Source organism: Dyadobacter sp. 3J3 (assembly GCF_009801115.1).
GTDB lineage: Bacteria > Bacteroidota > Bacteroidia > Cytophagales > Spirosomataceae > Dyadobacter.
Genome location: NZ_VTOL01000002.1, coordinates 115,343 through 173,013, shown reverse-complemented (window position 1 = coordinate 173,013; position 57,671 = coordinate 115,343). Strand labels below are relative to the sequence as shown.

General features: G+C 39.5%; 39 protein-coding genes (2 of these 39 running past the window's edge). 27 read left to right on the top strand and 12 right to left on the bottom strand.

All coding sequences use genetic code 11. From position 1 onward, the window contains the following. From pnp to menD, 3 genes are all read left to right on the top strand, one after another. A protein-coding gene (gene pnp / locus FZF08_RS04530) for a polyribonucleotide nucleotidyltransferase (RefSeq protein ID WP_159467456.1) crosses the window boundary here: on the top strand, nt 1-1,833 show its 3' portion. The gene continues 303 nt to the left of window position 1, outside the view; 1,833 of the gene's 2,136 nt are visible here — the last part of the coding sequence; its start codon lies beyond the left edge, outside the window; it ends in the stop codon at nt 1,831-1,833. A 68-nt stretch (nt 1,834-1,901) separates the two neighbouring features. Further along, entirely contained in the window at nt 1,902-2,765 is an 864-nt protein-coding gene (locus tag FZF08_RS04525; protein WP_015810559.1) for an RNA polymerase sigma factor RpoD/SigA, read from the top strand. Nucleotides 2,766-2,833: 68 nt separating this feature from the next. Then, nucleotides 2,834-4,555, top strand: coding sequence for a 2-succinyl-5-enolpyruvyl-6-hydroxy-3-cyclohexene-1-carboxylic-acid synthase (menD, locus tag FZF08_RS04520; RefSeq protein ID WP_159467455.1), 1,722 nt, complete (start codon nt 2,834-2,836; stop codon nt 4,553-4,555). A 1-nt stretch (nt 4,556) separates the two neighbouring features. On the opposite strand, the gene FZF08_RS04515 is transcribed toward menD, so the two are convergent. Continuing rightward, nucleotides 4,557-5,564, bottom strand: a complete 1,008-nt coding sequence (locus FZF08_RS04515; protein ID WP_229216413.1) for a lipopolysaccharide assembly protein LapB — start codon at nt 5,562-5,564, stop codon at nt 4,557-4,559. 69 nt (nt 5,565-5,633) lie between these two features. Here FZF08_RS04515 and FZF08_RS04510 point away from each other — a divergent pair, with 69 nt between their 5' ends. The 7 genes from FZF08_RS04510 (at nt 5,634) to trmB (ending at nt 14,912) form a co-directional block, all read left to right on the top strand. Next, entirely contained in the window at nt 5,634-5,885 is a 252-nt protein-coding gene (locus FZF08_RS04510) for a hypothetical protein (RefSeq protein ID WP_159467453.1), read from the top strand. Nucleotides 5,886-6,053: 168 nt separating this feature from the next. Next, the gene (locus FZF08_RS04505; RefSeq protein WP_159467452.1) at nt 6,054-9,071 is read left to right on the top strand and encodes a tetratricopeptide repeat protein; all 3,018 of its coding nucleotides are present in this window, start codon (nt 6,054-6,056) and stop codon (nt 9,069-9,071) included. A 38-nt stretch (nt 9,072-9,109) separates the two neighbouring features. Further along, on the top strand, nt 9,110-10,780 hold the full coding sequence (locus tag FZF08_RS04500) for a TonB-dependent receptor (RefSeq protein ID WP_159467451.1): 1,671 nt from the start codon (nt 9,110-9,112) through the stop codon (nt 10,778-10,780). Between the two features lie 30 nt (nt 10,781-10,810). Further along, nucleotides 10,811-11,884, top strand: a complete 1,074-nt coding sequence (locus tag FZF08_RS04495; protein ID WP_159467450.1) for an SPOR domain-containing protein — start codon at nt 10,811-10,813, stop codon at nt 11,882-11,884. Nucleotides 11,885-11,998: 114 nt separating this feature from the next. Then, entirely contained in the window at nt 11,999-12,922 is a 924-nt protein-coding gene (locus FZF08_RS04490) for a hypothetical protein (RefSeq protein ID WP_159467449.1), read from the top strand. A 6-nt stretch (nt 12,923-12,928) separates the two neighbouring features. Further along, a complete protein-coding gene (locus FZF08_RS04485; protein WP_159467448.1) occupies nt 12,929-14,230 on the top strand; it encodes a folylpolyglutamate synthase/dihydrofolate synthase family protein in 1,302 nt (433 codons plus the stop codon). Between the two features lie 22 nt (nt 14,231-14,252). Next, entirely contained in the window at nt 14,253-14,912 is a 660-nt protein-coding gene (gene trmB, locus FZF08_RS04480; RefSeq protein WP_159467447.1) for a tRNA (guanosine(46)-N7)-methyltransferase TrmB, read from the top strand. Nucleotides 14,913-14,974: 62 nt separating this feature from the next. On the opposite strand, the gene gap is transcribed toward trmB, so the two are convergent. Further along, on the bottom strand, nt 14,975-15,988 hold the full coding sequence (gene gap, locus FZF08_RS04475) for a type I glyceraldehyde-3-phosphate dehydrogenase (RefSeq protein ID WP_159467446.1): 1,014 nt from the start codon (nt 15,986-15,988) through the stop codon (nt 14,975-14,977). A gap of 490 nt (nt 15,989-16,478) precedes the next feature. On the opposite strand from gap, the gene FZF08_RS04470 reads away from it, so the two are divergent. Together FZF08_RS04470 and FZF08_RS04465 are read left to right on the top strand one after the other, a co-directional pair. Continuing rightward, nucleotides 16,479-17,294, top strand: a complete 816-nt coding sequence (locus tag FZF08_RS04470; protein WP_159467445.1) for a 2,3,4,5-tetrahydropyridine-2,6-dicarboxylate N-succinyltransferase — start codon at nt 16,479-16,481, stop codon at nt 17,292-17,294. Between the two features lie 296 nt (nt 17,295-17,590). Beyond that, the gene (locus tag FZF08_RS04465; protein WP_159467868.1) at nt 17,591-18,019 is read left to right on the top strand and encodes a helix-turn-helix transcriptional regulator; all 429 of its coding nucleotides are present in this window, start codon (nt 17,591-17,593) and stop codon (nt 18,017-18,019) included. Nucleotides 18,020-18,538: 519 nt separating this feature from the next. Here FZF08_RS04465 and bla read toward each other — a convergent pair. After that, a complete protein-coding gene (bla, locus tag FZF08_RS04460) occupies nt 18,539-19,297 on the bottom strand; it encodes a subclass B1 metallo-beta-lactamase (RefSeq protein WP_159467444.1) in 759 nt (252 codons plus the stop codon). 1,428 nt (nt 19,298-20,725) lie between these two features. On the opposite strand from bla, the gene FZF08_RS04455 reads away from it, so the two are divergent. The 12 genes from FZF08_RS04455 to FZF08_RS04400 all read left to right on the top strand — a co-directional run bounded on the left by FZF08_RS04455 (nt 20,726) and on the right by FZF08_RS04400 (nt 42,176). Further along, nucleotides 20,726-23,962 (top strand): TonB-dependent receptor, encoded by a 3,237-nt coding sequence (locus FZF08_RS04455; protein WP_229216411.1) that lies wholly within the window; start codon nt 20,726-20,728, stop codon nt 23,960-23,962. 11 nt (nt 23,963-23,973) lie between these two features. Next, nucleotides 23,974-25,482 carry a RagB/SusD family nutrient uptake outer membrane protein gene (locus tag FZF08_RS04450; protein WP_159467443.1) on the top strand — a complete coding sequence of 503 codons (1,509 nt, stop codon included), beginning with the start codon at nt 23,974-23,976 and terminating at the stop codon, nt 25,480-25,482. A 274-nt stretch (nt 25,483-25,756) separates the two neighbouring features. Next, nucleotides 25,757-28,054: a PSD1 and planctomycete cytochrome C domain-containing protein gene (locus tag FZF08_RS04445; RefSeq protein WP_159467866.1), complete on the top strand. Its 2,298-nt coding sequence runs from the start codon at nt 25,757-25,759 to the stop codon at nt 28,052-28,054. 248 nt (nt 28,055-28,302) lie between these two features. After that, a complete protein-coding gene (locus FZF08_RS04440; RefSeq protein ID WP_159467442.1) occupies nt 28,303-29,730 on the top strand; it encodes a DUF1501 domain-containing protein in 1,428 nt (475 codons plus the stop codon). Between the two features lie 176 nt (nt 29,731-29,906). After that, nucleotides 29,907-30,488 carry a sigma-70 family RNA polymerase sigma factor gene (locus FZF08_RS04435; RefSeq protein WP_159467441.1) on the top strand — a complete coding sequence of 194 codons (582 nt, stop codon included), beginning with the start codon at nt 29,907-29,909 and terminating at the stop codon, nt 30,486-30,488. A 123-nt stretch (nt 30,489-30,611) separates the two neighbouring features. After that, the gene (locus FZF08_RS04430) at nt 30,612-31,205 is read left to right on the top strand and encodes a FecR domain-containing protein (RefSeq protein WP_159467440.1); all 594 of its coding nucleotides are present in this window, start codon (nt 30,612-30,614) and stop codon (nt 31,203-31,205) included. 203 nt (nt 31,206-31,408) lie between these two features. Next, the gene (locus tag FZF08_RS04425) at nt 31,409-34,594 is read left to right on the top strand and encodes a TonB-dependent receptor (RefSeq protein ID WP_159467439.1); all 3,186 of its coding nucleotides are present in this window, start codon (nt 31,409-31,411) and stop codon (nt 34,592-34,594) included. 40 nt (nt 34,595-34,634) lie between these two features. After that, the gene (locus FZF08_RS04420) at nt 34,635-36,143 is read left to right on the top strand and encodes a RagB/SusD family nutrient uptake outer membrane protein (protein WP_159467438.1); all 1,509 of its coding nucleotides are present in this window, start codon (nt 34,635-34,637) and stop codon (nt 36,141-36,143) included. 451 nt (nt 36,144-36,594) lie between these two features. Continuing rightward, complete coding sequence (locus FZF08_RS04415; RefSeq protein WP_159467437.1) at nt 36,595-39,288, top strand: c-type cytochrome; 2,694 nt, start codon at nt 36,595-36,597, stop codon at nt 39,286-39,288. A 143-nt stretch (nt 39,289-39,431) separates the two neighbouring features. Beyond that, the gene (locus tag FZF08_RS04410) at nt 39,432-40,334 is read left to right on the top strand and encodes a ThuA domain-containing protein (protein WP_159467436.1); all 903 of its coding nucleotides are present in this window, start codon (nt 39,432-39,434) and stop codon (nt 40,332-40,334) included. A gap of 37 nt (nt 40,335-40,371) precedes the next feature. Then, a complete protein-coding gene (locus tag FZF08_RS04405; RefSeq protein WP_159467435.1) occupies nt 40,372-41,268 on the top strand; it encodes a hydroxypyruvate isomerase family protein in 897 nt (298 codons plus the stop codon). Between the two features lie 17 nt (nt 41,269-41,285). Next, nucleotides 41,286-42,176: a hydroxypyruvate isomerase family protein gene (locus FZF08_RS04400; RefSeq protein WP_159467434.1), complete on the top strand. Its 891-nt coding sequence runs from the start codon at nt 41,286-41,288 to the stop codon at nt 42,174-42,176. 95 nt (nt 42,177-42,271) lie between these two features. On the opposite strand, the gene FZF08_RS04395 is transcribed toward FZF08_RS04400, so the two are convergent. From FZF08_RS04395 to FZF08_RS04365, 7 genes are all read right to left on the bottom strand, one after another. Continuing rightward, nucleotides 42,272-45,427 carry an efflux RND transporter permease subunit gene (locus tag FZF08_RS04395; RefSeq protein ID WP_159467433.1) on the bottom strand — a complete coding sequence of 1,052 codons (3,156 nt, stop codon included), beginning with the start codon at nt 45,425-45,427 and terminating at the stop codon, nt 42,272-42,274. Beyond that, entirely contained in the window at nt 45,428-45,730 is a 303-nt protein-coding gene (locus FZF08_RS04390) for a DUF190 domain-containing protein (RefSeq protein WP_159467432.1), read from the bottom strand. It abuts the gene before it with no gap. A 15-nt stretch (nt 45,731-45,745) separates the two neighbouring features. Further along, nucleotides 45,746-46,756, bottom strand: a complete 1,011-nt coding sequence (locus tag FZF08_RS04385; RefSeq protein ID WP_159467431.1) for an efflux RND transporter periplasmic adaptor subunit — start codon at nt 46,754-46,756, stop codon at nt 45,746-45,748. Nucleotides 46,757-46,760: 4 nt separating this feature from the next. Continuing rightward, on the bottom strand, nt 46,761-48,020 hold the full coding sequence (locus FZF08_RS04380) for a TolC family protein (protein WP_159467430.1): 1,260 nt from the start codon (nt 48,018-48,020) through the stop codon (nt 46,761-46,763). Between the two features lie 154 nt (nt 48,021-48,174). Continuing rightward, the gene (locus FZF08_RS04375) at nt 48,175-49,542 is read right to left on the bottom strand and encodes a HAMP domain-containing sensor histidine kinase (RefSeq protein WP_159467429.1); all 1,368 of its coding nucleotides are present in this window, start codon (nt 49,540-49,542) and stop codon (nt 48,175-48,177) included. After that, nucleotides 49,539-50,285: a carbon-nitrogen hydrolase family protein gene (locus FZF08_RS04370; protein WP_159467428.1), complete on the bottom strand. Its 747-nt coding sequence runs from the start codon at nt 50,283-50,285 to the stop codon at nt 49,539-49,541. The genes FZF08_RS04375 and FZF08_RS04370 overlap by 4 nt, the downstream gene beginning before the upstream one ends. Before the next feature lie 18 nt (nt 50,286-50,303). Next, a complete protein-coding gene (locus FZF08_RS04365) occupies nt 50,304-50,990 on the bottom strand; it encodes a response regulator transcription factor (RefSeq protein ID WP_159467427.1) in 687 nt (228 codons plus the stop codon). Nucleotides 50,991-51,160: 170 nt separating this feature from the next. On the opposite strand from FZF08_RS04365, the gene FZF08_RS04360 reads away from it, so the two are divergent. Beyond that, nucleotides 51,161-51,451 (top strand): hypothetical protein, encoded by a 291-nt coding sequence (locus tag FZF08_RS04360; protein WP_159467426.1) that lies wholly within the window; start codon nt 51,161-51,163, stop codon nt 51,449-51,451. Further along, a complete protein-coding gene (locus tag FZF08_RS04355) occupies nt 51,442-51,726 on the top strand; it encodes a type II toxin-antitoxin system RelE/ParE family toxin (RefSeq protein WP_200837027.1) in 285 nt (94 codons plus the stop codon). Before FZF08_RS04360 ends, FZF08_RS04355 begins: the two co-directional genes overlap by 10 nt. A 303-nt stretch (nt 51,727-52,029) precedes the next feature. Here the strand turns inward: FZF08_RS04355 and FZF08_RS04350 are convergent, their stop codons facing one another. Together FZF08_RS04350 and gyrA are read right to left on the bottom strand one after the other, a co-directional pair. Beyond that, entirely contained in the window at nt 52,030-53,463 is a 1,434-nt protein-coding gene (locus tag FZF08_RS04350; protein ID WP_159467425.1) for a lipopolysaccharide assembly protein LapB, read from the bottom strand. A gap of 70 nt (nt 53,464-53,533) precedes the next feature. Beyond that, a complete protein-coding gene (gene gyrA, locus FZF08_RS04345) occupies nt 53,534-56,176 on the bottom strand; it encodes a DNA gyrase subunit A (RefSeq protein WP_159467424.1) in 2,643 nt (880 codons plus the stop codon). Between the two features lie 680 nt (nt 56,177-56,856). On the opposite strand from gyrA, the gene FZF08_RS04340 reads away from it, so the two are divergent. Next, on the top strand, nt 56,857-57,671 hold the 5' portion of the coding sequence (locus tag FZF08_RS04340; protein ID WP_159467423.1) for a gluconate:H+ symporter. It continues 490 nt past the right edge of the window; only the first 815 of its 1,305 coding nucleotides appear in the window; its start codon is at nt 56,857-56,859; its stop codon lies off the right edge, out of view.

Sequence of the window (57,671 nt, the reverse complement as noted above, 5' to 3'; positions counted from 1 at the left end):
CGTCCTCTTTTTCCAGATGATTACCACGCAGAAATTCAGGTTAACATTATGTTGATCTCCGCTGATGCTGAGGCTTTGCCTGACGCATTGGCTGCATTGGCTGCTTCGGCTGCTATTGCTGCATCGGATATTCCTTTCGGTGGACCAGTTTCAGAAGTACGTGTTGCTAAAATTGACGGAAAACTTGTTATCAATCCGGGTACTTCGGCTTTGGAAAACGCTACGCTTGAACTTTTAGTAGGTGCAACGTATCAGGATATCACGATGGTTGAAGGGGAAATGGATGAGGTTTCGGAAGAAGATGTGATCGAAGCGCTGAAATTTGCTCATGAAGTGATTAAACAACAGTGTCTTGCTGTTAAAGAATTCGAAGTTGCTGTTGGAAATACAGTGAAGCGTGAATACATAGGTGACGTTCAGGATGAGGAGTTGGAAGCACGTGTTCGTGAATTCTGCTATGATAAGGTTTATGCAGTAGCCCAATTGGGTTCAACAAATAAAAATGTTCGTAAAGAAGCTGCAAAAGCAGTTTTGGCCGAATTTCTTGAAACGATTGGAGACGAAGAAGAAGTTAGTCTTTCTCTTGTAAAACGTTATTTCCACGATCTGGAATATGACGCATCCCGTCGTTTGGTACTTGACGAAAGAAAACGTCTTGACGGACGTGCATTGGATGAAGTTCGTCCGATCGCATCTGAAATCGATTTTCTTCCAAATGCACACGGTTCTGCCTTGTTCACACGCGGAGAAACGCAGTCGCTTACAACGGTGACGTTGGGTACAAAAAATGATGAGCAGATTATTGATACGCCGTTGAAATACGGTTACAGCAAATTCTTGCTTCATTATAACTTTCCTGGTTTCTCAACAGGTGAAGTAAAACCTAACCGCGGACCAGGACGTCGTGAAGTGGGTCATGGTAACCTTGCTTTGCGTGCATTGAAAAAAGTACTTCCTGCGCCAGAAGATAATCCTTATACAATCCGTATCGTTTCTGATATTTTGGAATCAAATGGTTCTTCTTCTATGGCGACTGTTTGTGCCGGTTCTTTGGCGCTTATGGACTCTGGTTTGAAAATCAAAGCTCCTGTGTCAGGTATAGCAATGGGATTGATCTCGGATGAAAAAACGGGTCAGTATGCTGTACTTTCTGATATTTTGGGTGATGAAGATCACTTGGGAGATATGGATTTCAAAGTGACTGGTACTGAAAAAGGTATCACAGCTTGCCAGATGGATATCAAAGTAAATGGACTTTCGTTTGAAGTATTGTCAGAAGCTCTTTTGCAAGCAAAAGCTGGGCGTCTGCATATTTTGGGTGAAATGAATAAAACGATTAAAGAAGCTCGTCCTGACCTGAAACCTCACACACCTCGTGCTGTCATAATCAAAATTGACCGTGAGATGATTGGAGCAGTTATCGGGCCCGGAGGTAAAGTTGTTCAGGATATTCAGAAAGAATCTGGTGCTACTGTTTCTATTGAAGAAAAAGATGGTGCTGGTTATGTAAGTATATTTTCGGCAGACAAGACTTCAATGGATAAAGCGGTTGCACGTATACGTGGAATCATCCTTGTTCCTGAAATCGGAGAAGTTTATTCCGGTAAGGTGAAGTCTATTATGCCTTTTGGTGCGTTCGTTGAATTTTTACCAGGTAAAGACGGATTGCTCCATATTTCAGAGATCAAGTGGGAGAGAATTGAGACAATGGATGGTGTTCTTGAAGTTGGGGAAGAAGTACAGGTAAAATTAGTGGAGGTTGACAAGAAAACAGGCAAGTATCGTCTGTCTCGTAAGGTCTTACTTCCTAAGCCAGAGAACAAAAACGCATAAAATTGTGTTTTCATCAACAAGGGCATTTTTTAATGTCGTTATTTATACATATTAATATTTGAATTTAGATGAGACAGCTAAAGATCAGTAAGCAGATCACCAACCGTGAGAGTCAGTCATTAGATAAATACTTGCAGGAAATCGGAAAGGTAGATTTGTTGACGCCGGATGAGGAAGTGACGTTAGCTCAAAAAATCAGAGACGGGGATCAGTTAGCATTGGAGCGATTGACTAAGGCTAACCTTCGTTTTGTCGTTTCCGTAGCGAAACAATATCAAAATCAAGGTCTTTCTTTGGGAGATTTGATCAATGAAGGTAACCTGGGACTTATTAAAGCTGCGCAGCGTTTTGACGAAACACGTGGTTTCAAGTTTATTTCCTATGCAGTTTGGTGGATCCGCCAGTCTATTCTTCAGGCGCTTGCTGAACAATCACGTATTGTACGTTTACCATTGAACCGTGTTGGTTCTTTAAATAAAATTTCAAAGACTTTTTCTGAGCTGGAACAACGTTTTGAGCGTGAGCCATCTCCGGAAGAGCTTGCCGAGGTGTTAGAAATTTCTTCTTCGGAAGTTGTTGATACCATGAAAATATCCGGAAGGCACGTATCCATGGATGCACCTTTCGTTCAAGGTGAAGAAAACAGTCTTTTGGACGTTCTTGAAAATGATTTGGAAGACAAACCGGATTCTGGTTTGGTGAATGAATCATTACGCAAAGAAGTACAACGTGCACTTTGCACATTGACACAGAGAGAAGCTGATGTAATTGCACTTTATTTCGGCTTAAATGGCGAGCATGCAATGACTTTGGAAGAGATTGGTGAGAAGTTCAACCTAACACGTGAACGCGTTCGTCAGATCAAAGAAAAGGCTATCCGCAGATTGCGTCACGTATCGAGAAGCAAAGCTTTGAAAACTTATTTAGGTTAAGACCTGAAAATCCGTATTCCAAAATTTAAAATGGCCTCTTTTTGAGGCCGTTTTTGTATACAACTGAAATGGCAGTATTACAGCCCCTAATAGATCTGGCCGAAGTTTGTTATGCCCAGGGCATACGGCATGTAGTAATTTCCCCCGGCTCACGAAGTGCCGCTTTAACATTGGCTTTTTCACGCCACAGAGGTTTTGAAAAGCATGTGGTAATGGATGAAAGATCCGCAGGTTTTATAGCGCTTGGAATAGCGCAACAACTTAATCAAACCGTTATTTTAATCTGTACTTCCGGAAGCGCAGCTTATAATTATGCTCCCGCTGTTACCGAAGCGTTCTTTCAGCAGATTTCTTTACTGATATTAACCGCAGACCGCCCTCAGGAATGGATACATCAATTGGATGGACAAACCATTTATCAGGCGGAAATATATGGAAAACATGTGAAAAAATCTTTCACGATTCCATCGGATTATGGACATAAAGATGCCCTCTGGCTGATCAATAGAACGGCCAATGAAGCAGCGATATTAGCGCACTCAAAACCTTATGGGCCGGTGCATATTAATGTGCCGATCCGTGAGCCTTTTTACCCGGAAAATGCGGAAGAGTTAATTCCGTCAGCGGATGTCAGGATCATAAAAAAAGTAGAAACGGAGTCTACATTACCCGTTGAAACCTGGCATGAATTATTGAATGAATGGGACGATGCAGAGCGTATTTTAATTGCAGGTGGACAGCATCAAAATAGTGAAATTCTTAACCTTGCTTTGTCTAAAATAACAGAAGAACTGGATGTTCCTGTTGTCGGAGATTCAATTGCCAACCAAAAGGGAAACCAGAGTTTTATAACCTATCAGGATTTGTTCCTGGCGGATGCGGATACTGAAAAGCTTCGACCAGATTTACTGATTACCTACGGATTATCTTTCATTTCGAAAGCATTTAAACAATTTCTTCAAAAAAATCCATCGATCAGGCACTGGCATATCAGTGAAGACAGCCATGTCGTGGATACTTTCTTTTCATTAACCCAAATAATACCAGTTTCGCCGGATAATTTTTTCAGTTCAATTTTCGAAAAAATTGATTATCAGTTATTTGTACAAGGATCGGATCCTGAAAATGATTCTTCTTACAAAAAGACCTGGACCGGATATGACTTGAAGGCACAGTCTTTATTAGCTGAATATCTTGAAAATCTATCACTGTTAAATGATCTAACATCTGTTAATTTCGTTATTAATTCTCTTCCGGACGGTTCTCAGCTGCATATTGCCAACAGCATGCCGATCAGGTATGTCAATGCCTTAGGAAATCGTGTTTCTCATCTTGAAATTTTTGCAAACCGGGGTACAAGCGGTATTGACGGATGCGTAAGTACAGCTATTGGAGCAGCTTTAATCAACAAAAAAACCACCTTTTTACTGGTCGGTGATGTGGCCTTTTTATATGACAGAAACGGACTGCTGATTCAGCCATTACCAGACAATTTAAAGATCATCGTTTTGAATAATAGTGGCGGAAATATTTTCAGAATGATTGACGGTCCGGCAAGTTTACCAGAGCTTGAAAATTACTTTGAAACACGCCATTCTTTTACTGCAAAACGGACGTCAGAAGATTCAAAAATTGAATACTTCCAGGTTAATGATTTTGATGGTTTAGAAAGGGAGATACCACTGTTTCTTAATACCAATAAAACCAGCTTACTGGAAGTGTTTACAGACCCGTCAGAAAATGCAAAATCGTGGAAAGGAATGAAAAGTTACATACGTTCAAATTGGTAAATTATTTACAGTTTTTGGCAAATTCTTCAATCGCAACGGAATCTTTTAGAATCGTACCTTTTTTCCATATCTCACAAGCTTTTGCATTATTTTTCTGTTTGAAATAAAGTCGTCCCGTAAAGCCATAGAGCATTTCAACAGGTTCAGCCAGTTCTATGGCTTTATTGTATTCTAAAAGCGCCTTGGCGGCATCATTTGACAGTTCGTAATAAAGCCCCAGATTTCTCAATGCGTAACCATTCTTAGGATTTGTGTCCAATGCTCTTTCTATGAGCTTTTTAGCCTCTTCCAGTGCACCTGTTTGTAATAATACATATCCTTTGTTATTTAAAGCCAACGCATCGTCTGGATGGAAATTCAGTATTCTGTCAAAATAGAATATGGCATTTTTCCATTCTTTGTTATTTGTCGCGATAAGACCGAGATTATTCAAAGCCTCGGGCTGAGATGGATTTAATTTAATAGCAGAAGCAAAATCTTCCCGGGCTAGTGCGTAGGAGTGAAGTTTGTAATACACTGCACCCCGATTTACAAATGCCTCGGTATTTTTTTTGTCAAGCAAAATTGCTTTATCGTAATCCGCAATGGCCTCCGAGGTCTGGCTCATAGCTTCCATCAGATTTCCCTTAATCAAAAAATATCGCGTGGAATCAGTATACTCTTTTGCAATTTTTTTCAAATCGTCTTCTGCACTCTTAAAATCTCCCAAACGAAGCGAAGATTCTGATCTGACGAGAATTGCCTGTATAAGTGTAGGATCTAGCTTGATTGCTTCTGTCAAAACCTCACGCGCATCATTTATTTGGCCCATTTTCATCAAAGTGATGCCTTTGTTAAGATAGGCGTCCGGAAATTCAGGATTTTTGGCGATGGCCTCATTGTAAAGACGAAGTGCTTCGGTATAATTGTTTTGAGTAAAAGCTACATTAGCCTTTAAAAAAAAATCCGCAGAATCTTTTTTATCCTGACCACCACAAGATAAAAGAATTAGCACTATAAATATTAGCAATATACTATGTTTAAACATTGAATTCATCCCAATTTTGAATTGATTACTTTTGCAAAAAAATATTTACCTATGCGATATATAAAGGATATACCCAACCAGCACTTCAAGATTAGTATTTACCAATGGAATAATAAGTACATCATCAAGATTGAAGCTGGTATGTTCGAGCAAACTTACAAAATCGAAGAATACGAGATCACAAACGTTGAAGAAATAGAAAAATGTATGGATATTGAGTTTATGGAAAAGGTATCAAACAGATTCTCTGGTATGCAGGAAGATTTCGCGAATACATTACACCGCAATGATGTTATTTTTTAAAGTTATATCCAGATATTAGAGGTAGCTTTTTCTCTATTTATACGCTTTCAAAGGCCTTTTCGTTTACTACCAAATAGTTTTAGCAGGTAGGAGCCGAACAGCTTCATCTTTTAATTACATATGATCACAAACAAGATATCACCACAAAAATCCACAAAACGAACCCCTATGCTTTTAAAACATAGCACTTATGCGCTCGGTTTAGGCTTGTGCGTTGGTACGTATACGGTTAATGCTCAGAGTACTTTGAGTTATACAGCACCGGAAGCGCATTTTCGTAACGGCCTTGAATACTATGAAAAGTTAAACTACGTAGCCGCCAGGCAGGAGTTTGGAGACTATTTGAATGCAAATGACAATCTTTTAAGTACGAGTGATTACAATAAAGTGACGGCTGAATATTATGTGGCGGTTACGGGTTTGTATTTAAATTATCCGGAAGCAGAAGTTCAGGTGGATAGGTTTGTAAGAAACCACGCAGAACATCCTAAGGCACAGCAGATTTATGGTGATCTGGGTAAATACTATTACGAAGCAGGAAATTACGAGAAAGCAATCACATATCTGGAAAAGGCGGTAAAACTTCCGGGTAACGGCGGTAAGAAGATGGATAATACCTACCAGCTTGCTATGTCGTATTATAATACAAAGAATCTGGATGCTGCTTTACCTTTATTTAATCAGGTAAAAACAGATCCTTCTTTTGCCAATGCAGGAGATGCGTCATTTTATGCAGGGGTTATCAATTACCAAAAAAATAATTTCGAAGAAGCCTACCAGGATTTTATAGCCGTAGAAAATCATCCTAATTATAAAGAAGAGGTTCCTAACTGGATTATTTCTTCTCTGTACCAGTTAAAACAATATGATAAATTACTGGCTTATGGTGAGAAAATTCTTGCACAACAAAGAGGGGGAACGAAAATTGCCGAAGTTGCATTATATGTAGCAGAGGTCTACTATGAAAAAGGCGACTACGCCGCCGCTGTTAAAGCGTATGAGCGTTATAATAAAATGAAAGCTGGTTCTGTTCCGCCGGCAGTTGCTTTGCACTATGGACATTCTTTGTTTCGTACAAACAACTACAATGGAACAATTTCTACACTTAAGGGTGTTGCTGTGGGGAAAGATTCTGTATCGCAGTACGCATCATATCTGCTTGGTGTCAGCTACTTAAAGACAAGTAATTTAAGTTATGCTTTAACAGCATTGGACAATGCAGCAAGGTTAGATTACAATCCTGTTATCAAGGAAGAAGCAAGCTACAACCATGCAAAAGTACAATTGGATCTAGGTAACAATAATGATGCCGTCAAAGAATTCAATGCCTTTATAACTAAATATCCCAACAGTAAACACCAGGAAGAAGCTACGGAATTGGTTGCAGAAGGATATTCCGGAGCAAGTAATAACACGGGCGCAATAACCTACATTGAAGGTTTAGCAAAACGCAACACCAAAATCAATACCACATACCAAAGGCTTACTTTCAATCAGGGTGTGGTAGAATTCAATCAGGAACGTTTTGAACAGGCACTTGCCTTTTTTAACAAATCGATTAAATTCCCAATTGATGAAACCATTTTAGTTGCTGCTACTTTTTATAAGGCGGAATCAAATACCGGTTTGAAAAAGCTGGATGACGCGGTCGCCATCTATACTCAACTCTCTAAAAATTCCAAAGCCGGTATTTACGCTCGTAAAAGTCTTTATGCTTTGGGATATGTTTATTACAACCAAAAGAAATACAGTCAGGCATTAGGTTACTTCAAGGAATTCACAAACAATACAGAAGGTATTGACGGGAATATTATTGAAGATGCTTATGTGCGACTGGCGGATTGTTACCTGGCTGCAAAAAATTACAACGAGGCCATCGGTACTTATGATAAGGTTTCTGCAAAAGGGAAAGTGGATAAGGATTATGCATTGTTCCAAAAGGGGCGTGCTTATGTTTACATGAATCGTGAGCAGGATGCGCGAAAGAACTTCGAACAATTGATCAGTCAGTATCCTGGATCACGGTATCTGGATGATGCTTATTTCCAAATGGCTGATATCGATTTTAAAAACGGAGGTTACTCGGTAGCTGTCAAAGGATTTACACGGATGATCAATGAAAAGCCCAAAAGTTATTTGATCCCGGCCGCGTTGTTACGTCGTGCCCAGTCTTATTATAACTTACAGGTTTACGAGCAGGCGATCGTCGACTTTAAGAAAATCCTTTCCGATTATCCTGATTCTCCGTCGGCCAGTAGTGCGCTGGAAGGGATTCAGGAAAGTTATACAGCAGTTGGTCGTCCGGAAGAATTTACTCAGGTGCTTGGCGTTGTGCGTAAAAACAATCCTGGTAATGATAAACTGGAAGACGTTGAATTTGACAACGTTCGTAACCTTTATTATGCAGAGAAATATGATAATGCAAAACAGGCTTTGCTTGATTTCTTAAAAAGTTATCCTTCAAGTAAATATCAGTATGACGCAAGGTATTTTATTGCGTCATCTTTTGACAAAACAGGAAACGTTGCTGACGCCTTGCAGTATTATGGTAAGGTAGTTCAGGAAAACCGTTCAACTTTTGTAGCTGCGGCCGCTCAACGTTCTGCTGAACTGGAAATCGGACGTGGCAATTTCAATAACGCGGTTACCAATTTCAGAGTTCTTCTTCGTAATTCAGAAAATAAAAAAGAGCAGACACAAGCCTGGATTGGTTTGATGGATACGTATTACAATCTGAAAAGCTACGATTCAACGCTTTATTACGCCAGGGAAGTTATCAATGTTGGAAATGTTATTCCGGGTGGTCTGGGAAAAGCGCAGCTTTATTTGGGTAAAGTTCCTTACGAAAAAGGAGATTTGACAAAAGCTTCGGAAGAATTCAAGAAACTGGCCAGCACGTCAAAAGATGAATATGGAGCAGAAGCAAACTATATGGTTGCTACAATTTTGTTTAAAAATAAGAAATACAAGGAAGCTGAAACCGCTATCCTGGATATGAGTAAAACCTTCGAAGGTTTTGATTTCTGGCGGGTTCGTTCCTTCATTTTACTTGCGGATGTATACATGGGCATGAAAGAAGTTGGACAGGCAAAAGCAACACTGAGCTCGATCATTGACAATTCCGATGATCAGGAAGCGGTGAAACTTGCGAAAGAGAAACTGGCCCAGTTTGAAAAACAAAAATGATAAATTCCTGTCGAAGCAAACAGCAAAAAATATTTCTTATGACGCATTCAAGAATAATTCGTACATCCATATTTTTATTAACTCTGGGTTTTTCCTCTAATCTGGCATTTGCACAGAGAGGAGAAATTGAAAGCCAGACTTATGAAATCGTAAAAGAAAAAAGTATTGAGTTTGCCCCTGCAAACCGTCTTTTTGATAAGGTGCAGCCTGTTCAGGGTACATCCAATGAGAAGAAAGTGAATTACCAGATCCTGGATCCTCAGATCAGTATAGCATCGCCAAAGATAACGCCAAGCGTGGCTGCATCTTCGGATGAGAAAGAGCGCCAGGGTCAGCCTGATGCCTTAAATAATTATATCAAACTTGGAGCGGGTAATTATGGTCGTTTTCTTGGAGAAGCTTTCGTGAGCGGTCGCCGTGCAGAAGATCTGGTATTTACCGGGCAGCTGAAACATTTATCCGCGGGTAATGGTCCGGTGGATGGTAAAAATTCTGCCAATGCCAATACGAATATCAAGGTAGGAGGCAAATACATCATGAGCACCTATAAAGTGGACGGATCGCTGGAATATGACCGTAAGAACTATTATTTCTACGGCTATAAACCTCAGATCGAATCTTATGTAGTCAACCGCGATAGCTTACGCCAGACGGTCAATAACTTTGGTTTCAATCTGGGATTTGAAAATACAGATCCTTCTGTGGCCGTGGATTATTCAGTAAAAACAAGTCTGAATACTTTGCATGATCGTTACAATGCATCGGAGCTGGACTGGGGAACTACCTTAAATGCTTCTGTTCCCATTTCAAGCTCTTTTTACGCGCAGTTGGAAGCTGGTGCTTTTATCTCGCAGCGTGTAGATGCTTTAACATACAACCGTAATCTGTATCGTGTTAAACCTACATTCAAGTATACATCCGATATTTTCACAATTACAGCCGGTATCAATGCAGTTAATCAAACGGATAACCAGTTGAATATCAACAAGACGAAAGCATTTCCGGTGTTGAATATTGATGTAAGCCCTATTGACGGTGTTCATGTATTTGGTGGTTGGAATGGTGATGTGGTTCGAAACACGTTAAAGGGAATGTTGAGCGAAAATCAATGGTTGGGGTCTAATGTATTGATTGTGAACACAGAAAAGAACTCTGACATATTCGCTGGCGTTAAAGGAGAGGTTGCAGGTGGCTTTAACTATGAAGGTAAAGTATCCTATACTTCCTATCACAACTTCTACAACTTCAACAACTCTCTGGCCGATACTTCGAAGTTTTCGATCATTTACGATCCTCAAAAAACAAAGGTTTTGAATATTTCAGGACAGGCAGGTTATGCCTACAATGATTTATTTAAAACATCGCTGAAAGTAAATTACTACGATTATTCGATGGGATCGGTTGAAGAAGCATGGCACCGCCCGGATCTTACTTTGAACTGGTTTAATGCTTTGACAATAAGTAAAAAGTTATTTGTAACTGCTGATTTTTATATGTTGAAAGGAATAAAAGCGAAAAATTTTCAGAGCGGCGTGGTTACGAAATTGCCGGTTATTTCAGACTTAAATCTGAAGATAGATTACCTGTTAACCAGGAACTTCTCAGCATTTGTATCCATCAACAATATATTAGGTAAGGAGTATCAGCGCTACCAGTACTACCCGCAGCAGGGGCTGAACTTTGTTGGAGGATTATCATTTTCTTTTTAACTTCGCTTCGTTCACCTCAAAATGCACTTCATGATAGCTGTTGAAACGGTAATAAGAAAACTGGTAACTGACTACGAATTCGTGATCATTCCGGGCTTTGGCGCGCTGCTTTCCCATCAGGCTCAGGCCTTTTACAATGCAGAGACGGGCATGTTTTCTCCGCCGGATAAGCGGTTGGCATTCAACGAGTTTCTTAAACTTGATGATGGATTGTTAGCCAATTATATTTCCCGTCACGAGCAGATTACCCATGCAGAGGCAGTTGCTTATGTAAAGAGCTACACGGATAAACTTCGTTTTTCTTTACAAACAAATGAACATGCTAGGATTGAAGGAATAGGTGAGTTCAGCATGAACGTTGAAGGTAAACTGGTTTTTGAACCTAATACGGAAAGATATTTCAAAGATGAGTGGTACGGTTTCAGAAGTACAACAGCCAAACTTGTTGAAAAACGGGTTTCTGTTTTAAACCCACCGGTTGTTCACGTTCATGATGATCACGTTGAAGTACTTGAAGAAGAAGAGCCAAGATCTGTTAAAGTAAACTGGATAGCGTGGACATCGGCTGCGATGATTGCAGGATTGATGTTTTATTTCAGTTTATTCTATGTTTCTTCAAATGGCGAAAACAGAAGTACACTAAATCCTTTTACCAGCTTTTTTGATAAAATGACAACCAGTGCTGCGCCGGTTGAAGCAAAGAAAGTAACGGTTCCTGTAAAAAGAAGGATTGTTTATGTCGTTAGAAAACCAGTCGTGGAAAAGGTTGATAGTTTATCAGCACCAATTGCTGAGCCGGTTGTAAAAGAAAAACCGCTGGAAGTTAAACCCGAGGTTGTTGTTTCAGCAATACCAGTTCCCGCTTCAAATAAACAATTTTACCTGATTGCTGGTACTTTCAAAGGAAACAGACAAGCGAATGTTCTTTTAGAAGAAATGAAGAAAAAGGGTTACACGGATGCAATTGTCATTGAAGCCGATCAATATAGCAAAAAAGTGAAAGTTGCTGTTGAAGGTTTTGAGCGTGAAGGTGATGCCTACCGTGCTTCTGCGAAACTTAAAATGATTATAGGAGAAGAAGGCTGGGTTTATAAGAAAAGATAGGCCTAATTTTTAAGATAAAAAGTACCGGGAAGGAGCCAATAAGGCTCCTTCTTTTGTATTTATACGAAAATGACATATTTTTACGTTCAACACGAAATCACAAAAAATTAGCCAATGTTTGAATTACAAGCGGAAGATCGTCAGAGAATAGCGATATCCTGGGCAATGTCTATCGGCATAACGATAGCTATGCTTGGACTTTTCTTCTTCATACGTCTCAACAGTTCAATTCCGAAAGTGGAACCAATGGAGCTGTTTGTAGAGGTCAATTACGGTACCAGCAAAGTTGGAAAGGGAGATATACAGACTTTTAATAAACCAAGTAATTCCAAGGTAAGGGAAAATATGCGTGCAGAAGCGGAAGAGGTTAAGGAGCGTAAATCTGTCTCTCAGCCTAAACCAACGCCTCCGACACCTCCAAAAGTAGAATCAGTGAAGCCTACAAAAACGGTGGTTGAGAAAGTTATCACTTCAAAAGCAGAAAGTCCCGTTGAAGCACCGGAAAAAACGGAAACAAAAAAATCAACAGGAACTGCCACTTCTTCGGCTCCTGTAAGCAAGCCTGCTCCTGAAAAAGCGGTCAATAAAGACGCTCTTTTCACGAAATCTTCCGGAAGTAAATCAGGAAGTAATGGTACCAATGGAACAAAAAGCGGAGTTGGCGGAAACAATAATGGTGACGATGCAGAAGGTTTAGGCGATAAAGGCTCCAAAACAGGGAGTTTATTTGCAAAAACATACAAAGGTGAAGGAGGTGGTGGCGGAACGGCCGTAGGGCTTAGTTTGTCCGGTTGGAAATGGTCTCGGAGACCAGTTGTTAATGATAAGTCGGATGCAACGGGTTCAATTACTTTTAAAATCACAGTTGACAAGAATGGCCGTGTTAAAAATATTATCACACAGAGCACTACGGTTACGGATTATGCAGTTGTGAACCAGTATCGGAGTGCGGTGAGAGAACTTACTTTCATTTCTCAATCTTCAAATGTTCCGGAAGAATCTACCGGAACCATTACATTTAAAATCAGTTCGCAGTAAGACCTAATGAATTATCAGGAAACGATCGACTATCTGTACAGTCGCCTACCAGTCTTTCAAAATATCGGGGCCCGTGCTTTTAAGCCGGGCCTTCATACTACCCTCCAATTGTGTAATCACCTGGGGAATCCGCAGGAAAAATTCAAAACAATTCATGTAGGAGGTACTAATGGAAAAGGAAGTACGTCTCACATGCTTGCGTCTGTTTTGCAGGAAGCGGGTTATAAGGTTGGACTCTACACATCTCCTCATTTAAAGTCATTTACAGAGCGTATACGGGTAAACGGCGTCAGTATTGATGAAGATTTTATAGTAGAATTTACCGCTGTTAATAAATCTTACATCGAAAGTTTAAGTCCTTCTTTTTTCGAAGTGACTGTTGCAATGGCATTTTCTTATTTTGAAAGATGCGAGGTTGATGTTGCTATCATTGAGGTTGGTATGGGAGGAAGACTTGATTCGACCAATATCATAACCCCGATACTTTCTGTGATCACCAATGTTAGTTATGACCATGTTCAGTTCCTGGGTGATACGTTAGGGAAAATTTCTTTTGAGAAAGCGGGGATTATTAAGAATGAAGTTCCTGTCGTGATCAGTGAAAAACAGGAAAATGAGATTTCTGAGGTTTTTGATCGTACTGCAACGGAAAGAAATTCTGAAATTGTTTATGGGGCCGATTTATTTGATGTTTCAAATTCGGAGCATAAAGATGGAAAGTTATGCTTAAACATAGTTTCGAAGACTTCTGGCCAATTGATGTATCCTGATCTGAATCTGGATCTGGCTGGTGACTATCAACTTAAAAACATTTTTGGCGTACTGGCGGCTATTGAAAAATTACAAAATACAGAATTCAAAATTGATAAAGAGGCAGTCTATAAGGGTCTGTCCCAGGTTCAAAAGAATACAGGTTTAAAAGGTCGCTGGCAGAAATTGAACGATAAACCATTGGTCTACTGCGACACTGCTCATAATTTTGCAGGTGTTTCGGAAACCATGCGGCAGTTTAACAGCCTTGCTTCGAAGCAAAAAAGATATGTGATCGGCTTTGTATCGGATAAGGATATTTCCTCGATTCTCAATTTATTTCCTCAGGACGGAATATATTATTTTTGTCAACCATCAAATCTAAGAGCATTGGATGTATCAGAATTACAGCAGGACGCATTTAAATCAGGTTTAAAGGGAAATGTTTATCCTGATGTAAATATGGCTCTTAAGGCCGCAATTCTGGAGTCCAGCCAGGAAGATACAATCTATGTCGGCGGAAGCACATTCGTGGTGGCCGATCTGGATCAGTTATAGTTTTTTGAATTATATTTTAAGCATGTCAAGAAGAAAATTATCCCACTATCAGTTTAGCGCAGAAGCCGCAAATGTTATAGAGATCGGGAAACCGCTGTATACAGAGATTAAAGGAAAATGGAATGAGCTTTACTTTAAAAATAATAACCCCGTCGTTTTAGAGCTGGCTTGTGGAAAAGGAGAATACACGATTGGGCTGGGAAAGATATTTCCGGATAAGAATTTTATAGGAATGGATATCAAAGGTGACCGGATTGCAAGGGGAAGTCTGGCTGCAACCGAATCGGGCCTGAGGAATGTTGCTTTTCTTCGTGCGGGAATTCAGTATTCAGATGAATTTTTCCAGGAAAATGAGCTTGATGAGATCTGGCTTATTCATCCGGATCCCCAAGTGAGAGATCGTGATGAGCCAAAACGATTGACGAATCCTGCCTTTCTGAACAATTATGCAAAATACCTGAAGAAGGGTGGTTTGTTTTGTTTAAAAACAGACAGCACTTTCTTGTACGAATACAGTCTCGTTACGTTAGAGAATTCTGAAAATTATAAAATTATTGAGCATACACAGGACCTGTATCATTCTCCATTGTTAGAGGAACATCATGGAGTGAAAACTCATTATGAAAGTATTTTTGTAGCGAAAGGATATACAATCAAATTTATTAAGTCAGTTGTTCAGTAACAAAATAAGCCGTTATGATAAGATTTCATAACGGCTTATTTTTTAGTAATACTAAATACTAATTATTTGCTTATTAAAGTAGCAAAGTAATTTACAGTACGAACTAACTGTGAAACATAAGACATTTCATTGTCATACCAGCTTACAGTTCTTACCAATTGCGTATCTCCGATTTTTTGAACTTTCGTCTGAGTAGCGTCGAAAAGTGAACCATAGTTGATACCGATAATGTCGCTGCTCACGATTTCATCTTCTGTATAGCCATAGCTTTCGTTCGCAGCAGCCTTCATAGCAGCATTGATTTCTTCTACACTTGTTTCTTTACCCAGGATAACAGTCAATTCAGTAAGTGAACCCGTAAGTGTTGGTACACGTTGCGCAGAACCGTCTAGTTTACCTTTCAATGAAGGCAATACCAGTCCGATTGCTTTTGCAGCTCCGGTGCTGTTAGGAACGATGTTCTGAGCAGCAGCACGAGCTCTTCTCAAATCACCTTTTGGATGTGGCGAATCCTGAGTATTCTGGTCGTTGGTATAGGCATGAATTGTAGTCATCAAGCCATTTACAATACCCCATTTTTCTTCCAAAACCTGCGCCATTGGTGCAAGGCAGTTGGTAGTACAAGATGCTGCACTGATAACGGTTTCAGATCCATCAAGGATATCGTGGTTTACGTTAAACACGACAGTTTTAAGATCACCGGTAGCAGGAGCGGAGATAACCACCTTTTTTGCACCAGCTTTAATGTGTGCCTCAGCAGACTCTTTGCTAGTGAAGAAACCAGTACACTCAAGAACTACATCAACATCGTGCGTTCCCCAAGGAATCAAAGAAGGATCTCTTTGAGCATATATAACAACGTTTTCGCCGTTTACAACGATTGAATTTTCAGTTGAAGTTACTTCTGCATTAAATCTGCCTTGTGCAGTATCATATTTAAGTAGGTGAGCAAGCACTTTAGGACTTGTAAGGTCATTGATAGCTACGATATCGATACCCTCCATGTTATAGATTTGACGATAAACTAGACGGCCGATACGTCCAAAACCATTGATTGCAACTTTAACTTTTGACATGTGCTTATAAGGATTATGTTATTACGAAGGCAATATTAAGAAAAATGAATGCCGATTTAAAGTAATTAACAGAATAATTGCGTTCTAAATTCCCTGATGCAAATTTCCTGATAATATTAGTAAACTTGGTTATAGTTACCATTTAAATTAGCAAATCGCTAAACTAATATTTTTAGTAATTTATATATTTTACTAATTAAAATAGTTAGTTTTCTATTTCGTATCATTGTTAATATTTTTGTTTTGCCTGATAATAGAATAGGGGGCCGCTTTCCCTTATTCGAACCTTTCTTGATCATACGTATTCAACAATATAAAACTTCCTCTTATTGTTCTATATTTGTATAGAATGGTCGAAGTTGGTGAGTGATCTTTACTTCATTTAGATATTAATTAAATACATTTTAAGAGCGAATGAAAATTCCGAATTATTCTATAACTCGCTATCATTCATTAAGTTAAATACTTTACATTAATTAATTACTTTAACATGAGCCTTAGTACTCAAATTGAAAACATCTGGTCTGACAGGGATTTACTGAAAGAACCAGAGAACATTGAATTCATCAAAAGCATTATCGAAGAAGTTGATAAAGGGAGGCTTCGTGTCGCAGAACCACAGGAAGACGGTACTTGGTTAGTAAATGAAGCGCTGAAAAAGGCGATCATTCTTTATTTCCCGATTCAAAAAATGGAAGTACTTGAAGCTGGAATTTTCGAGTACCATGATAAAATGAAGTTAAAGACTGGATATGAAGCATTGGGAGTTCGTGTAGTTCCACCAGCTGTTGCTCGTTATGGATCTTATATTTCCAAGGGCGTTATTTTGATGCCGTCCTACGTAAATATAGGTGCCTATATAGATGAGGGAACCATGGTCGATACCTGGGCTACGGTAGGTAGTTGTGCACAGATCGGAAAGAATGTTCACCTTAGTGGTGGCGTTGGAATTGGAGGGGTTTTAGAGCCTGTACAAGCTGCACCAGTAATCATTGAAGACGGTGCTTTTATTGGATCCCGTTGCATCGTTGTTGAAGGTGCACATATTGGCAAAAGAGCTGTTTTAGGAGCAGGTGTTACCATTACCGGAAGCTCTAAAATTATCGATGTTACAGGTACTGAACCAGTGGAATATAAGGGGTTTGTTCCTGCAGATTCCGTAGTAATACCAGGGACCTTACCCAAGGAATTTGCTGCCGGTACATACCATGTTCCTTGTGCGTTGATCATTGGAAAACGTAAACCAAGCACGGATTTAAAGACATCCCTTAATGATGCACTGAGAGAAAACAATGTTACAGTTTAACTTTCGCATCTTTTATAGTTGCATTTATTAACATCCAGTATTTGATAATTTACAATGCGATATTCTTAATTGAGTATCGCATTTATTTTTTAGTTTAGAATTGTAAACTACACTAAAATGTAATTTATTGTTTTTGTGCGAGTTTACATTATTAAACTTTTTAAATAATTTACAATTGTATTTATTTAATAAATTAAATTTTATTGTTTACATTTCTGTTGTTTACATTAATAAACTAGTTTATATTTGTGTGTTGAGTTTTGTAAATATTAAACTGTTTAATAATGTATCCGACGATGGATTTGAACGAAAAGATAAAGCAGATACTTGTTGACAAAAATATCTCTCCATCACATTTTGCGGACGAGATTGGAATACAGCGATCAAGCATTTCGCACATCATTGCAGGCAGAAATAAACCCAGCTTAGATATCGTTCAGAAGATTATCCGGAGATTCCCGGATTTAGGTATAAACTGGATTTTGGAAGACGAAGATTTACCAGAATCTATAAGTGAAATAAAGCCTTTCAAAGCAGATAATTACACACATTTAAATGGTCGGAAAAGTGATATTTCCAGCCTATTAGAATCGCGTAAAAATAATGTACCCCAACAGAATGTCACACAGGAAATTCTGGTGCCTGAGAAATCAGTTGGTTCTGAGAAAAAAGTTGAACGTATCCTGATCTTCTATTCTGATGGTACATTTCAGGAATTCAAGTAAATTCCGACAACCCTAAATTTATTCCAGAAAAAATTTAGGGTTTTTTGTTTGTCCTATATTTATCCTTAAAAACAATTCTGTTAGTAAACCGTATTACTAAAAATTGGTAAATGCCACTATTCTTTTTAGACAACGAGGTTAAATTAAAAGATTTTACATATATGACCGCGAGCCTGCTATGGATAACAAATAGAACTATCCATACAGATGGAATCATATCAATATTCTTCTGATAAACAATTCTTGAGAATGCGTTTTTTAGAAAACGTATATTTCCAAGCCTAAATATTTACACTACTCAAACAATGCAGCTAGATTTGCATGGATCGCATATCTCACTATAAAAAAAGCTTGAATAAACCCGCGGTACTTTTCGTTCAATCTTTTAATTTAACCCCACTGTCTATTATTATGTCGCAAAACAAAAAACATAGCGGCCGTCGCTGCGGTTACTTAACGCCGTTTTTCGCCCATTTGTAAGAAAAACCTCAGTGTGACACATGTTTTGCAGAAGTCCGTTTATCGGACCTTGTATAGATTAATTGTGTGATCGAGTAATTCAATATTTCCATAATGTCCATGGCCGGGAACAACGATTTTTACATCTGGATATCCCTTTTTTACTTTTTCAACCGTAACCGACCAATCTGCAACATTCGCATCGCCAACATAACCTTTACCGGCATCTGATGCTCTAATCAGACAACCTCCGAACAAGACATTTTCAGCCGGAAAATAGCCGACCACATTATCCTTTGTATGTCCTTCTCCAAAAAACTTCGTAATCGTCTGTTGATCACCTACTTTTAAAACAAGTGAGTCAGCAAAACTATTTTTCGGAACAACAAAGTTGTTTTCTTTCGTGAGTTCAATTGTTTTGAAATACGCATAAGATGGAATACCATGATCATCAAATGCTTTTAATCCGCCTGCACTATCGTCATGGAAATGGGTTGGAATGACTGCATTTATTTTACAATGCAGCGTTTCCTTGATCCATTTGATCAATTCTTCTGAAATTTTGTCATTAATTGGCGTGTCGAAGATAATCGACTCATTGTTATTCCTCACGATCAAGCCATTACACCCGACATTTCCAAAATCATTGGTTTGTTTAAATGAGGTATGTTCAAATGCATTTTTAGTAATTTGAGTTACAATTAGCCCCTTGGACCGATACACTTCCTTGCGTTTGAAAGCGTCCCCTTTTTGAGATATGGCAGGAAACCTTGTTAAGAATAGTACAATTATAAAGGCAGTCTTTATCGTAAATTTCATTTGTTTGGTTTTATGGGAAACGGTTTCTTTACGTATATAGCTAATCAGCATGCTAATTTAGTATTTGTTTCGGAGTTTGACACCTGTTTCGGCGTATCGAAAAGAAAAATCACAACTATTTTTAATCAGGATAATACAACGTTTTGTTTTCAAAATCAGAAATTTATCGGGCATTTCCACCATAGGCAAGAATTTTCTAGTTGCTCTTTTTGTTTACCTTTCCCTATCAATAATTACTTATATTATGCTTTCTTGACTGGTCGTTTTTAGCTTTCTGCCTCTGGGTTTACCGGTGTATAGCCCTTTGAGCGCTTCCGTCTCAATCGCCACTCGAAACCAACTACCTCTTCGGTATAGTTGAATATTATGACTGTAAAAACCGGGAAGCATTTTTAAAAAACATATTGGCTACACCTACCCACAGGTGGGAACTTATCGATAAGCTTGGAGTATATAACTTTTCAGAAAAAGTAGATTTTCAAACCTTCAATCTTGATGAAATCTTTAAAGAGGCGCTGAGATTTGAACAGAGCTGATCTACTCCCCGCCAAATTTGCTAAACGAAACCCGTGGCGCTTTTTGTACTAACTTTTTAATTTAACCCATAAACATTCTATATCTTAAAATTTCAATAAAAGTTATGTTTGCATTCCTCTACACAAACATACCAAAGCTTCTTTCTTTTAAACCCACAAAAATTTCCTCAATGTATCAGCATTGGCTGTAAAATTCTCAATCGTTAATTACAACTCGTAATTAAGATAATATATCTCAAAAAGAATATCATCACAACAGCTTCTCAAACAGATATTTTGGCTTTATACATTCCGGACCCTAATCCTGTGCATAAGTTCTATCGAAATATTGAATTATAAATACTTATAGAATAAACTTCATTATTACCAGACACAGCAGGACAGTTGGTCACCTCACTAATATTACTATTGTATAATTGTGATATTTAATATAAGTATTGCACCTTAAAAGACTAACCACATACATAACAGCTTGCTGGTATCGTCTTTCTTGCAAAAAGTCAACTAAAAACCATTATTCACCTCCATGGTTTGGAAGGTGACCAGCATAGTACCATTGGAATATAAACGTAATCAACGCTATTACTTCTTCAATCCCAATTCAGTGAGTTTAAAATAAATTTTAAAACTAAAACTAATTGATCCCTGTCAGTTTTGCCATACTGATCATTCGCTGATCATGTGAAGCAAATGAATATAAAATTAAAACTAATCATCACAATCACAGAACATATATAGCTCCGAATCAAAAAAGCTATAAGCCACAGATTAAGAATTTATTACAGTGCTAGTTCATAAATAATTAACATCCTAAACGGACACAATATGGTATAAAGGCAAACCAATTAAGCAATACTCAAGATTACTATCTCACTTTTAAACCTCTCAATTTATGCATCTAATTCGACTACAAATCGATAATGTCCGTTTGTGCAGTTCACTAAAACCAGCCTTCAGACTTTTATCACTTATCGCCATTATTTCCATAGGTGCCATGGCCAGCAGCTATGGCGCAGCTAGCACTAATTACCTGACCAGTTCACCTATTGACCGAAATATCAAAGGAAAAGTCACAGACGACGGCGGTCAGGTTCTTCCAGGAGTGAGTATTATCTTAAAAGGAACCAGCACCGGAACTGTTTCCGATGGTGAAGGTTCTTTTTCGCTAAGTATTCCGGAAGCTGCAAATCAAATTCTGGTATTTTCTTTTGTTGGTTACCTTTCAAAAGAAATTCCGGTTGGCAATCAATCCACTTTCGATATAAAGTTAACTATAGACTCCAAAGCACTGGAAGAAGTTGTTGTTGTTGGTTATGGTACGCAACGCAAACGCGATATCACCTCGGCTGTGTCCGTTATTAATATGGATGATATTGGTGAAGTACCTAAATCTAACATAACCAGAATGTTACAAGGCCAGGCACCTGGCGTTATCATCAAGCAAAAGAGTGGTACACCTGGTCAGCAATTTGAAGTTAAAGTCCGCGGTATCAGTTCTTTGGGTGCGGGCAGCGACCCACTTTATGTAATTGATGGTTTTCCTGTAGGAACCTCTGTTGGACAAAACTTAAACCCGAATGATATTGAGACTATATCAATTTTAAAGGATGCGGCATCAACTGCTATTTACGGTGCAAGAGGATCAAATGGTGTTGTTTTGATTACCACAAAAGCTGCGAAAGATGGGAAAACAAGTCTTAATGTTTCGATTGATTACGGGGTTCAAAATATTCCAGACTCAAGAAAAACACATGTATTGAATGGTACAGATTTTGCTCAATTTAAAAAAGAAGTTTTTATTGGAAGATATGTATTAGCCAATGGAAAACAGCCTGGTAATGAAGATATTCCAATAGACTTTCGCAATCCTGAAAACACAAAATATTCTACCAACTGGTTTGATCTGATACTCCATAACAACGCTCCCTATAAAGATATCAACGTCACTTTGTCATCAGGAAAAGGACCCATCAAATCAGTGGTTTCAGTAGGCTATTACAAAGAAGATGGTACACTACAGTATACTGGTTATGACAGGGCATCGGTTCGTACCAACCTGGCGGGTGAAGTGAATAAATTTATCAGTATGGGTTTCAATGTTGCTGGTAGTTATTCAAGATCAAACCTGGCCAATACGGATGGAAGAAGTAATCTGGTTGGTTTAACATTGATCAGTGATCCACGATATCCTGCTTACGATGAAAAAGGTGAGCTGATACCTTACTACAATGGAGTGGGTGATATTTTTGGTTTCCCAAACCCCTTATACATGTTAAAAAACATAAAGCGTAACCGTAATATTGCTGATATAACATCCAACGCCCATATTGAAATAAACATTGCAAAAGGTCTAAAATTCAGATCATCCCTAAATGCAAAAATCAATTACAATACGTATAAGGAGTATGTTCCTTCCACAATAGGACTTGCGATTGCCACTGGAAGCGCTGGTGCCCCTCCACGCATTGCAACGGAACGCGATGATTCAGAAGAATTAAGAAATTATTCAGCCGATCAGCTTCTGACATACAATAAAAACTTCGGGGAAAACCACCACTTTGATGCCTTGCTTGGCTACAGCGCACAACAGGAAACCACGAAAGGATTGTATGGCTCAGGAAACACATTTCCTGATGATTTGTCGCCATATCTCGGAAATGCTACAATCCGCTCATCTAATTCCATTGAAAGAAAATGGACCATGATTGCTTACATGGCAAGATTAAACTATTCTTTCAAAGATCGGTATTTGCTTTCTGCAACGATGCGCCGTGAAGGAAGTTCAAGATTTAGTCAGGGACATCAGTATGGCAATTTCCCGGCCGCTTCTGTCGGATGGAGGATTTCAGAAGAATCATTCATTCCAAAAACACCATGGCTCACAGACCTTAAATTGCGGGCAAGCTGGGGCAAAACGGGCAATAATAGTTATAGTGTAAGTGCATTGAACAACTTCGGCGTAGGCCAAAATGTGGGAGATGATGGCAACTATGCAAGTTTGGCTTTTCTTGGTTTGAATAACTATGTTTTTAACAATACCCTGGCATCAGGAAAAACAGTAACGCGGTTTGCAAACTCAGAATTGACCTGGGAAAAATCTGACCAGCTTGACATCGGTTTTGATCTTGCAACTTTTAACAACAAACTGATTTTTACCGTAGAATATTATAAAAAAATTACCAATGATATGTTACTGGGTTACAATATCCCGGCAGTTTCAGGATTTACGTCTACTTTAAAAAACCTTGGAAAAGTGCAGAACAGAGGCGTTGAAGTAGCTGTGAGCTATCGTATCAAAATAGGCCAGGTCAATTTAAGAACCAACGGAAATATTACTTTCAATAGAAACAAAGTACTGGCGATACGTGGACAAAACGATTTCATATTACAGGGAAGCCAGTATGGCGGGTATAATATCCAACAGGTTGGAAGGCCAATCGGGATGATTTTCGGGTATAAAAAACTGGGAATTTTTAATACCAAAGAAGAGATCGCAGCTGCACCCAAACAGGATGGAGCAGTTCCAGGGGCCATGAAGTTCGCTGATTTACACGGAGCAGCTGACGGCGGCCCGGACGGAATTGTTTCTTACGATACCAAAGACATGACAGAAATTGGTAATCCTAATCCAAAATTCAACTGGGCATGGAATGTTGGTGCAGACTACAAAAGATTCGATATCAGCGTTTTGCTGATGGGTGCTTACAAATTCGATGTGTATCGTAACATAGAAGCTTCTACCATGAATATGGATGGTGTTTTTAACGTACTCGAAAAAGCCAAAGACAGATGGAGATCGCCTGAAAACCCTGGACCTGATCCGGGAAACAAAAATTCGCAGGGTGGAACTGACTATTTCAAATGGTCACGCGAGAGCAGTGAACGTTATGTATACGATGGGACTCATATGTGGATAAAAAACGTAACGATCGGTTATACATTGCCTAAGATTAAAGGCATATTGTCCGACGCCCGCATTTTTGTCAATGCTGCAAACCTTTTGATTGTAACGAAATATCCTGGAAATAATCCCGATGCAGGTGTTCGTGGCGGTACGGAACTTAATAATGACGATGAGTCATATCCTGTTCCAAGAACGTTTTCAGCTGGACTAAAAGTTAACTTCTAAAATCGATAAAAATGAAATATTCTGCCATTTTAGCTATACTGTTTATCGGTCTTCTACATTCTTCGTGCAGTGACGATTTCCTTAATCAAACGGATCCTACAAAAGTGGGTGTTGACGTGTTTTATAAAGACGAAGCGCAGGTAAAGCAGGCGCTGAACGGTGTATATAGTCAGGTTCAGGCTTTGACAAATTCGGGCTATCTCTTTGGAGAATTCCAGTCCGACAATACAACCGTAGATTTAAATCCGTCCGATAGAGGGGGAGCCGGCGGTTGGGAAGCTTTCGAATTTTCTACTGTTAATTCCGGTAACGGTGAAATTGCAACTGTTTGGAATAATTATTATGCGGCGCTTTATAATAACAATCTCACGCTTGAAAAACTGGCTACTGCTACAATTGCAGACGCATCGAAAGGTGAAATTGAAGGTCAGCTAAAATTTCTCCGGGCTTATATGTATTTCAATCTGGTCCAGTACTTTGGTGATGTAATTATCGTAACTAATACGTTATCCACACCTGACCCGGCCTTTGATCTCATAAGATCACCCCAAACAGAAGTATGGGCACAGATTGAAAAAGACCTTAAAGAAGCCGTAACACTTCTTCCTGCTACTTATGCAACCGTTGGCGACAAAGGCAGAGCAACAAAAGGGGCTGCCCTGAGTTTACTCGGTAAAACATATCTTACAACCAAGAAATATACCGAAGCAATAACAGTGCTAAAACAAGTAACAGTGTTAGGTTATGCCTTAAACGCCAATTATTCAGATAATTTCGATCCATCTCCTGCAAAAAAGAATGGTGTAGAATCCATTTTCGAAATTCAATATCAGGGCGACAATGACCTGGGAGAATGGAGCAATTTTGAATATGTATTTGCGCCCCGGGTTTCCAAAGGTGCGGTTACCGGTTATGCATCAGGTTCTAATGGCGGTAGAAATATCCCGACCAATGATATTATGGCCGCCTACGAAACCGGTGATTTGAGAAAAGATATTTCTCTGAAACCAAGTTTTACTTTGGACGGCAAAGTTTATCCGGTGCCATATGTTAGCAAATACAACTACCCTCATACAATCGTCGGCCGGACTAATACCAATTGGCCAATTTTACGTTACGCTGATGTTCTGTTAATGCTTGCGGAATCAATAAATGAACAATCCGGGCCTACTGGTGAAGCTTTAGGGTATCTTAACCAGATCAGAAAACGTGCAGGACTTGCTGATTTGAACGGATTGGATAAAACTACTTTTAAAACAGCCGTTCTTAAAGAAAGGCGTCTGGAACTAGCCTTTGAAAATCACCGCTGGTTTGATCTTAAAAGAACAAAAACACCGGCCGAATGGGCTGCATTTATGAATGCACATGGAGCGATGGAAAAAGTAAAACCAACTGTTGACAGAGGCAATGTTCCTTTTAACTCCACAGATTACATTTATACTGAAAACGAATATGTTTTGCCAATTCCTGCACCACAAATTTTGATCAATGCCAAACTGACTCAAAATCCAGGATATTAATTTTGGCGAAAAACAATGAAATGTGCATCGGGTTATTAAACTGATAATTCGATGCACAAATTTTAAAAAAATAGGGATGCACTAAAAAATCAAACAGGGCATTATTCATAAACCTAAATAAACCGGTCCACCAGTCCTTGTTATGTAGAAGACAATGTTTGACGAAGTCTGCATCAAAAAATAATTCCCAACTCCCAAATATTTTTCAACTGTGTTATTACAAACATTAGAAACCTTCTGGCTTTGGCAATTCCTTGCAAGGCTTCATCCTTTAATGGTACATTTTCCAATAAGTCTCCTTTGTGTTGCACTCGTCCTGGAACTTGTCGACTGGAATAGAAAGTCCGATAAACTCCGTTCCGGTATCACCATCATTATTTGGATTGGTACATTGAGTGCTTTAATGGCGGTGATGTTTGGGTGGATGTTAGCAGGGCAGGGAGATTACGGCGGCGACAGTCTTGAAATTCACCGTTGGTCAGGAATTAGCACAATGGTCCTGGCAACATTGGCACTTTTATCACTTAAATACAAACGGCTTCCGCTATACAGGGCTTTTCTTATTGTATCCGTTTTGGGCGTTTCGTTCGCCGGACATTACGGAGCTATGTTAACGCATGGTGATGATTACCTTTCCAGCGTTTTGCCATTCCATAAGAATCAGTCAACACCAGCTTCTGCAACACCAGATTTTTTATTGGCAAATAATGGAGAAACACTTACGCCCAAACAAGTTGAAGACTTAAATATAGAAGTTAGGACAATCCTTGCCCACAACTGTTACAGCTGCCATGGGGAAGCAAAAACCAAAGGTGACCTGCGCCTGGACAGTAAAGATGCAATGATGAAAGGCGGTGAAAATGGTGTGGTTATTATTCCAAATCACGCCGATAAAAGCGAGCTGATCAGACGGGTTTCTTTGCCGTCGGGACATAAGGACGCCATGCCAACCAAAGGAAAGAGACTGACTGAAAAAGAAATAACCCTACTAAGATTCTGGATAGAAAAAGGAGCGCAGTGGCCAGAAGGGAAAATGAAAAGTATTTATAGGGTAGCTGCCCTGGAACCGAGGACACCTGTCGTTCCGGCACCAACAGCAAATCTTTCCAAACCTGTTGATTTGTTCATCAATAATTATTTTCAAAAAAATAAAATATCCTGGACTAATGTAGTCGATGACCGCACTTATATCCGCAGGATTTACCTGGATATTATAGGTCTGCTGCCACCACCTGAAAAGGTGGATACTTTTGTTAAAGATCCAAGTACTGATAAAAGAGAGACGCTCGCCAAAGAACTTCTTAACAGAAACGACGACTACGCGCAGCATTGGATGTCATTTTGGAATGACGTGCTAAGAAATGATTATTCCGGAACGGGATATATAACCGGGGGTCGTTTTGACATCACAAAATGGCTTTATACTTCACTTCAGGTCAACAAACCATACAACTGGTTCGTCAAGGAATTAATCAGTCCCGGCAAACAATCTGAGGGCTTTATCAAAGGGATTAAATGGCGTGGTACGATCAATTCCAGCCAGCGTACAGAAATGCAGGCTGCACAGAATGTTTCGCAGGTTTTTCTTGGGTTAAACCTGAAATGTGCTTCCTGCCACGACAGTTTTATCAGCGATTGGAAGCTTGAACAGTCTTATGCTTTTGCAAATATTTTTGCTGACACTTTACTTGAAATTAACCGATGCGACAAGCCGACCGGTAAAATGGCAGGAAGAAAAATACTATTTCCCGAACTTGGTGAAATCAGCGTTGATGCCAATACAGAAAAAAGACTTCGGCAGTTAGCCGACTATTTGGTGCAGCCAAAAGATGGGCGTTTGTACCGGACTTTGGTCAACCGCATCTGGGCGCAACTTTTAGGACGGGGAATTGTGGAGCCTGTTGACATGATGGACAACGAGCCGTGGAGTACAGACTTACTAGATTGGCTGGCATCTGATTTTGCTGCGAATGGTTATGATATGAAGAAATTAATTTTCACCATCGTGACTTCAAAAACTTACCAGTTGCCATCTGCTTCTGTCAAGGAAGCGAATGATATTATGGCAAATAATTTTAAGTTCACAGGTATGGTAAGACGGCGACTTACTGCTGAACAATTCTCGGACGCCATCAGTACCGCCTTCAATCCAATGTATGCTGATTCAGCAATTGTAGTAAAATTACTCCCTGATAATACCAGACAAAAGCTTCCTTTTCCACGTGCAGGTTTTGTTAAAAATGATGCCTTTCTGACCTCTCTCGGAAGGCCAAACCGTGAAACTGTAAGCACAAGCCGAACTTCACAAGCCAATCTTTTACAGGCTTTGGAACTGACAAATGGTACAAAATTTACCGAAACATTGAAAAGAGGAGCAAAAGAATGGCTTCAAAAATATCCAACTTCCGATTTACTGGTAACCGTATTATACAGAAAAGCACTCGGAAGAAATCCGGTCACCAAGGAATTGGTAGTGGCAAAAAAGATTCTTGGCCCAAACCCAAGTGAAGAAAGCATACAAGATCTGGTATGGGCACTGACACTGGCTCCTGATTTTCAACTGATTTACTGATTGTTATAATTTAAAAGTATAATACATATAATACATTTTATACTTTTAAATTATTTATTAAATATAAAAAGTTTAATAAATAATTTAAAATTGTACTTATTATACATCTTATATTATTTGTACTTATACTTTTTATTAAAATAAACAGTTAAATAAAAAGTAAAATTAATATAAATAGTATAGATCTATTCATACATATAATACTTATAAAAATATCGACACTAATTATACTTTTAATATTGGCATTCATGAACAAAAATTGGAGCAGAAGAGAATTTTTACAACGCGCCAGCGCAGCAACATTGGCTGCACTGGCGGCAGGGGCACCTGTATCAAATATACTTTCAAGCTGCAAGGGGATAGGGAGAATGGAGTCCAGCTCAGACACTGTCATATTGCTTTGGATGGCAGGCGGCATGGCGCATACTGAAACTTTTGATCCCAAACTCTATACACCCTTTGAAAAAGGCATGGAAGGTAACCGCGTGCTCAGTACTTTCAAATCCATGCCAACTATTCTGGATGGAATTCAGTTTTCAGAAGGCTTACAATCCATTGGAAATGTCATGGATAAAGGCACACTGATCCGTTCATATGTTGCTGCTGACATGGGCCACATTTTACATTCACGCCATCAGTATCACTGGCACACTTGTTACGAACCGCCGCAAACTGTGGCTGCTCCTCATTTCGGATCGTGGATCGCAAAAGAGCTCGGGCCGAAAAACCCGGTCATTCCAGCCTTTATTGATATTGGACAAAGATTTACGGTTGGCGAAGCCGAAGAGTTAAAAGCTTTTCATACAGCTGGCTTTCTGGGTAATGAATTCGGGCCTTTTTTCATTCCGGATCCGAGCCAGGGGCTGGAAAGTGTTCGGCCGCCGGTGGGAATGGATGCAAAAAGGTTTGAAAAGAGAAATCAGCTTTACAATGAATTAATCAATAATAGTCCTGTTGGCGAATTTGGCAGCGATTATCAGCGGGAGTCTTTAAAGCGTTCTATGGAACAGGCCTACACTTTGTTAAATTCCCCTGAATCAAAGGCTTTTGATCTGAGCACCGAACCCAAAGAAAGTTACAATATATATAACACAGGCAAATTCGGGTTAGGCTGTTTACTGGCACGCCGACTGACTGAGCAAGGTGCCAGGTTTATCAGCGTGACTACGGAATACGAGCCTTTTAAAGGTTGGGATACCCATGAAAATGGTCATACACGTTTGGAGGCAATGAAAAAACAGATCGACGGTCCGATTGCCCAGCTTATAAAAGATCTGGATAAAACCGGACACCTGGATCGCACGATCGTTGTATTGGCCAGCGAATTTAGCAGGGATATGATGGTAGAAGGTAAGCCGGATGCCAAAGTTCTTGAACAGGTAGCGCAGCCTGATGTGCTTTCCGATCCAAAATTTTATGGTATGCACCGTCATTTCACAGACGGCGGTTCCATGCTTATGTTTGGAGGCGGGATTAAAAAAGGATTCGTTTATGGAAAAACCGCTGATGAACGTCCTTGTAAAACCATTGAAAATCCAATAAAGATAGAACAGGTACATCAGACAATTTATCAAGCCCTGGGTATACCGCCGGAAACGCAGTATGAAGTAGAAAAACGTCCATTCTATACGACCCCGGATGGAAAAGGAAAAGCAGTTGCCGAATTGCTTTCCTGATATTTATTCCTTTTTTTATCTTAACCAGACACAGCAGGACAGTTATAGGGTCATCAAATCGTAGTCTTGTATAATTATTTTAATTAGTATGAATCTTTGCTAATAATAATAATTACAAAATCTAATAATACAAATGTTTATCATTTGTGTGCACGAATAGAGAAACCTAATTTCCCATGAGCCCAACTGTACATGCTGTGTCCGAAGGACAACTCATTGAAAATCTTATTCACGGGGAAAGGCAATCTTTTACGATTATCTACCAAAAATATTGGTATAAATTGTATTTGATAGCGCAGCGAAGGCTTAATGACAAAGCAGTTTCAGAAGAGTTGGTACAAGAAATTTTTGTTCAGCTTTGGGAAAAACGGGCAACGTTAAAAATTCAAAGCCTGGACAATTATCTTGTTCGCGCGGTTAAATATGCAGTAATCGACCATGTTCGCTCTCAAATAATAAAAGATAATTATATCATTTATTATAAAACCTTCCTGGACCAGGAAGAATCACAAACAGAAAATCTGGTCGCGCTGAATGACATGACGTTTTTTATGGAGAAAGGTCTGAAAAGTCTTCCTGAGAAATCTCAGGAAGTTTTCAGACTTAGCCGAATGGAAAACTGGCCTGTTAACAAAATTGCTACTCACCTTCAATTGTCTGAAAAGGGCGTTGAATATCATATCACAAAGTCTCTCAAAACCCTGCGGATCTATTTGAAGGATTTCGTTGCCATTCTATTTATATATTTTATTATATAACTATTCAATGAATGTTTATACATAGTATGGTTAAAAATATGAATTTTATGAGATATAATATAATGTGTCTAGGGGACGTGATTAGTTAAACGACTTAGTTATATAATTCATAAAAACGCTCCCATGACAAAGTCCGGATTTGAAGATTTGCTTTTACGATTTTCCAGAGGTGAATGTACAAAAGAAGAGAATTTGAAAATTTGCGCGTGGTTTGAGAGAATTAAATTGAAACCCCATTTCGCATTAACGGCAAAAGAAAAGTCTTTGCTAGAGGTAAAAATGTTATTGAAAATTGATGATAAAATAGATACCATCCAACAACCGGAAAATAAGACAGTTTTTTTTACTGGTTTGTTAAGTACATATATGATATACGGAAGTATTGCGGCATCACTTAGTATAGCAACTTTCTTAACGAAGAATCACAAAACAATGGGGAGCAATATTCAAAACGAAAGACCTTTGGTATCAGGCCAATCTCCAAAAAAGACCTTTGTTTATAATGAGACACCTTTGTCTACGATCGTTTATGAACTCGGCCATAGCCATGGAATGCAAATCATTATGTTAAGTGAGAAAATCAAATCTTGTTCTTTTACCGGCGATTTATCAAACATGACCTTACTGCAAAAATTTGATACTATTTGTGAGTCTGTTGGAGCAAATTATCAAGTGAACGGCAGCAACATTATATTATCAGGACAAGGATGCAGATAACCTAAAATTAACCCTTAACCATTTTTCCATTTAAACACAGTTTTATGATTCCAAAATAACCTGACCTGTTAAAATAACAGCCGAAAGTGAGCCACCACTTCCGGCTGAGAGTAAGGCTTAATCCATCGTATAGTACATCCGTTACCGGGTGTGGGAGGAAGCGCTATGTTTTATTTTTTACATCCAATAAAACCATCAAATTTATGAACCAACCGCGACAATTACAATTGTACGCTTTATTGTACAAGATTACCAGGATATCCCTGTTTCAGCTTTTTATCGGACTTTTACTTTGTACAGCCGCTTTTGCTTACAATCCATCATCGCGAGCTATCGTAGACCATCCTGTTAAAGGAAAAATTACAGACGAAACAGGTCAGGGGCTTCCTGGCGTAAGTGTAGTTTTGAAAGGAACAACAACGGGTACCGTTTCAAATGAAACCGGAGAATACACAATTAGTACACCGGATAAAGGAGGTAAGCTGATTTTTTCATTTATGGGATATTTGTCTCAGGAAATTGAAACGGGTACGCGAACAACTGTTGATATTAAATTAGAAGTTGATTCAAAATCATTGTCAGAAGTCGTCGTTGTGGGTTACGGTAGCCAGTTGAAAAAAGAAATCACAGGCGCAGTCCAAACAATCAAATCGGACGAGATTAAAGATATACCGGTTTCACAGATTACTCAGAAATTACAGGGAAAACTGGCCGGTGTTCAGATCAACCAGACAACAGGTAAGCCAGGTCAGGGGATGCAGATTCGTATTCGTGGCCAACTATCCGTTTCTGCTGGTAGCGATCCTCTTTACGTAATTGACGGTTTCCCGATTACTGGAAATATTGGGAACATGAACCCGGACGAAATTGAGGACATAACTATTCTTAAAGATGCTGCCTCAACTTCTCTTTATGGTTCACGTGCTGCGAATGGCGTTGTGTTGATTACTACCAAAAAATCAACTAACGGAAAAACAAATATCGGCCTTAATGTATACGCAGGCACTCAGAATGTACCGGATAGAGGATTAGTAAAAATGTTGAATGCCGAAGAATTCGCTCAGTTCAAAAAAGAATATTACGAAGACCAGAACCAGCCAGTACCTGACGTATTTAAGGATCCTTCGCAATATCGGGGTAAAAACAATGATTGGTATCGTGCACTACTTCGCCGCGCTCCGCTTCAAAGCTATAACCTGACCATAAGCACCAACACTGACAAATCCAGTACTTCTGTGGTTGCTGGGGTTTTCAATCAACAAGGTGTTGTTTTGAACAACTCTTACAAAAGATATACGCTACGTATCAACCAGGAGTACCGTGTCAGCAACAAAGTAAAACTTGGCTTTAACATTGCTCCGTCTTACATTTATGACAACACCCCAAAATCGGATGGTGACCGTGGTACAGGTATTCTTTTCAATGCATTGCATACCTGGCCGGTTATGCCAATCTACGATGCAAACGGGAACCTGACAACCTATAATAATTTCCCAGGAAATACAGGTAACATCTTCAATTATCCAAACTGGGTACGTGCTGCCAACCAATTGACTAATGAAACCAAGAAAACCGGTTTCCTTGGCAATGCTTATGCGGCTTATTCACCGATTAAAGGGCTTACTTTTAAAACGTCCTTCAACACGGAATTTTTGGCAACGAAGTTCTTTTATTTTAACCCTTCCACGGCGACTTACCAGATCAACGTACCAATTCCTACAACAGCAGCATCGATCCGGTCGAATACACAAAATTTCAGCTGGCTGAACGAAAACACGGTTACTTATAATAAAACGTTAGGTGATCATAATTTTGAATTGCTTGCAGGTTTCACGAAACAAAAAGTTCGCGAGGAAGTATTACAGGTTGCTGCGAATGTATACCCGGATGACCGTATTTCAACTCCCCAAAGTGCAATAAACATTGTACGCGGCAGTAATCCGCTAACATCGACTTACAGTGGAGTAAACCAATATACACTGTCTTCTTATCTTTCACGTTTGACATACAACTTCAAAGGTAAATATCTTTTCACGGCATCCGTACGTGCGGATGGTTCTTCACGTTTTGGCGCTGACAACCGTTGGGGGGTTTTCCCTTCCGCTTCCGTGGGTTGGGTCTTGTCCGATGAAGCTTTCGTGAAAAATATAAAACAAGTTTCTTTCGCAAAACTTCGGTCCAGTTATGGTGTAATTGGTAACAACAATATCGGTAACTATACCCAATACGCTACGGTTGATAACACGATTAACTCAGTATTTGGAAGTACAGTAGCCCCGGGTGCGGCAGTAACTTCTCTGCAAAACCGTAATCTTGGATGGGAAAAAACAAAACAGTTTGACCTTGGTCTTGATCTTGGTTTGTTTAATGACCGCGTCACTTTTGTATATGACTTCTATACAAAGAGAACTACCAACCTTCTTTACAGTGTACAAATTGCGCAGGAAGCAGGTTTCAGTAACTACAATGACAACATTGGTGAAATTAAATTCTGGGGACATGAATTCTCATTGACAACACGTAACACAGTAGGTCAGGTTAAATGGACGACCAACGCCAACATTTCATTCAATAGAAATAAGGTACTCGCGCTTTCAGATGGGATTGATCGTGTATATGGTGCTGTTAACATTACGCAGGTGGGTAAGCCTTTTGGTCAGTTCTACGGTTTGGTTAAAGACGGATATTACAGCAGTGCCGAAGAACTTAAGAATCAACCTGTCGTACCAGGTCGCTCTGCTATTGGGGTAATCAGATACAAAGACTTAAATGGTGATGGCGTAATTACCAACGGTGGTGACAAGGATGACCGAACTGTTATTGGTAATCCATTCCCGAAATTCACATACGGTATCACAAACAGCGTATCCTATAAAAACTTCGACTTCTCCATCACAGGATCAGGGTCACAAGGCAATCAGCTTTATGTAACCCATTTGTACAGTACAGCCAACCTTGATGGGGTGTTCAACATGGTGGCTGGTGTGAAAGATCGCTTCCGGGTTCAAAACAATACTGCCGGTGTTGCTACAACCGTAATTACACCTGGAAAAGGCATGTTTGGTGCAACAAACAACGGGGGAAACTACACAGGGCTTGAAAGAGACTGGGCTAGTACCCAATTCCTTGCCAATGCATCTTACTTTACGATTAAGAACGTGACGTTGGGCTATAATATCGGTATTAAAAATAAAATATTTAAGTCAGCACGCCTTTATGCTTCTGTACAACAATTGTACGTGTTCACAAAATATTGGGGCGGCCCGAATCCTGAAACAAGTGGACAACCTGATGGTAATGGCCCTGGCGACAACCTAAGCCTTGGACGTGATTTTTCTAACTATCCTGTGCCACGTACCTGGACAGTAGGTATCAACCTGAACTTCTAAAATACCTTAGCCAGCTATTAACAATTCATCGATATTGATAATGAGAAAAAAACTAATAATCGCTTGTCTGGCCACATTGGCATTTACAAGCTGCCAGGATAAATTCCTGACCGTTTTACCTGAGACAAATTTAAGTTATGATGTCTACTACAAAACCCAGGCTGATTTTGAATTCGCTATAAACGCAACTTATGCGCCATTGAGAACCATTTTCAATGACCGCGCATGGAAATTGGGCGAGTTGCATTCAGACAATGCTTATTATGCTCGTAACCCGCTTTACGGTGCAGTTGATGCGACAGAAAACATTGCAGATTTCGCCATCCCTACGGCCAATGGCGTTACCGCTAATGACAATGTTTTGCAGCAATGGCGTCAGGATTACCTGATCATTGCCAGAGCAAATCAGATACTCGTACTAATAGACGGAGTAGATTTCGATGCTGCTGTGAAGGCTAATCTTAAAGGGCAAGCCTTGTTTTTGAGAGCCTTTGCTTATTTTGAACTGGCCAGATATTTCGGCTCTGTCCCTCTTCATCTTATTCCGGTAACAACACGTCAGGAAGCTGCGTTACCGTTATCGAAGGTTGAAGACATTTATGCGCAAATCGAAAAAGATGCTAAGGAAGCTTCAACTTCTTTGTTGTCAAAATCGAAACAAGAAGCTGGAAGAGTAACCTCGGGAACCGCTAAAATGTTGCTTGCAAATCTTTACGTTGTACAAAAGAAATGGGCCGACGCGGGAACTTTACTGGCTGATATCGTAAAAAGCGGAGAATATTCTTTAATGCCGAATTATGACAACGCTTTTTCCGGAACAGCTGATAATAAAAACAACGCTGAATCTGTTTTTGAAGTACAATACATGGAAGGTGCGGCGGGATATAATGGCAATTTACTTTATCAGATCATGCCTTCGCCAATCACTGCGGAAGAATTGTTCCCAATCACAGGAACAAATAATACACAGCCTACTTCGCAGGAAAGTAACGACATTCCTACTCCGGATATCATTGCTGCTTTTGAAACAGGTGACAAAAGAAAGGATGTCAACATTGGATACGTAACCTTAAGTCAAAGCGCGAGAGTTGATAAAAAATATCCATACATTAAAAAGTTTGCCCGCAAGCATACGCAGCAAGGTAATACAGGTCAGAATTTCCCTGTATACCGTTATGCAGAAGTACTTCTTTTCCTTGCTGAAAGCTTAAATGAATCTGGCAAATCCTCTGATGCAATTCCTTACCTGAATCAGGTACGAGCGAGGGCAGGACTAGCGGCAACAACAGCTTCTTCCCAGGCGGATCTTCGGGAAGCAATCTTCAAAGAAAGAAGAGTCGAGCTTGCTTTTGAAAACAAGAGATGGTTTGATATCGTGAGAACCGGGAGAATCCAGGAAATCATTGTCCCTTATGGTGCAAGGGTAAAAGCGAATCCTGCGGCATATTACTTCCCGGCAGGATCATTTCCTCCGGGAAATGCATTCACGGTTCTTGACCAGTACTATGGATTACCGGCAGTTGAATCTGCTTTGACGCCTAATTTTTAATATTGATCTTAAGAAACTCAATAGTCTATAATAAGGTAAAAAGTGCGGTAAGTATGATCTTACTGCACTTTTTATTTTTAAAAGCAGAACAAATTAAAAATGTCTTGTTTAAAATTTATCATACATACAATATAATTAATATGTATTGAACTTTTAATTATATTTATTACAATTAATTATTTTCATAAATATCAATTGTATTATAAAAATTTATATTTATTATACTTAAAATACTTTTAAAAAGTATATAATTTTTACTTTAAATTCGTTAGAATTTGCTTAATTTATATTTATACCCGACAGAACAGGATGGTGGGATCAATCAATCCTTTTATACTTGCAAAATCTGATTTTTTTAAGATTAAGTTAGTTTTATTTAAGTTAATGGAACAGTATAATACGGAATTCATCATACTTTAAAATTTATATTACTTAAACTCTGAGCTGTAAAATGTACACAAAAAAACAATGGTCTAAACTTCCAATGACGCTTGCGGTAATTATGGCCGTCTGCGTTTTTTGCGGAGTGATGTTAAGCAACCGAACCGCTAAACACCGGCCCCCTGGTTCGAAAGTTGATAAACTAAAACTTGCAGAAGGATTCAAGGCAGAACATCTTTTTAGTCCATCGGAAGAGCAAGATGGTTCCTGGGTTTCGATGGCTTTTGATGACAAAGGCCGGTTGATCACTTCTGATCAGTACGGTTCTTTGTACAGAACAATGCTGCCACCAATCGGGTCTACTGAAAAGCCGGTTATCGAAACACTTAAAATTGAAGGTGATACCGCAAAAATAGCTATGGGATTTGCCCATGGTCTATTATACGCTTTCAACAGTTTGTATGTGATGATCAATAACCGTGAAAGCGCAAAGTTCCCGCTGAAAAGCGGTCTTTACCGTTTGCAGGACACGAACAACAATGATCAGTATGATAAAATTACGCTTTTAAAAGCCATGAAAGGCGAAGGAGAGCATGGCCCGCATAGCGTTCAGCTTTCGCCAGACAAAAAATCACTTTTCGTTGTAGCAGGTAATCATACTGACCTTCCGGAAATGGATTCGTATCGCTTACCGAAGAACTGGACAAACGACAACCTTTTCCCATTCATAAAGGATCCAAGAGGACACGCCAACGACAGAATGGCACCGGGTGGCTGGATTGCTCATACGGACCCGGAAGGAAAAACCTGGGAACTTGTCAGTGCAGGATTTAGAAACCCTTTCGACATTGCTTTCAATGAAGCGGGCGATATGTTTACCTATGACTCTGACATGGAATGGGATTTTGGTACGCCTTGGTATCGGCCTACAAGAGTTTGCCACGCAACTAGCGCAAGTGAATTCGGATGGAGAACGGGTGATGCCAAATGGGCACCTTCATTTCCTGATAACGTAGCCCCGGTTATGAACATCGGTCAGGGATCACCAACAAATCTTATTTACCTGAAAGATGCTCTTTTTCCGGAAAAATATAAAAATACACTTCTTGCTTTTGACTGGAGCTTCGGTATTGTACACGGACTTCATTTGAAACCATCGGGAGGAACTTACACAGCGGACCACGAAGAATTTTTATCTGGTTCTCCTTTACCATTGACGGATGGTGTCATTGGTCCGGATGGGGCCTTGTACTTTCTTACCGGTGGCCGTCGTCTTGAATCGGATCTTTACAGAGTTTATTACAAAGATTACAAAAGCCTGAAAGCAGGTGCTAATGTAGCTACGGTAAACTTAACTCCTGAGCATAAGCTAAGAACTGACCTCGAAAAATTCCATCTTGGTGTTGATGCAAAAGCAGTTAATGCAGCCTGGCCATACCTTGCTCACGCAGATCGCTCGGTACGTTACGCAGCCCGTCTTGCCGTTGAACATCAGCCGGTAGCGCAGTGGAAAGCAAAAGCACTTGCAGAAACAAATCCTCAGACAAAAATTTATGCACTACTTGCTCTTGCACGTCAGGGAAGCCAGGCAGACAATGACGCATTGCTTAAAGCACTTGTGAGTATCGATTTCAAAGGCCTGACGGAAACCAGACAGCAAGATCTTCTTCGCGTGTTTGAGGTTACTTTTTTCCGTTACGGAGTTTTGGAAGGACCTTTAAAAACGCAGGTCACCAATTATCTGAGTCCTAATTATCCGTCGCAGTCGGCATTGAGCAACCGTTTGTATAGCAAACTTCTTGTTTTCCTTGAAGCACCAAAAGCGGTTGAGAGAACATTGGCTTTGCTGACAAAAAACGAATTCTTTGATGATAAAGACAACGAGACTGCAACTGCCTCAGCAGATTTGATCCTGAGAAATCCTCAATACGGATTGGACATTGCTGGGATGCTTGAAAAAATGCCAGCGAAACAGCAAACATTTTATGCCTTCGTTTTGAGCGGTGCCAAAACGGGCTGGACTCCTGAGCTGCGTGATACTTATTTCAAATGGTATGACAAAGCATTTAGTTACCAGGGCGGAAGAAGCTACATTGGGTTTGTAGAAAAAGCACGTCAAATTGCTTTGAAAAATGTACCTCAGGATAAAGTGGCTTATTATAACAAGTTGTCCGGAGCGGAAAGACTAACGAACAATGGTAATGATCTTGTTAATCTATACAATCCGAAAGGCCCGGGAAGGGGCTGGAAAGTGGACCAGGCGGTAACACTTGTTCAGGACAGCCTTGCAGGAAGTGATTTTGAACAAGGCAAGATGATTTTCTCGGCAGTTTTATGTAGCAGATGTCACATGGTTCAAGGTGAAGGAGCCGATATCGGTCCGGATCTGACACAATTGGCTAGCAGGTTTACAACGAAAGATATTCTTGAAGCGATCATTACGCCAGACAAAGCAATTTCTGATCAATATGCCTCCACGATCTACACCCTGAAAAATGGAGAATCGGTTCTTGGTCGTCAAATGAACGAGGATGCTAATTTCTATTACATCGCTCAAAATCCATTTGATCAGAAAACGATTCGCAAAATTGCTAAAAAACAAGTTGAGTCCTCTAAAATCTCACCTGTTTCCATTATGCTTCCAGGGCTTATCAACGGTCTTAACCCAAAAGAGTTGAGAAATTTGGTTGCTTATTTACAATCAGGAGGTAGTAAAAACAGCCCTATTTACAAAGAGGGAGCTGTTCAAAAAGGAGGAAAATAATGGTATAGTGAATTGTATTTTAGTTTGTAAAGATTAGTATTAAAAGCCTGGATTGAATTAAAATTAACGATCGGATAGTAGATATGTCCCATTTCGTAATTTTACTTCAATTCAGGCTTTATTTTTTTAGTAACGCTCATCCTATGTTAAAAAAAACGTTTACACGTTTAATTCTTTTTTTAGTTATTGGCTTATTTAACTTATCATTTGCTTCTGAAGCATTCAGCCAAAAACTTTACAAAGTTTTGATCATCGACGGACAAAACAACCATAGAAATATGGCCGATGGAACTGTAATCATGAAAAAATTTCTGGAAGAAACAAGTCTCTTTACCGTTGATGTGGCGACAACTCCAAAAAAAGGAGAAAATATGGATAGTTTCAAACCGGATTTCTCAAAATACGATGTGATTTTATCAAACTATAACGGTGACTCCTGGCCGGAAGCTACAAATATTGCCTTTGAAAAATTTATCAAAAACGGCGGCGGACTTGTTACCGTTCATGCTGCTGACAATTCATTTCCTAACTGGCCGGCTTATAACCAAATGATAGGCATTGGTGGATGGGAGGGACGTAACGAAAAGTCAGGACCTTATTTGTATTTTGATGACACGAAAGGTAAAATGGTTAAAGATACCGCAAAAGGTAAGGGCGGAAGTCATGGTAACCAGCATGAATTTATCGTCAAAACCAGAGATGCAAATCACCCGATCATGAAAGGTTTACCGGCTGAATGGTTGCACCAGAAAGACGAACTTTACGATCGTTTGAGAGGTCCGGCAGAAAATGTGGATGTACTCGCGACGGCTTACAGCCCTGTTGAACAGAGAGGATCCGGCCGTAATGAGCCCATGCTGATGACGCTTAAATATGGAAAAGGAAGAATATTCCATACCACATTAGGTCATGAAAACTATTCTCAGAAATGTGTAGGTTTCATTACTACTTTACAGCGGGGAACGGAATGGGCTGCTTCGGGAAAAGTTAAACAAGCAATTCCAAAGGATTTTCCAACCGTGACAAAAGGAAGCGCCAGACCCTAATATTCTAGAATTAACTAAAAAACATATACCTACTTTGATGAAAAGTACATCCAACAGGCGTACCGCAATTAAAAATATTGTAGCAGGCGCGGGCGTTTTGAGCCTGCCGTTATCCATGACCAAGGTTATGGCTGCTTCCGAAAATGCACTTGGCCCTAAACTGAATGGAAAAATTAATCACTCGGTTTGCCGCTGGTGTTATAATAAAATTCCATTAGAAACGCTGGCTCAGGAAGCTAAGAAGATTGGACTGAAGTCTATTGAATTATGTGGGCCCGAAGAATGGCCGGTTCTTAAAAAATACGGCTTAACCTGTGCACTTCCCTGGGGAGAAGGATTGACAAAAAGTCTGGATCAGGGATTTAACGATCCGAAGAATCATGCGGAACTGATCAAAGGTTTTGAAGATATTATCCCAAAAGTTCAGGCTGCGGGCTATAACCAGATCATCTGTTTCTCAGGAAACCGTCGTGGTATGAGTGATGTGGATGGGATGATGAATTGTGCCATTGCTTTACGAAAACTGATGCCGCTTGCTGAAAAACATAATGTAGCGCTGGTGATGGAATTGCTCAACAGCAAAGTTAATCACAAAGATTATATGTGTGACAGCACGGCCTGGGGCGCAGGATTATGTGAGATGGTTGGCTCTGAAAAATTCAAACTGCTGTACGATATTTACCATATGCAAATTATGGAAGGTGACGTTATAGCAACAATCAGGAAATATCATAAATACATCGCCCATTACCATACAGGCGGTGTTCCGGGGAGAAATGAAATTGACGAGACGCAGGAATTATATTACCCCGCGATCATGAAAGCCATAGCAGAAACAGGCTACAAAGGATTTGTAGGCCAGGAATTTGTGCCGAGCCGTAAGGATGATATTGCTTCTTTGAAACAAGGTGTGACCATTTGTGATATTGCCTAAATTGTGATTTACCCAACATGAAATCAAAAACGAACAGACGAAACGTGTTAAAAAAAATGATAGCAGGAGCCGGTCTTTCAGCATTACCCTTATCGGTGACAAAAGCCTTTGCCGCCTCTGACAGAGCACTTGGAGCCGAACTAAAAGGGAAAATAAATCATTCTGTATGTAAATGGTGTTATTCCAAAATTCCTCTGGAAACCTTTGCCCAGGAATGCCAGAAAATCGGTTTGAAATCAATCGAACTTTTAGGTCCGGAAGAATGGCCGATTTTGAAAAAATATGGCCTGACCTGTGCTTTGCCAAACGGAGCGGGAATGGGTATTGAAAAAGGATTTAACGATCCTAAAAACCACGACGCCCTGGTTAAAAGTTACGAAGAGATTTTCCCGAAACTTCAGGCAGCTGGTTATACAACCGTTATTTGTTTTTCCGGAAACAGAAACGGCATGTCCGATATTGACGGTATGAGAAACTGCGCAGAAGGATTAAAACGTCTGATGCCTTCGGCGGAGAAATACAATGTAACCCTGATCATGGAGTTATTGAACAGCAAGGTGAATCACCGGGATTATATGTGCGACCATACCGCCTGGGGTGCTGGACTATGCGAAATGATCGGTTCTGATAAATTCAAATTGCTGTACGACATCTACCACATGCAGATCATGGAAGGTGACGTAATTGCCACAATCAAAAAATATCATAAATATATCGGTCACTATCATACAGGTGGAGTACCGGGCAGAAATGAAATTGATGAAACGCAGGAATTGTATTATCCTGCCATCATGAAAGCCATTGTAGATACAGGATTCAAAGGATTTGTTGCTCAGGAATTTATACCAAGCCGTAAAGATGACATCGCTTCGTTGAAACAAGGTGTGACCATTTGTGATATTACCTGATCAGAATCTTTTTTTGTTTTAAAAGTAAAAACCCCGTTTGGCTTTTCAGTCCAACGGGGTTTTACCTTACTACATCAACTTATAACATCCTTAGATTATTCTAATTTAAGCTCGTCTGCATCATCATTAACGACTTTCACTTTCCTCTTTCTTTCCGCCCATAAGTAGAGCGGTGGTAATAAAATCGGTGCGAAAATAAGCGTACTTGTCAGTCCTCCAATGATTACCGTTGAAAGCGGACGCTGAACATCCGAACCAATTCCTGATGAAATTGCAGCAGGGACCAGACCAATAATTGCAACAACAAGTATTGATAAAAGAGCGCGAAGCTGCTCGGTAGAAGCTAGTAAAACATTGGTTCGCATATCATTTTCTGTATTTAAAACCGATCGGTTCAAGGCAGAAATCAGCAACACCCCGGCCATTACCGATATACCGAAAATACTTACAAAGCCAACGCCCGCCGATACGTTAAAATAATATCCGCGCATCAATAAAGCAACAATTCCTCCACCCAATGCAAATAGTATGCAGCTCATGGTGACCATCGTATGTGAAAGATTTTTGAACAGCATAAAAAGGAACAAAAATACCATCACAATGGTAAGTGGAATGGTAAAGGCCAATTGCTTTCCGGCACGTTCCAGATTCTCATACTGACCACCATAAACAATGCTGTAACCCTTAGGAACTTTGATTTTCGCATCCAGTTTCTTCTGCAATTCAGCCACAAAACCGCCTTGGTCACGGCCCCTGATATTGGTACGGACTGTTACCATTCTTTTACTTCCGTAGCGGTAAATGTTTGTTTGGCCTTCAATAAAACGAATATCAGCCAACTGGTTCATAGGAATCAGCGCACCGGTCAGAGATGGGATTTGAAGGTTTTTAATAACATCAATCGAATTTCTGTATTCAGGCAAAAACCGCACAACGATATCGTAACGTTTTGTTCCGTCATATAAAGTTGAAATCGTTTTACCACCAATCGCCGCTTCAATCATATTCTGGATATCAGCTACATTTATTCCAAAACGTGCTGCATTCTGACGATTAATATTGATAGCCAATTGTTCCTGCGGACCTTCCTGTTCAATGTTAACGTTTTCAGCACCAGCAGTTTCTTTTACAATTTTTGTAATACTATCTGCCTTCATCCGCATCATTCCAAGATCATCACCAACAATAGAAATAGCAAGATCGGCTGCACTTCCTGTCACGATTTCCATAACCTGGTCAATAATAGGCTGACCGGAAGAAAAGGCAACAGAAGGTAATTGCGATTGCAAATCCGCCTTTATCTTTTGAACAAGTTCTTTTTTAGTTATTTCTTTTGCCCACAGATCGTAATCTTTCAAACCAATCAGAATTTCATTTCTATTGGCCGGAAATGGATCCGTACCATCATCATTTCGTCCTGACTGCGTGATCACAAAAGATATCTGAGGATATTTTGCGATGATACTTCTTATCTTCGGCGCATAACTTGCATTTTCCTGAATGGTAATACCAGCCGCAAAGTTTCCTCTCAAAAAGATAGAGCCTTCATCCAGCGTTGGCAAGAATTCAGAACCCAGCTTTGCACCAAACAGTACCAAAATCATTACTACTGCAAAACCGATCAGTACTGTTGTTTTGTAATAAGTCAAAAACTTTGCAATTGTTTTGGCATACAGTTTTGTTAAACCATCCAGAACAAAATTCTTATGTTCCTTCATTGGTTTCTCCGGATTTGCTAATTGCTTCTTATAAGCGAAGGAAATTAACACGGGTATAAAAGTTAACGCCGCCAGCATTGAGCCGATAACTGCGAATGCAAGCGTTAAAGCCATGGGTGAAAATAATTTTCCTTCCACTCGTGTCATTAACAAAATCGGCATATAAGCAAGAATGATGATTGTAACCGAGAAGAAAATCTCACGTCCAACTTCCTGAGCAGCAAGCAAAGTAATCTTTACAATGCCTTGTTGTTTCTCCTCAACCGTCGCTGTTCTGTATTTTCGAATCAAATGTTCCGCCATTACACAGGCACCATCGACAATGATACCAAAGTCAATGGCTCCAAGAGAAAGAAGGTTGGCCGGAATTCCTGTCAGACGCATCAGAATAAAAGCAAATAACAGAGAAAAAGGAATTGTCAAGGCTACAACCAATGCACTCCTGATACTTCCCAGGAAGAAAATCAAAAGAATAATTACGATTGAAATACCTTCGAAAAGGGTATGCGCTACTGTTTCAAGTGAATGATCGATAAGGAAACTTCTATCATACAAAGGGCGCAGCGTAACGCCTTCAGGAAGTTCTGTTTCCGTAAGATCCGCCATTCTTTGTTTCAAAACTTTCAAAACCTCACTTGGATTTTCATACCGACGCAAAAGAATAATTCCCTCAACACCGCCGCTCACATCCACGCTATCTTTTGTAATGGTATAACCCATTACTCCGCTAGGCGGTGGTGGAGTTATTTCCACCGTGGCCACATCACGAAGAAATACCGGAACACCATTGGCAGATTTCAGTACGATATTTTTAATATCTTCGTCATTCTTAATTGCTCCAAGACCACGCACCGCAAAACCTTGTCCTCCTCGGGAAATGATATTGCCACCGGTATTCTGGTTATTAGCATCCACAGCATCCATCACATTTTGTAATGAAAGACCGTATTTAACAAGCTTTTGAGGCGATGTCAGAATATGAAATTGTTTCAACGGACCACCAAAAGTGGTAACATCTGCAATACCAGGCACTTGAAGTAATGCTGGTTTGATAACCCAATCCTGCAAATCTCTCAATTGTGTAGGGCTGAATGTTGGAGGCGCTTCAACAACGTAACGCAGGATTTCACCAACGGCCGTAGATAGGGGAGCCAGCTCCGGCGCTACACCCGCAGGTAATTCCGCGGCCGCAACTCTTTCCAAAACCTGCTGTCTTGCGAAATAATCGTCTGTTCCATCTTTAAAAGTAAGCTGAACAACAGAAAGCCCGAAAATAGTACGGCTTCTGCGGTCTAAAACATTGGGTGTATTTTGTAAAGCACGTTCGATTGGAACAGTGACCTGTTGTTCCACTTCTTCCGCCGCCCGGCCAGGATATTGTGCGATCACGATTACGTTGGTATCCGCAATATCAGGGTAGGCTTCTATTTTGAGCTGGGTGAAGCACCAGTAACCGATGCCCATAAGTACAAAACTGATGGAAATAACCACCCATCTGTTTCGCAAACTAAAAAAAAGCAAGTTCTTAATCATCTAATTCCACTTATCTACGTGATTGGTAATAATAAATCCGCTTTTCACTTCTTTGCGCAGTGCAGTCAAAGCTGATTTTACATTTTCTTCTTCATCAATGAAGGTGATCAAAATCGGCGTCTCATCGAAACTGAAAAGATCAAATGGCCTGTTAAGATGCTTGCTTTCGTCATATCCCAGTCGACCGACAAAAACGGTTGCGCCCCGGATTTTCTGTTTCAACAGAAACTGCATGATATATTCGTATAGCGGCTGTTCACGGAAAAACTGATCTTTTCCGATAAATATCTGTGCTTGTAGCATAATTTGGAAGTTGAATTAATAACCGAAAGAAAGTCCTTTCAACTGCATTACACCTTTAATAGCAATCGAATCATCATTATTCAAACCTGAAAAAACAATAATTCTGTCGCCAACCTGATCGCCGATATTCACTTCCTTACGTTTGAAAGTAGAAGTACCATCCTTCACAAAAACATAATTTTTGCCCTGAATGGTGATGATCGCATCTTTGCTCACACTGATATTTTTTCCTTCACTTACACCAAACATCAACGTACCAAACATCCCGGCTTTCAACTTGTTATCCGAATTGTTCAGCGATACACGCAGCTTGATCATCCGTGTTGCAGTGTCTACCATATCGGCAACGTTGTCAATTTTTCCAGTAAATTTTTCATTAGGAAAAGCTGTGAATTGTAGTACACACTGGCTACCGTTCTTTATTTTACTAACATCGTTTTCAGGAATATCACAGGTGATATAAGCTGTTCCGGCCTTAGCTCTACGCAACAATTCCGCCTGAAATCCACCTTCTTTTAATTTCGTCTCATGTTCGATCAGCGCAGCTCTTTCGTTATTCAGGTTTGTTTCTTCCATAGCCATAGCTGTCTGAGCATCAAGTAAATCTTTTCCAGTTGCCGCGCCATGTGCCTGCAAATCCTGAACTCTGCCAAGCTCAATTTTTCTTTGTTTTATGTTGACATTCTGAATCTGGTTAATCGTAATCAAATGCTGGATCAGCTGGGTATAACTTCCGGCCAGTTCAGGATTTTGAAACAAAACGATATTTTGAGACGCGCCTTCATTTGATTTTACAACAGTGGCTGAAACCGTTGCTGGCGCAGTAATATCGGCTGTAAGCGAGCTACTTCCAATCGTTTCCGTTTGAAAAAACTTTACACTTTCCACCTTTGGAAATTCAATCCTTGCACCGTTTTCGGTTATTTTCGGTTCAATATTTTCGACAGGGGCTGATTTGTTTTCTTTCTTCTCGCAGGCAATAAGCATTACTCCAAAAAGCCAGCCGTATTTAAAAAAATTCTTCATGATATTATTGCGCGATTTGATTGATTATGCCAGATGCGTACAAGAGTTTAATATAGCTCTGACGGTATAATTGTAAGGTTTCGTAGTATTGTTGTTGCGTATCCAGCCAGCTTCTTTGTGCTTCCAGAAAATCTATGATCGTTGTTCCGCCATGCAAATAAGAATATTTCACGTTGTTCAAAATTGTTTGAGACTGTGTTAATAAACCTGTGAAATTTTGCAGATTCACTTTCTGGGTCTGGTAGCTGCTATATGCAGTTGTAATCTCACTTTGAATTAAGGATTGGGTGGCAACCAAATCCTGTTCGGCCTGTTGCTTCAATACATGCGATTTTTTGATTTCTCCCTGGTTTCTAGAAAACAACGGGATAGCAATCGTACCATAGATACCGGCGTAAGGTGCACCGTTTTGTGGGTTAAAAATCGCACCCAATTCCGGAACGGGCAGGGCCATTGATTTTTGCAATTTGATATTAGAGTTGGCAACGTTAATAGTCGACTTCAAAGTCTGGATATCACTTCTCGATTGCAAGGCATCCTGTAACAAATCATCAATATTTGTCGGGAAAGCAAACAAAAAATTGTCTGTTGTGTCAACGCTAATGTTATCAGTAATACCAATCAGGAACTTCAAATTAACAAGCTCGTTCTTGTAATTCTGATCAGCCGTTCTCATTTGAACGTTATACTGGTTAGCCAAAAGTTCCGTCCGCGCCAGATCCGTTGTTGTGATGACCTGATTTTTTAAACGAATTCTGTTTGTATTAACCAGTGTGTCTATATTACTTTTAGCAATATTAAGAATATCAAGCTGCTTGCGTGCTGACCATACGTCAAGCCACTTGTTTGCCACATCCTGAAACAGATTCCGTTCCGTTTCCGCGTATGCTTTTTGATTCAGAATTACATTCTGATTAGCGTATTCAATTTTATTCCGTCTCAATTCCGGCATTTGGAAAGGTTTCGTCACCTGCCACCAAACCTGGCGATTCAAGTGATTTGCCCAGCTGGTATTGTCCGGAAATTTTGATTGTTTTATCAGTTGTAAAGACTGATTATTTAGTACCGGGTTAGGCCGTAAATTTGCTGTAACAATGTCTGTTTCAGCAATATTTACGTTAAACTGCTCCCTTTTAAGATTAGGATTGTTCGTTTTGGCGGTTTGCAAAGCTTGTTGCAAACTGTATTTTGTCTGGGCATCAGCCGGTTCAAAAATCCAAAACGACGTAACGATGGCGGTGATTAATACTCCTTTGAAATGCATTGCCTTCTTATTAATTGCTAATATGATACCAAAATTGCAATTTCCTAATGACAACAACCGTTAGAGAAGTTATAGAAAAAAATTAGAAAAAAATTAGAGACAAATATTACAAGCAAAAAGAGGGTAGAAGGGAGAAAGTGACAGACATGCCGAGCTACAAATGGGGGAGTACTATCGTAAAAATTGTACCCTTATCAATTTCAGAAGAAACGGAGATAGTCCCTTTGTGTAAGGCGATTATCTTTTGGGTGAGGGAGAGGCCGACACCATTTCCTTCCGCAAATTTTTTATTATTTCCTCTAAAAAAAGGAGTGAAAATTAATTTTAAATCTTCTTCAGATATACCAATTCCATTATCTGAAAACATTAAGATAACTTTTTCTTCCTTAAAATTAATTTTAACCGTTGTTTCCGGATTATTAGAAAACTTCCCTCCGTTCTCCAACAAATTTGCAAATGCCACATTCAATAAATACTCATTCCCCACTACCGATATTTCACTATCTGTATCAAACTCCTTTTCATAATGAATATCAATTAAATACTTCGGATTCTCCTTCTGCACCTTCTGTCTCGCATCCAGTAATATCTCATCTATCCTAACCTCTTTAAAACCGATTTCCGACGGGTCATAACTTGCCTTTGCAAAATCCAGAAGACTGTCTGACAGTTTGGATAATCTTCTGGCATCGATCAATGTATTACTGATTACTTTTTTGTATTCTGCTACACTACGCTCTTTATACGTTGACAATTCCAGCTCCGCCGTAAGTACTGCCAGCGGTGTCCTCACCTCGTGTGATATGTTGGAAACAAACTGCTTTTGAGCTTCAAATGAGTTTTCTATCCTATCCAAAACGCCATTAAAAGTAGATGCCAACTCGGCTAACTCATCTTTCCCCTCGGCATTGTCCAATCGTAAATCCAGATTCGAAGCAGTTATATTTTTGACTTTATTTACAATTTCAGTCACCGGTTTTAATGCCCGCTTGGAGAAAAACCTCCCTGCTGCATAGATAACCACAATCGAACAAACGAACATCAGCCAAATTGTTTCTCTCAAATACCGAAGCTTGTTGTATCCGTATTTATCATAGGCCGATGCCGTAATTATATATTTCTTATTATCGTATGTAAAAAGCAATCCCACTGCCTGCCAGTCTCCCTGATAAAACCTTATGTACTTTCGCTTCACAATCGTTTTCATCATTTGACGTGTTTCTTTTACTGCATCTATATCCGCAGCATCGTGGTATAGCAAATGAAAATTCGTATCAAATATGGCAACCTGGACTTCGTTGATGGTTTCCATATTGTTTTTATAAATCGTCTGCAAAGTATGCGCATCCACCTTTGCAGCGAAAAAAAGATTTGCCTTGGTTATCGTTTCCTGATGAAGCCTTTTAAAGAATTCATTTTCACGGTTTTTATAATCTGAATAGTATACCAAGGATGCAAACACAAGTAGAATGGCTGCTGTTAATACAGTAAATAGTAGACTGAGTTTCGTGCGAATTTTCATAAACCGGCAGATCTTACAACCTCAGTTTCCCATGATTTTTCTCTTTTTCGGACAATCAACAAACCTTCGCCCGTACCTTCAAAACCCCCGATTAAATTTCCTGTATTATTCCAAAAAGCACTTTTTCCGGCAGATTCAAATTCATATGATGGACCTCCGAAATTGGACATCAAAACATTAATCGACAAATCTCTGGCATAGCCCTGCAAATCCCTGTAGCCCTCAAAAATCCCATTAGGCGTGTAGAAAATACTTGCCAGGTAAATAGTACTATTCAATGAAGCCGCTCTTACTGCATGTGCAGGATTGGTAATATCCGCACATATGGCGATTGAAAAAGCTTCATCTTCCAACCTTATTTGTAAACCATCGTTCGTACCAGGCGAATAATAAATTTCTTCGCCATCATGGAGATACTGTTTGGTATAAATTTGCTCATGTCCTTTGGGATGAAAAACAAAAGCACTAATATACAATTTAGATTCCCGCCAAAGGGGAGCACCAGCTATCACAGTGATATCTTTTTCTATTGCCAAATTTCTCAACCCATCCAATCTCAAATCCCTTTCCGTAAATTTCAGATTATCAGCCATTTCTCTCTCATAACCTGATATGGAAAGCTCCGGAAAAAGAATAAGCTTGGCACCATGATGCGCTGCATGTTCAATCAGTCTGTAATGATCTTCAAGATTTTCATTGATATTGTTTTTCTTCGGAATTGTCTGGGCCGCGGCAATAATCATTTTTCCTTAATTTAAAATCTACAATTCTCCGTTTCTCAAAATAAAACCCATTCCGGACTTTGTGTGAATCAGTTTCTGATCGAAATTCTTGTCAATTTTCTTTCTCAAATAATTGATATAAACATCAATGAAATTAGTACCGGTATCGAAATGTGTATTCCAGACCTTATCTGCAATTTCTGCTCTTGACAAAACCCGCTCATTATTTTGCATCATGTATTCCAGCAACTTGAATTCTTTCGGCGTCAGAATTACTTCCGTCCCGGAGCGTTTCACAATCTTTGTCTGATCATTTAATTCAAGATCGGCATATCTCAAAATGTAATTCGGATTTTTTACCGCAAGAGCACCACGCTTGGTTAAAGCACGAATTCGAACTTGTAACTCTCTGAAATCAAAAGGTTTAACCAGATAATCATCCGCTCCGGCATCAAATGCTTCGACCTTATCATTTGTAGTTCCAAGAGCCGTAAGCATCAAAATAGGAATATCCGGTTTTACAGACCGAACTTCTTTACACAGATCAATACCATTAATGTAGGGGAGGACTATGTCCATTATAATAAGATCATAGTCATTTTTCAGTGCCATATGTTTTCCGACCAGCCCGTCAAAAGCCAAAGTTGCGGTGTAGCCACTTTCTTCCAGTCCCTGTTTTACCAGAACGGCTAATCTTTCTTCATCTTCAATGACCAGGATATTCATAAACTCAGTTTGTAACTTGTACAAACATACTACCATTTTAAGAGAATAAATTATTCTGTGGATCCTTTTACATTAAGCTTAAATTTGATAGAATATATATACGAAACAGATTAGTTTTATCTACTTTTATGTATATTTATATTATGGAATTTGTTATGTAAAACAACGATATGATAGAGGTAATTCAAAACTACAAAGAGCTCAAAAAAAACATGGGCAATTTGATCAATAAGTCGGGTTATAAAAATTCATTCCTTGCTGAAAAAATAGGGATGCAACCGACTTTATTTTCTGTTAAAAAGCAAAGAGGAAATTGGAGTGACGATGAAATGGAGAAGATATTGGTTCTTATTGAAAATGAAGAATTGGAAGATTATTATTTAGGTGAGTTATTAAGAGAAAAAGAAAAAGAAGAAACAGTAAGTTATTCTGAATTTAAAAGAGAAATGGGGTGGAAATAATATTGGCCAAATCTTTTTCCAAGGAATTAAAAAAATGTCCACAGTATATTCAAAAACAGGTATTTGAGGTATTAGAAATCGCGGAAAAATCAAACAGTATTTATGATATTCCCGGATGTGAAGAATTAAGTGGAAAACAAAATAAAAGTTATTTCAGAATAAGAGTTGGTGACTGGCGAATTGGTTTAAAATATGAAAATGGTCAAATTCAAGTACTTCATTTCATTACAATTGCATCCCGCGGCGATGTCTACAAACATTTTCCTCCAAAATGATCTAAAAACCGCTCAATTGTCGCTAAATCTCTTCAAATTCATTTTACAAACCTAAAAAAATAAATTCCAATAATAATATTAATAAATTGATTTACAGGTTTTTACTCAGTCAATTTGTACAATTCCAGCTCCTTAGATTTAAACGAATTAAATCAATCGACCCACAGCACACTAGAATCAATTCTCATCGCCTAAATTTTTATATCCAATTGTTTTATAATTTATATTATGTTAAATAGAATATCTCTCAAAAAATAAGACACCTATTCATAGGTGTCTTATTCATTTTCCTTTAATTAGTTCTTATTCTTCTGTACAAGCTACTCCTTTGCCTGCAAATTGTTCAAGAACACTATTCACTGTGGCTAAGTTATCTTTTGCCTCAGCTTCGTCTTTAACCTGAATTGCTTTTTCGAAATATGGTTTTGCTTTTTTGAAACGACCGCAAACACGTCCTTCAACTTCTTTACCACTTTTCTGGTATTCAGTCATGTTCATATTGTCAACCTGGCTTTTCAATTGAACAGCTTCGTTGAAATAGAAAACGCCAAGGTTATACAATGCATCATAATTCGCAGCGTCGATTGTCAACACTTTTTGGTAAGAAGCAATCGCCTGGTCATTAGCATTCTTTTTCTCTGCCTGTAACTTAGTAAGCTCTGCCTGCATTCCAGCTGTATCGTTTCCTTTTGCAGCTTCCTGTGTAGTTTTGATTTCAGCTTCTAATGATGCGATAGCGTCAGTAGATTCCTTTTTCTTAGCAGCAAGATCTGTCAACTGACGTTTAAGATCAGGTTTCGCCGGAGTCTTTTTAAGAAGTGCAGAAACTCTTTTTACTTCACCGTCATAGATACCAAGCTTTTCTTTTTCGCCATCAAGTTTCTTGGTCAAGTCAGCAGTTTTGCTGGTTCCAGATCCCATTTTCCCTTGAAGTTCTTTAATTTTTGTTCCAAGCTTGCTGTTCATGTTATCATAAAGAATCGCAAGATTTACGATATTCTGAACATTTGTAGGATCCGATTTTGTCAAAGCTGTCAATTCAGCAATCGCCTGGTCTTCTTTACCAGAAGCCAACAGAATATTTACAACTTCTGATTTAAGATCTTTGTTTCCTGGAGAACGTTCAAGACCTTTATTCAAAGTAGCAACAGCTTTATCGAAATTATTTTCAGCACGGTACAGCTGAGCTAAACCATAAAATACGCTAGGATCTTTTCCACCGTTTTCTACATATTTCTCAAACTGAACTTTTGCTTCTTCTTTTTTATCAATCTGCTGTGCCGCGATACCACCATACAAACTTGCAAGAGTATCCTTAGTATTTACAGTTTGTGCCAATTGGAACATTTCCAGAGCACCTGCAAGGTTTTTGTTCTGATATTTCTCAGCACCCTGTCTTACAAAAGCATTGAATAAAGAAGGATCTTCACCTGTAATAAATTTCTGAGCATCCTTTGCTTTTTTCGGATCGATCTCCGCTGCTTTTTTATAGGCTTCAAGAGCAGTCTTTGCAGCACTTGAATCCAACTCCGAACTTTGATTAGCTATCGAAGAATAAGTCGTTGCACGATCCATCCAAAATGCTGCTTTTGCACTTGCCTTTGGATCAGATACCCCTTTATCGCTTTTTTCTTTATCCTTGCGGAGTTGATCTACAACAGCCTTATCAACAGCAGTCTGCGCAAATGCAGAAAAGCCGATCAGACTAAGTGCAGAAACAAAAAACATTTTTTTCATAGATCTCGGATTGGTTGTGAATGATGCTTCTAAATACAAATATTAATAATTAACCTAAATATTACAAAAATCATGCCTCTGGCGTCTCAGAATCGTCGTTTTCAGCGTCGTCCTCCTCTACTTCTTCATCCTCTGTGCTGTCGACAATTTCGTCTTCAATCTCTTCCGCATCTTCACCCCTAATGATCAGTGAATCAGTAGCTTCGTCAATTTCTTTTACGATTACGTTGCCATCCTCGTCAAGTTCTTCAGCTGCTTTTTCATCCGGATCTTTAAGAATTCTGGTTACCGAAGTAATTTCGTCAGAATTGTTCAATTTAATCAATTTAACACCCTGCGTATTACGACCAGCCTGACGGATATCCAAAACACTCATACGAATAGCGATACCATTACGTGTAATGATCATCAAATCATCTTGTTCGGTAACTTCACGAATCGCTACCAGTTTACCAACTTTGTCAGTGGCATTCATTGTGGACACACCTTTCCCACCCCGGTTTGTTACTCGGTAACTATCAATTAGTGAGCGTTTCCCAAATCCATTTTCAGAAACTACCAGCAACTGGGCATCTTCACGGTTAATACAAACCATACCGATAACCTTGTTTGCAGGATCATTCAGATTTATACCGCGAACACCAGCAGCCGTTCTTCCCATTGGCCTCACTCCTTTTTCATTGAAGCGAACCGCACGCCCTGCACTTGATGCGATAACGATATCATTATCACCGTTTGTCAAAGCGACATTCAGAAGACGGTCACCTTCATTGATAGAGATTGCAATGATACCATTGGTACGAGGGCGAGAATATGCTTCAAGCAACGTTTTCTTGATCGTTCCTTGTTCCGTACACATAATGAGGTAATTATTGTTGATATAATCCTCATTCGTTAAAGTACGTACATTGATTACCGAACGAATCGAATCGCCGTTTTCAAGGCTTATCAGATTTTGTATCGGACGGCCTTTTGAAGTTTTACTTCCTTCCGGCACTTCGTAAACTTTCATCCAGAACAACTTACCATATTCTGTAAAAATCAGAAGATAGTTTAGCATCGTTGCCGAGAACAAGTGCTCGGTAAAATCGGTATCCTTGGTTTTGACACCGCGGGAACCTACCCCACCCCTTGTTTGTGTCCGGTACTCAGCCAAAGGGGTACGTTTGATGTAACCTTCATGAGAAATGGTAATAAGCATTTCCTCATCCGGAATCATATCTTCGTCACTGAATTCCTCAGCAGCAAATTCTATCTGTGTACGACGTGCGTCACCGTAGCGTTCTTTGATATCACCAAGTTCTGTTTTGATGATATCATACTTACGGTATTCGTTTGCAAGAATATCTTTAAGGTCATTGATGATAAGCATGATCTCATCATATTCCTTAACAATTTTATCTCTTTCAAGACCTGTCAATCTTTGCAGACGAAGTTCAAGAATTGCTTTGGCCTGAATTTCACTTAATGCAAATTGCTCCATCAAACCGTTTTTCGCGATTTCAGGATCACGTGCACTACGAATTAAGGCAATTACTGCATCAAGATTATCAAGAGCAATAATCAAACCTTGCAAAATATGCGCTCTTTTTTCTGCTTCGCGTAATTCGTATTCCGTACGGCGTGTAATCACGATGATACGGTGTTCTACGAAATGTTTGATCAGATCTTTCAGATTCAACATTACCGGACGGCCTTTTACAAGAGCCACGTTGTTAACGCTGAACGAAGATTGAAGCGGAGTATATTTGTAAAGGTGATTTAAAACGATATTTGGAATGGCATCTTTTTTCAAATCGAAAACGATTCGCATCCCGTCTCTGTCCGATTCATCACGGATATCAGAAATACCATCAAGTTTTTTGTTGTTGATCAAACCGGCTATACCTTCAATCATGGTAGCCTTGTTGGTCATGTACGGAATTTCGGTAACGATGATTTGTTCCCGTCCGTTTTTATTAACATCAAAAGAAGCTTTCGCCCGAACAATGATCCGGCCTCTGCCCGTTTCCATCGCTGCACGAACGCCCTGATATCCATAAATGGTACCACCTGTTGGGAAATCCGGCGCTTTGACGTGTTGCATCAACTCAGAAATCTCAATTTCGTTATTATCAATGTAAGCAAGCACACCGTCCACAACTTCCGACAAATTGTGCGGAGCCATATTGGTTGCCATACCTACCGCAATACCGGAAGATCCGTTTACAAGCAAGTTTGGAAATTTCGCAGGAAGAACCGTTGGCTCTTCAAGAGAATCATCAAAGTTTGGCTGAAAATCAACTGTATCTTTACCTAAGTCATTTAACAATTCATCAGCAAGACGTTTCAATCTTGCTTCTGTATAACGCATCGCTGCCGGAGAGTCACCATCAACGGAACCAAAGTTACCTTGTCCGTCAACCAACATATACCGCAACGACCACGGCTGTGCCATACGCACCATTGTATTATAAACCGAGGCATCACCGTGCGGGTGATACTTACCTAAAACCTCCCCTACTATACGAGCTGATTTTTTGTGGGATTTGTTATATCCAACACCCAAATCAGACATACCATACAACACACGTCTATGCACCGGTTTCAAACCATCGCGAACGTCGGGTAAAGCGCGGGAAATAATAACTGACATCGAGTAATCGATGTATGCTCCTCGCATTTCATCCTCAATATTAATGGGGATAATGTTTTCACCTGAAGATTCTGCCATAAAGAATTAGAAAAGAATCAAAAATTTAAAATGAGAGATTGATTTTATACAAATACTCACTGGATTATTACAATATCGTAACTACCAAAAAGACAAATTTCGCTATTTTTAGGCATTCTAACAAACTTCTTTGAGGCATATTCTGCATTCGTTTTATATCGCTGTGATCCTGGGGAATTTAGGTTGAATTTGGGCGTCTAAATTATTGTTAAATTTCGTGATTTTCCCGTTGCCGGTGTTCCCATGCATGCCGCATGGGCTGAGATAGTGAGCCTTTCAGGCTCTTCGTTTTGTTGGTTTGTAACAATAAATTGGTTGAATTTGGTCGTTTAAATTATTTGTTAAATTTCGCGATTTCCCGTTGCCGGTGTTCCCATGCATGCCGCATGGGCTAAGGTAGTGAGCCTTTCAGGCTCTTCGTTTTGTTGGTTTGTAACAATAAATTGGTTGAATTTGGTCGTTTAAATTATTTGTTAAATTTCGCGATTTTCCCGTTGCCGGTGTTCCCATGCATGCCGCATGGGCTAAGGTAGTGAGCCTTTCAGGCTCTTTTTTTTGTCAAAAATGGGTTTGTTAGGTTGGTTTGTGATAATAAATATGAAAGTAAATACTTATCAATCGTTAAATTTGGTACTATGCGGACTTATAATTGAAAACCTAATTTCCCTAAATTCTTTTCTATGCCTTTATTACTGACATTTCTTTCCATTCTGTTTCTGATTCTGCTCATCGCCTGGCTCAAGATTGATACTTTCATTTCTTTTCTTCTCGTATCAATTGGTTTGGGGCTTGCAAGCGGACTTGATGTTGTGACCGTAAGTAAAGCAATTCAAAAAGGAGTTGGCGGTACGCTGGGTGACCTGGTACTAATTGTCGGTTTTGGCGCGATGCTCGGGAAACTGGTGGCCGACAGCGGGGCCGCACAAAGGATAACCGATGCATTGATTGGAATTTTTGGACAAAAATATATTCAATGGGGAATGGCCCTGGCAGGTTTTGTCATTGGTATACCTCTATTTTATAATGCAGGTTTTGTCATTGTTGTACCGCTGATTTTCATGATCAGTGCCACAGCGCGGCTTCCTCTTTTATATGTTGGAATTCCGATGCTTTCCGCTTTGTCTGTCGCTCATGGTTACTTACCTCCTCACCCATCTCCGGCAGCCATTGCCAGTCAACTTAATGCAGATCTTGGAAAAACTTTGCTTTATGGTTTGATGGTAGCAATTCCGGCTATTGCCGTTGCAGGTCCGTTATTTGGAAGTACGCTTAAACGGTTTACACCAAAACCGGATGCAGATTTGTTCAATGTAAAACCAAGACCAACTTCGGAACTGCCTGGTTTGGGAATTAGCATTATTACGGCTTTACTTCCTGTATTTTTGTTAACGACAATGTCCGGAATTAAACGAATTTATCCTGACAACCAAGCTATTGCTTTACTTGCTGAACCTTATTTCGGAATGCTTCTTTCTGTACTTTTCGCTGCTTATAC

What these genes read in the sequence shown, in the direction of transcription:
- FZF08_RS04455 (WP_229216411.1), top strand. Translation starts at nt 20,726, where the DNA reads ATGCATCTAATTCGACTACAAATCGATAATGTCCGTTTGTGCAGTTCA.
- menD (WP_159467455.1), top strand. Translation starts at nt 2,834, where the DNA reads ATGGCAGTATTACAGCCCCTAATAGATCTGGCCGAAGTTTGTTATGCC.
- FZF08_RS04430 (WP_159467440.1), top strand. Translation starts at nt 30,612, where the DNA reads ATGACAAAGTCCGGATTTGAAGATTTGCTTTTACGATTTTCCAGAGGT.
- FZF08_RS04495 (WP_159467450.1), top strand. Translation starts at nt 10,811, where the DNA reads ATGATAGCTGTTGAAACGGTAATAAGAAAACTGGTAACTGACTACGAA.
- FZF08_RS04395 (WP_159467433.1), bottom strand. Translation starts at nt 45,427, where the DNA reads ATGATTAAGAACTTGCTTTTTTTTAGTTTGCGAAACAGATGGGTGGTT.
- FZF08_RS04490 (WP_159467449.1), top strand. Translation starts at nt 11,999, where the DNA reads ATGTTTGAATTACAAGCGGAAGATCGTCAGAGAATAGCGATATCCTGG.
- FZF08_RS04485 (WP_159467448.1), top strand. Translation starts at nt 12,929, where the DNA reads ATGAATTATCAGGAAACGATCGACTATCTGTACAGTCGCCTACCAGTC.
- FZF08_RS04425 (WP_159467439.1), top strand. Translation starts at nt 31,409, where the DNA reads ATGAACCAACCGCGACAATTACAATTGTACGCTTTATTGTACAAGATT.
- FZF08_RS04365 (WP_159467427.1), bottom strand. Translation starts at nt 50,990, where the DNA reads ATGAATATCCTGGTCATTGAAGATGAAGAAAGATTAGCCGTTCTGGTA.
- FZF08_RS04390 (WP_159467432.1), bottom strand. Translation starts at nt 45,730, where the DNA reads ATGCTACAAGCACAGATATTTATCGGAAAAGATCAGTTTTTCCGTGAA.
- bla (WP_159467444.1), bottom strand. Translation starts at nt 19,297, where the DNA reads ATGAAATTTACGATAAAGACTGCCTTTATAATTGTACTATTCTTAACA.
- FZF08_RS04385 (WP_159467431.1), bottom strand. Translation starts at nt 46,756, where the DNA reads ATGAAGAATTTTTTTAAATACGGCTGGCTTTTTGGAGTAATGCTTATT.
- gap (WP_159467446.1), bottom strand. Translation starts at nt 15,988, where the DNA reads ATGTCAAAAGTTAAAGTTGCAATCAATGGTTTTGGACGTATCGGCCGT.
- FZF08_RS04470 (WP_159467445.1), top strand. Translation starts at nt 16,479, where the DNA reads ATGAGCCTTAGTACTCAAATTGAAAACATCTGGTCTGACAGGGATTTA.
- FZF08_RS04420 (WP_159467438.1), top strand. Translation starts at nt 34,635, where the DNA reads ATGAGAAAAAAACTAATAATCGCTTGTCTGGCCACATTGGCATTTACA.
- gyrA (WP_159467424.1), bottom strand. Translation starts at nt 56,176, where the DNA reads ATGGCAGAATCTTCAGGTGAAAACATTATCCCCATTAATATTGAGGAT.
- FZF08_RS04465 (WP_159467868.1), top strand. Translation starts at nt 17,591, where the DNA reads ATGGATTTGAACGAAAAGATAAAGCAGATACTTGTTGACAAAAATATC.
- trmB (WP_159467447.1), top strand. Translation starts at nt 14,253, where the DNA reads ATGTCAAGAAGAAAATTATCCCACTATCAGTTTAGCGCAGAAGCCGCA.
- FZF08_RS04370 (WP_159467428.1), bottom strand. Translation starts at nt 50,285, where the DNA reads ATGATTATTGCCGCGGCCCAGACAATTCCGAAGAAAAACAATATCAAT.
- FZF08_RS04415 (WP_159467437.1), top strand. Translation starts at nt 36,595, where the DNA reads ATGTACACAAAAAAACAATGGTCTAAACTTCCAATGACGCTTGCGGTA.
- FZF08_RS04410 (WP_159467436.1), top strand. Translation starts at nt 39,432, where the DNA reads ATGTTAAAAAAAACGTTTACACGTTTAATTCTTTTTTTAGTTATTGGC.
- FZF08_RS04350 (WP_159467425.1), bottom strand. Translation starts at nt 53,463, where the DNA reads ATGAAAAAAATGTTTTTTGTTTCTGCACTTAGTCTGATCGGCTTTTCT.
- FZF08_RS04440 (WP_159467442.1), top strand. Translation starts at nt 28,303, where the DNA reads ATGAACAAAAATTGGAGCAGAAGAGAATTTTTACAACGCGCCAGCGCA.
- FZF08_RS04360 (WP_159467426.1), top strand. Translation starts at nt 51,161, where the DNA reads ATGATAGAGGTAATTCAAAACTACAAAGAGCTCAAAAAAAACATGGGC.
- FZF08_RS04500 (WP_159467451.1), top strand. Translation starts at nt 9,110, where the DNA reads ATGACGCATTCAAGAATAATTCGTACATCCATATTTTTATTAACTCTG.
- FZF08_RS04400 (WP_159467434.1), top strand. Translation starts at nt 41,286, where the DNA reads ATGAAATCAAAAACGAACAGACGAAACGTGTTAAAAAAAATGATAGCA.
- FZF08_RS04505 (WP_159467452.1), top strand. Translation starts at nt 6,054, where the DNA reads ATGCTTTTAAAACATAGCACTTATGCGCTCGGTTTAGGCTTGTGCGTT.
- FZF08_RS04380 (WP_159467430.1), bottom strand. Translation starts at nt 48,020, where the DNA reads ATGCATTTCAAAGGAGTATTAATCACCGCCATCGTTACGTCGTTTTGG.
- FZF08_RS04445 (WP_159467866.1), top strand. Translation starts at nt 25,757, where the DNA reads ATGGTACATTTTCCAATAAGTCTCCTTTGTGTTGCACTCGTCCTGGAA.
- FZF08_RS04525 (WP_015810559.1), top strand. Translation starts at nt 1,902, where the DNA reads ATGAGACAGCTAAAGATCAGTAAGCAGATCACCAACCGTGAGAGTCAG.
- FZF08_RS04405 (WP_159467435.1), top strand. Translation starts at nt 40,372, where the DNA reads ATGAAAAGTACATCCAACAGGCGTACCGCAATTAAAAATATTGTAGCA.
- FZF08_RS04450 (WP_159467443.1), top strand. Translation starts at nt 23,974, where the DNA reads ATGAAATATTCTGCCATTTTAGCTATACTGTTTATCGGTCTTCTACAT.
- FZF08_RS04435 (WP_159467441.1), top strand. Translation starts at nt 29,907, where the DNA reads ATGAGCCCAACTGTACATGCTGTGTCCGAAGGACAACTCATTGAAAAT.
- FZF08_RS04510 (WP_159467453.1), top strand. Translation starts at nt 5,634, where the DNA reads ATGCGATATATAAAGGATATACCCAACCAGCACTTCAAGATTAGTATT.
- FZF08_RS04375 (WP_159467429.1), bottom strand. Translation starts at nt 49,542, where the DNA reads ATGAAAATTCGCACGAAACTCAGTCTACTATTTACTGTATTAACAGCA.